Origin of the sequence: Streptomyces sp. DSM 15324 (genome assembly GCF_001514285.1) — a bacterium.
In the GTDB taxonomy this organism is placed as follows: Bacteria; Actinomycetota; Actinomycetes; order Streptomycetales; family Streptomycetaceae; genus Streptomyces.
This window is the reverse complement of record NZ_KQ949026.1, coordinates 551282-608952: the sequence shown is the minus strand read 5'-3', so window position 1 is coordinate 608952 and position 57671 is coordinate 551282. Positions and strand designations below refer to the sequence as shown.

The following is a 57671-nucleotide window of genomic DNA, read 5'->3' as shown; positions in this document are numbered from 1 at the left end:
CCCGCCCGACGACGCACAGGCCTTCGCCGAGGCCGTCGTCCGGCTGCTCGGCGATCCGGACCGGTCCGAGCGGCTGCGGGACCTCGGGACCCGCCAGGCGGCCACCTGGCCCACCGAGGACGAGACCGTCGCCCAGGTCCTGAGCGTCTACGACGAGCTGACCCAGCCGGTGCCGATGCTCTGACCCCGCGCGGTGCGCTGTGGCATCGGGCATCGGGCATCGGGCATCAGAGACCGGGCATCGGGCATCAGTGCCTCAGGGCAGATGCCGGCGGGCGCGCAGGGCCAGGCTGAGGGCCAGGACCGTCTGCGGGTCGTCCAGGTCGGTGCCCAGCAGTTCGCCGATGCGGGCGAGGCGGTTGTAGAGCGTCTGGCGGTTGAGGTGCAGCTCGCGGGCGGTCTCCGCCTTGCGGCCCGCGTGGGCCAGATACGTCTCCAGGGTGGGCAGCAGCGGCGGCTTGGCGCGTTCGTCGTGCTCGCGGACCGGGCCGATCGCGCGGTCCACGAACGCCGCCAGGTCCGGGTGGTCGCGCAGCCGCCACAGCAGCAGGTCGATGTCGAGGCGGCGGGCGTCGTACCAGGGGCGGTCCGGCAGGCCCTGGGCGGCGGTCGCCGTCTCTGCCGCGTGCCGCAGGCCCGCCGAGGCCGCCGTCCAGCCGCCCGCGACCCCGACCACCACGACCGGCGGCGGGGCGCCCGGCCGCCGCATCCCGGCCCGTTCCACCCCGGCCCGCAGCGCCGCCGCGACCCGGTCCGCGACCGCGGGACGCTCCGGCTCCGACCGCAGCCCCACCAGCAGCGGCACCCTGCCCTCCACCGGCCGCACGCCCAGCAGCACCGGCACGCCCACCGACGCCAGCTCCTCGGCGACCGCCCGGGCCAGCACCGCCCAGCCCCCGCCGGGGGAGAGCGTGTCGCCCAGCCGCATCACCACCGGCAGCAGCGGGCCCGCACCGGGCTTGAAACCCAGCACCCGGGCCTGCGCGGGGGCGTCCTCCGCGGTGATCCGGCTCTCGGCGAGATCGGTCAGGAAGTCGCCCCGGCCGCGAGCCGCCAGCTCCTCCTCCTGACGGGCCTGCATCAGCACCACGGCCAGGATGCCCGCCGCCCGCTCCGCGGCCATCCGGTGCACCGGAGCGAGCGGGCCGCGCACGGGGAGCAGCACGAGCCGCGCGCGGACCGCACCCGCCCCCGGCCCGCCCCCGGGCACGTCCACCAGCACCGACCCGGCGGGCGGCGGCGCGTCCTTGCGGGGGCCGCGCAGCCCCTCCCACACCTGGAGCGGATCCGCCCCCTCCGGTCCCTCTCCGGCGGCGTACAGCAGCTGCCCGTCCGTCGTCTCCAGGAACACCGGGTTGCCGCCGAAACCGGCCAGGATGCCCAGCACCTGAGGGATCCCGCCGCCGCCCAGCACCGCCTCGGTGCAGCGTCGGTGCACCTCCTCCGCGCGCTGGAGCAGGGCGTAGTGGCCGTTGACGATCTCGGTGTGGATCTCCTCCGTGACCGTCACGAACGGCACCTCGCGGTGCAGCTGCACCAGGGGCAGGCCGTGGGCCCGCGCCGTCTCCACCAGGGTCGCGGGCAGCCGGGTGAAGCGCGGGCCCAGCTCGATCACCAGGGCCGCGATGCCCCGGTCGGCCAGGGTGCGCACGAACGCCCGCTGCTCGGCCGGCCGGGTGCCGAGGCCGTACCCCGTGGTCAGCAGCAGCTCGCCGCCCTTGAGCAGGGAGGCGATGTGCGGGACCTCGCCGGCGTGCACCCAGCGCACGGTCCGCCCCAGCCGGTCCGCGCCCGCCAGGACCTCGGGCAGCCCGCTGCGCAGGCCGGGCAGTTCCAGGGCCCGGCGCACGGTGATGCCGGCGTCCTGGCTGTCGGGTCGGTGGTGCTCCGTACGGCTGTCCATGCAGCGGACGCTACCTGCGCGGACGCACCGGCAGACAGCCGAGAGGCCGGTCAGGCGGGCTTGATGTTGTGGTTGAAGCGGAAGACGTTGTCGGGGTCGTAGTGCCGTTTGACGTCCGCGAGCCGCCGCGCGTTCTCCGCGCCGAGGCCGGCCACGACCCGGTCGGTACCCTCGTCGCCGATGAAGTTGAGGTAGACGTCCCCGGTGCTCCACGGCCGGGCGTCGGCCCGTACGTCCCGTACCCACGCCACGCAGCGCTCGTCGTCGGCCGGATCCTCCCAGAGCCCGAAGGGGTGCACGCCCCAGGGCGCGTCGCGGAACGGCACCGGGTAGTCGTGCGGGCCCGCGGCGATCGCGCCGCCCTGCGGGAACAGCGCGTGCATGGTGCCCGTCGGCACCGGCACGGACTCGCCGCGGGCGCAGAAGACCTCCACGAACGCGTCCGGTACGCCGGTCAGGTACTCCGCCGACCAGTAGTTCCGCATGCCCGGCGGATCGTCCAGCATGCACTGCACCTCGGCGTACGGCATCGCGCCGACGATCGCCACCTCGTGGGGCAGCGCCAGCATCGGCTCGGCCAGCTTGCGCAGATCGGCCTCGGACCCGGCGAACGTCACCAGGGTCCCGACCAGCAGGGAGCCGACCAGGTGCGGCGGGACGAATTCGGCCGGCGGCCCGGTGAAGTAGACGACCATGCCGCTCGCCTCGTCGGGCGCGGACGCGATCAGCTCGCGGTAGGTGCGGGTGACCTCGGGGCCGAACTCGGGCCGGTGCAGCAGCAGCGCGATCGAGAAGTCGGGCAGGTCGTGCAGGCCGAGGGTGAGCGCGGTGGCGACGCCGAAGTTCCCGCCGCCGCCGTGCAGCGCCCAGAACAGCTCCGGGTTGTCCTCGGCGTCGGCGTGCGTCCGGGTGCCGTCGGCGGTGACGAGGTCCACGCCGAGCAGGTTGTCCACGGCCAGGCCGAACGTGCGGTCCAGCCAGCCGGAGCCGCCGCCGAGGACGAACCCGCCGACACCGGTGGTGGAGGCCCGCCCGCCGGTCGTGGCGAGGGCGAAGGGGGCGCAGGCGCGGTCCAGGTCGCTCATGGTCGCGCCGCCCGCGATCCGCACCGTGCGGGCCTCGGGATCGACGGTGACCGCCCGCATGTGCCGCAGATCGGCCACCACCGCGCCGTCGCCCAGGGCGCTGCCCGCCACGCTGTGCCCGCCCCCGCGCACCGCGACGGGCAGGTCCAGATCACGGGCGAAGCGGACCGTCCGGACGACGTCCGCCTCGTCCACACACTGCGCGATCACCGCCGGACGACGGTCGACCATCGCGTTGAAGACGGTGCGGGCCTCGTCGTAGCCCGGGTCGTCCGGGGCGAACACGTCGCCCGACAGTTCTTCGCGCAGCGCGGCCAGCGCCGCGCCCGCCTTCGACGGGGAGGCCATGGGGCGCCCCCCTTCCGTGCAGGGGCAGTATGACCTTCCCAGACTAGGCGCGCACGGCGCGGGCTTCCTGTTCGGCGGTTGCGCCTCAGCCCCCGTAGGCGCCCGACGCCGTCAGCCTCAGGGCCGTGTCGATCAGCGGGACGTGGCTGAAGGCCTGGGGGAAGTTGCCGACCTGGCGCTTGAGACGGGGGTCCCATTCCTCGGCGAGCAGGCCGAGGTCGTTGCGCAGGGAGAGCAGCTTCTCGAAGAGCTTGCGGGCCTCGTCGACGCGCCCGATCATCGCCAGGTCGTCGGCCATCCAGAACGAGCAGGCGAGGAAGGCGCCCTCGTCGCCGGGGAGGCCGTCGACGCCTTCGTTGTCGCCGGAGGTGGGGTAGCGCAGGATGAAGCCGTCCGGGGTGGACAGCTCCCGCTGGATCGCCTCGATCGTGCCGATGACCCGCTTGTCGTCGGGCGGCAGGAAGCCCATCTGGGGGATCAGCAGCAGCGACGCGTCCAGCTCCTTGGAGCCGTACGACTGGGTGAACGTGTTGCGTTCCTTGTCGTAGCCCTTCTCGCACACGTCCCGGTGGATGTCGTCGCGCAGCTCGCGCCACCGCTCCAGCGGGCCGTCGGCGTCGCCGGACTCGATGAGCTTGATGGTGCGGTCCACGGCGACCCAGGCCATGACCTTGGAGTGCACGAAGTGGCGGCGCGGGCCGCGCACCTCCCAGATGCCCTCGTCGGGGGCGTCCCAGTGCTTCTCCAGGTACCGGATCAGCTTGAGCTGGAGCAGGGAGGCGTAGTCGTTGCGGGCGAGGCCCGTCATGTGGCCGAGGTGCAGGGCCTCGGTGACCTCGCCGTAGACGTCCAGCTGGAGCTGGTGCGCCGCACCGTTGCCGACCCGGACCGGGGCGGAGTTCTCGTAGCCCGGCAGCCAGTCCAGCTCGGCCTCGCCCAGCTCGCGCTCGCCCGCGATGCCGTACATGATCTGCAGGTTCTCGGGGTCGCCGGCGACCGCGCGCAGCAGCCACTCGCGCCAGGCGCGGGCCTCCTCGCGGTAGCCGGTGCGCAGCAGCGAGGAGAGGGTGATCGCCGCGTCGCGCAGCCAGGTGTAGCGGTAGTCCCAGTTGCGGACGCCGCCGATGTCCTCGGGCAGGGAGGTGGTGGGGGCCGCCACGATGCCGCCGGTGGGGGCGTAGGTGAGGGCCTTGAGGGTGATCAGGGAGCGGATCACCGCCTCGCGGTAGGGGCCGTGGTAGGTGCAGTGCTCCACCCACTCGCGCCAGAACTCCTCCGTCGCCTCCAGCGACTGCTCCGGCTCCGGCAGCGGCGGCGGCTGCTTGTGCGAGGGCTCCCAGGAGATCGTGAACGCGATGCGGTCACCGGGGGCGACGGTGAAGTCCGCGTACGTGGTCAGCGACTTTCCGTAGGTCTCGGCGGTCGTGTCGAACCACGCCGAGTCCGGGCCCGCGACGGCGACCGTGCGGCCCTCGTGCTTGTGCACCCACGGGACGACCCGGCCGTAGGAGAAGCGCATCCGCAGGGTGGAGCGCATCGGGACGCGGCCCGTGACGCCCTCGACGATACGGATCAGCTGGGGCGCGCCGTCGCGCGGGGGCATGAAGTCGGTGATCCGGACCGTGCCGCGCGGGGTGTCCCACTCGGACTCCAGGATCAGCGAGTCGCCGCGGTAGGTGCGCCGGGCTGCCGTGGGCGGCTGGGTGTCGGCGGCGTGGGCCGGGCCCAGGCGCCAGAATCCGTGTTCCTCTGTGCCGAGCAGACCGGCGAAGATCGCGTGCGAGTCGAAGCGGGGCAGGCACAGCCAGTCCACTGTCCCGTCACGGCAGACCAGGGCAGCGGTCTGCATGTCTCCGATGAGTGCGTAGTCTTCGATGCGCCCGGCCACGTGCAACTCCAGTCGAACGGCCACGTCACCCCCACGCGAACGGGGGCTGTCGCTTATTTGCGGTCAAGGGGTCGTTGTAATGCGTCGTTGAGCGATGAAGCAAAGCAGTCGCTCCGCCGTATGGGCAAAACGCCAATTGTTGCTCAACGAACTGACGAGCTCTCGTTGTTCCGGTGGTCACGGGCTGGGGTGTGCCGTCTTGCCGGCCGGGCTCGGCAGCGAGTGTCCGAGCAGGATACGACGCACGTAGATGATCTGTGTGTCGCTCCGGGCAACGTGTGTACGCCGAACGGGTGAGCCACCGGTGTGAAGCCCGTAAGAAGTAGTGTGCCCGGCCCGCGCGAACGGCGCGCCCGGTGTCGGCGCGTACCCGGAGCGTGACCGGAAGCCATCCCGCCGAGGCGCTGATACCCTGGTAGCCCGTGGACCGGTGGGCTCGAAACCCCCGAACCGCAGCGACCCCAGACCGCGACCACGGGAGCCCCCTCTTGGCCATGCCGCCGAAATCTACGACGACCAAGCACATCTTCGTCACCGGGGGTGTCGCCTCCTCTCTCGGCAAGGGCCTGACCGCCTCCAGCCTGGGCATGCTGCTCAAGGCGCGCGGTCTGCGCGTCGTGATGCAGAAGCTCGACCCGTACCTGAACGTCGACCCGGGCACGATGAACCCCTTCCAGCACGGCGAGGTGTTCGTCACCAACGACGGCGCCGAGACCGACCTGGACATCGGCCACTACGAGCGCTTCCTCGACCGCGACCTCGACGGCTCGGCGAACGTCACCACCGGCCAGGTGTACTCCACTGTGATCGCCAAGGAACGCCGCGGCGAGTACCTCGGTGACACCGTGCAGGTCATCCCGCACATCACCAACGAGATCAAGCACCGCATCCGCCGCATGGCGACGGACGAGGTCGACGTCGTGATCACCGAGGTCGGCGGCACGGTCGGCGACATCGAGTCGCTGCCGTTCCTGGAGACCGTCCGCCAGGTGCGGCACGAGGTCGGCCGGGACAACGTGTTCGTGGTGCACATCTCGCTCCTGCCGTACATCGGCCCGTCCGGCGAGCTGAAGACCAAGCCCACCCAGCACTCCGTGGCCGCCCTGCGCAACATCGGCATCCAGCCCGACGCGATCGTGCTGCGCTGCGACCGCGAGGTGCCCACCGCGATCAAGCGCAAGATCTCGCTGATGTGCGACGTCGACGAGGCCGCGGTCGTGGCCTGCCCGGACGCGCGGTCCATCTACGACATCCCGAAGACCGTGCACGGCGAGGGCCTGGACGCCTATGTCGTCCGCAAGCTGGACCTGCCGTTCCGCGACGTGGACTGGACGACCTGGGACGACCTGCTCGACCGCGTCCACAACCCCGACCACGAGATCACCCTCGCCCTGGTCGGCAAGTACATCGACCTGCCCGACGCCTACCTCTCGGTCACCGAGGCGCTGCGCGCGGGCGGCTTCGCCAACAAGGCCCGCGTGAAGATCAAGTGGGTCACCTCCGACGACTGCAAGACCCCGGCCGGCGCCAAGGCACAGCTCGCCGACGTGGACGGCATCTGCATCCCGGGCGGCTTCGGCGACCGCGGGGTGCTCGGCAAGGTCGGCGCGATCCGCTACGCCCGCGAGAACAGGATCCCGCTGCTCGGTCTCTGCCTGGGCCTTCAGTGCATCGTCATCGAGGCGGCCCGCAACCTCGCCGACATCGGCGACGCGAACTCCACCGAGTTCGACGCGGCCACCGCGCACCCGGTCATCTCCACCATGGCCGAGCAGCTCGACATCGTGGCGGGCGAGGGCGACATGGGCGGAACGATGCGCCTGGGCATGTATCCGGCCAAGCTGGCCGAGGGCTCCATCGTCCGTGAGGTCTACGACGGCAAGGAGTACGTCGAGGAGCGGCACCGCCACCGCTACGAGGTCAACAACGCCTACCGCGCCGAGCTGGAGAAGAAGGCGGGCATCCTGTTCTCCGGCACCTCGCCGGACGGCAAGCTCGTCGAGTACGTCGAGTACCCGCGCGACGTCCACCCCTACCTGGTCGCGACCCAGGCCCACCCGGAGCTGCGCTCGCGGCCCACGCGCCCGCACCCGCTGTTCGCGGGGCTGGTGAAGGCTTCCGTCGAGCGGAAGAATTCCAAGTAACACACCAGCTTGTACGGTGGCCGGGGTGCTTCCCTTCAACGGGGAGCACCCCGGTTTTCGTTCGTGCACGTCGAAGGAGTACAGGGCATGACGATCAAGGACACCCCCGAGGGGTGGGAGATCCGCTCGACGGAGACCCCCTTCGTGGGCAACAAGACCTCCGTCCGCACGGACGAGGTGGTCATGCCGGGCGGCGGTGTCGTCCGCCGCGACTACCAGGTCCACCCGGGTTCCGTGGCCGTCCTCGCCCTCGACGACGAGGACCGGGTGCTGCTGATCAAGCAGTACCGCCACCCCGTGCGGCACAAGCTCTGGGAGATCCCGGCCGGCCTGCTCGACGTGCCCGGCGAGAACCCGCTGCACGCGGCGCAGCGCGAGCTGTACGAGGAGGCGCACGTCAAGGCCGAGGACTGGCGGGTGCTGACGGACGTGTACACGACTCCCGGCGGCTGTGACGAGTCCGTACGGATCTTCCTCGCCCGGGGGCTGTCCGAGGCGGACGGGCGGCGTTTCGAGGTGGAGGACGAGGAGGCGGACATGGAGCACGCGCGCGTGCCGGTCGACGAGCTCGTCCGGGCGGTGCTCGCGGGCGACGTGCACAACAACTGTCTCGTGGTGGGCGTGCTGTCCTTCGCGGCCGCGCGCGCCGGGGACGGCCTCGACGCGCTCCGCCCCGCGGACGCGCCCTGGCCGGCCCGCCCGTTCACGGCCTGAACCGCGGTCGCGCTCGGGGGCGGGAGGCGGTGTCGTAAATGGCTGTGGGCCGTCGTGCATGGGGCCGAGGGGGCGCGTCGCAGGCGGTTGTGGCCGTCGTGCTCGTGTTCGTGCTCGGGACGCGCGGTGGTGTCGCACGCGGCTGTGCGGTGTGGCGCTCGGGACCGTGAGGTGCGGCGTGCACGGCCGTGGGCCGTGGGACGTGGGGCCGCGAGGCGGTGTCCTCCACGGCTGTGGCCGTCGCGCACGTGGCCGCCTGCCGTCAGCGCTCCCGATCGTGGCCGTCGCGCGCGGTCGCGGGCCGTCGTCCGGCACAGCCGCGGGCCGTCGTCCCACGCGCCCGCCGGCCGTCGTCCCGCACGCCGCGAGCCGTCGTCCCGCCCGGGTGCGGTGTGACGATCGCCTGATCCGATCGGGGGACCTGGGGGCGCTGCCCGCACTCCTGCGCCCGGAACGTCGCAGAGCGTGAACTAGGCTCTGGAATCGTCCGATCCGGAGTCCCGGCGGGCAGGCGTGTGCGTGGGACGGGAGTGTGGCCCGTGACGGATCAGGCAGTGGACACAGGCGGCGTGCAGCTGTCCGGACACGCTGCGACACGGGGTCAATTCCTGGGCAGGATCCGGGAGTTGAAAGAACTGCGCGCCGACATCGAACGCACCGGGCTGGACACCCTCACCGGGCGGAAGGCCCCCCGCGCGCGCGTGCTCCTCATCGCGGGCCGCCCCGGCTCCGGCCGCACCGCGCTCGCCGAGGAACTCGTCCGGCAGGTCGCCCGCCGCTACCCCGACGGCGTCCTGCGCACCCGGCTCGCCGAACCCGACGGCACCCCCGTCCCCGTCGAGCGCGCCGCCCGCGACCTGCTCACCGCCCTGGACCTGCCGGCCCCGGCCGGCGCCGACGAGGACGAGCTCGCGGCCACCCTGCGCGAGGCCCTCGCCGACCGGCGCGCGCTGATCCTGCTGGACGACGCGACCGGCGCGGACCAGGTCGACGCGCTGCTGCCGGACACCCCGGAATGCCTGCTCGTCGCCGTGTCCGCGGGCCCCCTCACCGGCATCGCGGACGTCCGCCCCTGCACCCTGGGCGGCCTGGACACCAAGTCCGCCCTCGACCTGCTCACCCGGTACACCGGCTCGGTCCGCATCACCGTCGACCCGCGCGCGGCCGAGGCGCTCGTCGAGATCTGCCAGGGCCAGCCCGCCGCGCTCATCCTGGCCGGCGGCTGGCTCGCCGCGCGCCCGCAGGCGGCCGTGTCCGACCTCGCCAAGCAACTGCATGCCGAGAGCGACGAGGGGACCCCGCTGAGCCGGGTCTTCGGCCTCGTCCACGCAGGCCTGCCCGCCCCCGCCGCCCGCGTCCTGCGCCTGCTCTCACTGGCCCCGGCCGGACTGGCCGACCCGCACACCGCCGCCGCCCTCGCCGGCTGCTCGATGAGCGCCGCCCGGACCGCCCTGGACGACCTCACCGCCCTCGGCCTGCTGCGGGCCGTGGACTCCCCGCTGCCCCAGTACGAGGTCCCGGCCGCCCTGCACCCCCTGCTGCGGGCCGCCGCCGAGGCCCATGAACGCCCCGCCGAGCTCCAGCTGGCCCGCGCCCGTATGTTCGAGCGGACGGTACGGCTGTTGCAGTCCTGCCGGGCCGTCACCGAGCCGGACAACCCCCAGGCCCGCGAGAAGCTCCAGGGCACCCCGCGCGGCCTGCGCTTCCCCACCCCGGCCGCCGCCGCCGAGTGGCTGACCGCGCGCCGCCCCGCCCTGCTCGCCGCGGCCCGCGCGGCCGTCGCGGACGGCGAGCTGGACACCCTGGCCCGCCGGCTGATGTCCCAGCTGGTGCGGGCGATGGTCGCGCACTTCGGCACCCAGGAGGCCGCGCCCGACCTGTACGGCGTCCACCGGCTCGTGCTCGACGTGGCCGAGCGCCGTGACCTGCCCCGGGAGAAGGCCGCCGCCCTGCTGAACCTGGCCGACGTCGACGCCCGGACCGGCCGCACGGCCGAGGCCCTGGCGCGTTACCGGGCGGCGCTGGACGCCGGACGGGCGGCGCACGACCCGTACGCGACCGGCCGCGCGATGGAATCCGTCGGCGGGGCGCATCTGGAGCTCGGGGACTACGAAAGGGCCGCCGACTGGTACGGCCGGGCCCTCGCCCAGCGCCTGGCCCGCGACGAGCGCGCGGACGCCGCCCGTCTGTACGGCCGGATCGCCACCGCGCACACCTACGCGGGCCGCTACGGCGAGGCGCAACGGGCCTGGCGGGCGGCGGCGGCCGGGCACCGCAAGAACGGCGATGTGGCCGCCCACGCACGGGCGTTGAGCGAGCTGGCCCGGGTCCAGGAGTACGCCGGCCGGCCCGAGGAGTCGCTGCGCACCTGCGAGGAGTCGCTGGAGTGGGCCCGGCGTGCCGAGGACACCCGGCTCCAGGCGGCCGTACGCCTGCGCCTCGCCGACACCCTGGACCGTCTCGGCGACCCGACGGCCGCGCGGCTGCACCGCGGTGAGGCGGGCCGGCTCCTGGAGGAGGCCGCCCAGAACGGCCCCGGAACCGGTGGGCCGGACCCGCTATCGGCTGGAACACAGCCCTAACACCTGCGAAATCCGTAGTGCATCTCCTAAAGATTGATGCATTGAAAGGCTAGACAGCGGGAACACCTTCATTAGACTGGCTCTGCCGCACCTTCTCCTGCGGTGTATCCCGGTGTACCCCTTGTATCCGGGTATGTATCCCTATGCCCACACCCTCTGAGCCAAGGACCGTGATCGACGTGAAGGTCGGCATCCCCCGCGAGGTCAAGAACAACGAGTTCCGGGTGGCCATCACCCCCGCCGGTGTGCACGAGCTGGTGCGCCACGGTCACCAGGTGGTCATCGAGCGCAACGCCGGCGTCGGCTCCTCGATCACCGACGAGGAGTACGTGGCCGCGGGCGCCGCGATCCTGGAGACGGCCGACGAGGTGTGGGCCGCCGCCGACCTGCTGCTGAAGGTCAAGGAGCCCGTCGCCGAGGAGTACCACCGCCTCCGCAAGGACCAGACGCTCTTCACCTACCTGCACCTGGCCGCGTCCAAGGAGTGCACGGACGCCCTGCTGGAGTCCGGCACCACGGCCATCGCCTACGAGACCGTCGAGCTCCCCAACCGTGCCCTGCCGCTGCTCGCGCCCATGTCCGAGGTGGCCGGGCGCCTCGCCCCGCAGGTCGGCGCCTACCACCTGATGCGGGCCGGCGGCGGCCGCGGTGTGCTGCCCGGTGGCGTCCCCGGCGTCCCGGCCGGCAAGGCCGTCGTCATCGGCGGTGGCGTCTCCGGCTGGAACGCGGCGCAGATCGCCATCGGCATGGGCTTCCACGTCACCCTGCTCGACAGGGACATCAACAAGCTCAAGGAAGCCGACAAGATCTTCGGCACGAAGATCCAGACCGTCGTCTCCAACGCCTTCGAGCTGGAGAAGGCCTGCCTGGAGGCCGACCTGGTCATCGGAGCCGTCCTCATCCCCGGCGCCAAGGCCCCCAAGCTCGTCACCAACGAGCTGGTGTCCCGGATGAAGCCCGGGAGTGTCCTTGTCGACATCGCGATCGACCAGGGCGGCTGCTTCGAGGACTCCCGCCCCACCACCCACGCCGAACCGACCTTCCAGGTCCACAACTCGGTCTTCTACTGCGTCGCCAACATGCCCGGCGCCGTCCCCAACACCTCCACCTACGCGCTCACCAACGCCACGCTGCCCTACATCGTCGAGCTCGCGAACAGGGGCTGGGCGGAGGCGCTGCGCCGCGACGCCGCGCTGGCCCGGGGCCTCAACACCCATGAGGGCAAGGTCGTTTACCGCGAGGTGGCGGAAGCGCACGGCCTGGAGCACGTGGAGCTCGACCAGCTCCTCGGCTGAGCCCCCCGCGGCGGACCCCGCCGCCGGTGCCGCGATCAAGTCACCTTTTCGCAAAGGAGATACGTCAACAAGGCACGTCAACGGCAGACGCCCGGCCGGACCTTGCCCCACAAGGTCCGGCCGGATGTGTGTATGGTCACTTTGCGGCTCTCGGTCAACTCGCCTCGAACGTAACCCTTCGACCGATTCGCGCACCGGTCGAACCCGCCGTGCGACGGCCGTACGCCCTTGACAGCGACATGTTTCATTGCCGACACATCGGGCCGGGTCCGGCGGATTGTGTTGCTGCGGACGCCCGACACGCCATAGAGTCGCCAACCGTCGGCATGGTGCCACGCTGACCTTGTCTAGAAGTTTCCTGGTCACCAAGGAGGTAAGACGACTTGTGAATGAGTCGACATTTGCTCCCGGGGGTGGTCAACCAGGAATGCCTACGCGGGACCAGGATTCCGCGGGGCCCGAGGCTGTCGGCTCCGTCGCTGTCCGAACCTTCGCAGCCCACCAGAGCCGGCTCGGCCCCCGCACGGCTCTGTCAGCACACCAGAGCATGGACGGTCATCACGTGAACGCCATGGCCGGCGACGGAAGTGGCGCGCCCCACAACCACTTCGCCGACTACGACGAACTGCCCGACGGGCACTTCTACGACCCAGACGCCGAGTACGAACCGGACCCGGAGTACGCGGCCACCCTCGCGCCCGACGCGGCACGTCAGCGCCGTGAGCGCATCGGCCCGACCGGGCGCCCGCTGCCGTACTTCCCGATCCCGGGCCCGCTGACCCAGCACGGCCCCGCGACGATCATCGCGATGTGCAACCAGAAGGGCGGCGTCGGCAAGACGACGTCGACCATCAACCTGGGTGCCGCGCTCGCGGAGTACGGACGCCGGGTGCTGCTCGTCGACTTCGACCCGCAGGGCGCGCTGTCGGTCGGTCTCGGCGTCAATCCGATGGAGCTCGACCTCACGGTCTACAACCTGCTCATGGAGCGGGGCATGGCGGCCGACGAGGTGCTCCTGAAGACCGCGGTCCCCAACATGGACCTGCTGCCCAGCAACATCGACCTGTCGGCCGCCGAGGTCCAGCTGGTCTCCGAGGTCGCGCGCGAGTCGACCCTCCAGCGGGCGCTCAAGCCGCTGCTGGACGACTACGACTACATCGTCATCGACTGTCAGCCCTCGCTCGGCCTGCTCACGGTCAACGCGCTGACGGCCGCGCACAAGGTGATCGTGCCGCTGGAGTGCGAGTTCTTCGCGCTGCGCGGTGTGGCCCTGCTGACCGAGACCATCGAGAAGGTCCAGGAGCGGCTCAACCCGGAGCTGGAGCTCGACGGCATCCTCGCCACGATGTACGACTCGCGCACGGTCCACAGCCGTGAGGTCCTGGCCCGCGTGGTCGAGGCCTTCGACGACCACGTCTACCACACGGTCATCGGGCGCACGGTCCGCTTCCCGGAGACCACGGTCGCCGGTGAGCCGATCACCACGTACGCCTCCAACTCCGTCGGCGCCGCCGCCTATCGCCAGCTCGCCAGGGAGGTGCTCGCCCGGTGTCACGCCGAGTGAGTCTGCCGGGGGCCGACGAACTCTTCCGTACGACAGGGGGAATGGCGCTTCAGCCGTCCGCACCCCGACGCCAGGCCGGTGGCGAGGCCCGGGTGCCCGCCCCGGCCGGCGAGAGCGACGGGGTCGCCGCGGGTGAGGACGCGCCGCAGGCCGTCCCCGTCCAGGGCGGGGACGGCGAGGGCGCCGAGCACGTGGCGGCCGACGCCGACCAGGCCCTCACCGGCGAGCGCCCGGCACGGCGGCCCGCGGCACCGGCGCAGGAAGGTTCTGCCTCCGCCGACGCCCAGTCCCGCAAGCGGGGCCGGCAGGCCGCCCGGCGGCCCAGCGGGCGGGAGCGGCACGACGAGAAGATCACCGTGTACGTGTCCGCCGAGGAACTCATGGACCTGGAGCACGCCCGGCTGGTCCTCCGCGGCGAGCACGGGCTGGCCGTGGACCGGGGGCGGATCGTGCGCGAGGCGGTCGCGGTGGTGCTGGCCGACCTGGAGACCCGTGGCGACGCCAGCATCCTCGTACGACGGCTGCGAGGGCGGTAGGGGTAGCCTGCGGGGGCCATGACCTCCGCGAACCCCTCGAACGAGCCCCCCCGGCCCGGCAGAGCCGTCGGACGCCGACGTGCGCTGGGCCGGGGACCGGGGGCGCCCCCGCCCGCACCGGAGCGGGATGCCGAGCCCGGGGAGCCGCAGCCCGAGGCCGTCCCGTCGGGGCCCGAGGTGGTCGGGCCGCAGCCCGAAGTGACTGAGCCGGGGCCGAGAGCGGTCGGATCGCGGTCCGGGGCCGTCCCCCAGGAGCCCGAAGCGGTCCACCCGGCGTCCGAGGCGGTTGAGCCCGGGCCCGGGCTTGTCGAGGCGGGGCCCGGCGTGGTCGGGCCGGAGCCCGATGTCGTCGCGTCCGGGGCCGAGGTGGTAGGGCTGCCCCCAGCGGTTGTCGAGCCCGGGTCCGGAGCGGCCGGGTCGGAGTCTGGTCCCGTCCTGCCTGGGCCCGAGACGCTTGGGCCTGAGCCCGGGGTTGTCGAGGCGGGGCCCGGCGTGGTCGGGCCCGAGTCCGAGGTCGTCGCGTGCGAGGCCGAGGCAGTCGGGTCGCCGTCCGGGGTTGCCGAGCCGGGGCCCGGAGCGGTCGGGCGGGAGTCCGGGGTCGTCCTGCTGGTGCCTGGGGCTGTCGGGCCTGGGTCAACGGGAGCGGTCGGGTCGCAGTCCGGGGTCGTCCTGCCGAAGTCCGAGGCTGTCGAGCCTGGGTCCGCAGCGGTCGAGCCGGGTTCCGTGGTGGTCCCGGCGGAGTCCGGAGCGGTCGAGCCGACGAGGCTTGGAGCGGTGGGGTCCGAACCCGGAGCGGTGGGGTCCGAGCCCGGGGCTGTCGTGGTCGGAGGTGTTGCGGGCGAGGCAGGGCGGGATGTGCCCGATGGGGTCTTCACCGTGCGGCTCGCCAACTTCGAGGGGCCGTTCGATCTGCTGCTCCAGCTGATCTCCAAGCACAAGCTGGACGTCACCGAGGTCGCGCTGTCGAAGGTGACCGACGAGTTCATGGCGCACATCCGGGCGATGGGGCCGGACTGGGACCTGGACCAGACGACCGAGTTCCTCGTCGTCGCCGCGACCCTGCTCGACCTCAAGGCCGCCCGCCTGCTGCCCGCCGCCGAGGTCGAGGACGAGGCCGACCTCGCGCTCCTGGAGGCCCGCGACCTGCTGTTCGCCCGGCTGCTCCAGTACCGCGCGTACAAACAGGTCGCCGACGTCTTCACGTACCGGCTCGACGTGGAGGCCCGCCGCTACCCCCGTACCGTGGGCCTGGAACCGCACCACGCCGAGCTGCTGCCCGAGGTGGTCATCAGCATCGGGGCGGAGGGGTTCGCCCGGCTCGCGGTCAAGGCGATGCAGCCCAGGCCGAAGCCCCAGGTGTACGTCGACCACATCCACGCCCCGCTGGTGAGCGTGCAGGAGCAGGCCGGCGTCGTCGTCGCGCGGCTGCGGGAGCTGGGCGAGGCCAGCTTCCGCACGCTCGTCGAGGACACCGACGACACCCTGACCGTCGTGGCCCGGTTCCTGGCACTGCTGGAGCTGTACCGCGAGAAGGCGGTCGCGCTCGACCAGGAGACCGCGCTCGGCGAGCTGCTGGTGCGCTGGACCGGCGGGGACGACGGCGCCCGGCCGATGGTCACCGACGAGTTCGACCGGCCGCCGGAGCCGCCCGAGGAGCCCGGGAAGGAGAAGGAGCAGTGACCGAGAGCACCGGGAGCACCGTCGCCGCACTCGATCTCAAGGGCGCCCTGGAGGCCGTCCTGATGGTCGTCGACGAGCCCGCCACCGAGGAACACCTCGCGAAGATCGTGGAGCGCCCCCGGCGCCAGGTCGCCGACGCGCTGCGGGAACTGGCCGACGAATACACCGTGCAGGGCCGCGGCTTCGAGCTGCGGTTCGTCGCGGGCGGCTGGCGGTTCTACACGCGCGCGCAGTACGCGCCCGCCGTCGAGCGGTTCGTCCTGGACGGGCAGCAGGTCCGGCTCACCCAGGCCGCGCTGGAGACGCTCGCCGTGGTCGCCTACCGGCAGCCGGTCAGCCGCAGCCGGGTCTCCGCGGTGCGCGGAGTCAACTGCGACGGTGTGATGCGCACCCTGTTGCAGCGCGGTCTGGTCGAGGAGGCGGGCACGGAACCCGAAACAGGTGCGATCCTGTATGCGACGACGAACTACTTCCTGGAGCGGATGGGCCTGCGCGGTCTGGACGAGCTCCCGGAGCTCGCGCCCTTCCTCCCGGAGGCGGAGGCGATCGAGGCCGAGACCCAGGAAGCCGTGCCGTCGTTCGACCCGGACGCCCCGGACACGGACGACGGGCTCACGACGAAGACGACTGACACGACGACGACGGAACTTTGATGCGAAGCAGCGGCAGCGGTAGCGGTAGCGGCAAGAGCGGCGGGCGCGGTAACTACCGCGGGGCCGGTAACGGCAGGGACCAGAAGCGGGGCGGCCAGGGCGGACAGAGCGGCCAGGGCCGCCCCCGCAGGCCCCGTCCCGAGGAGCGCCGCTACGACGTCGGCCCCTCCGCCTCCCCGGACGGGCCGAAGTCCGGGCGCGGCGGCTCCGCGCGCGGCGGCGCCAAGGGCGGCCCCAGGAAGCCCCAGGCGCAGCGCGGGCGCACGGCCCCGGGCACCTCGCGCGAGTACGAGGCACGCGCCGAGGAGCGCAACCGCGAGCGGTACGCGGACAAGAAGGACATCAAGCTGCCCAAGACCTTCCCGGGCGCCGAGCAGGAGGGCGAGCGGCTGCAGAAGGTCCTCGCGCGCGCGGGCTACGGCTCCCGCCGGGCCTGCGAGGAGCTGATCGAGCAGGCGCGGGTCGAGGTCAACGGCGAGGTCGTGCTCGAACAGGGCAAGCGGGTCGACCCCGAGAAGGACGAGGTCAAGGTCGACGGCCTGACGGTCGCGACGCAGTCGTACCAGTTCTTCTCGCTGAACAAGCCCGCCGGTGTCGTCTCCACGATGGAGGACCCGGAGGGGCGGCAGTGCCTCGGGGACTACGTCACCAACCGCGAGACGCGGCTCTTCCACGTCGGCCGGCTCGACACCGAGACCGAGGGTGTCATCCTGCTCACCAACCACGGTGAGCTGGCGCACCGGCTGACCCACCCGAAGTACGGCGTGAAGAAGACCTATCTGGCCGCCATCGTGGGCCCGATCCCGCGCGACCTGGGCAAGAAGCTCAAGGACGGCATCCAGCTGGAGGACGGGTACGCGCGCGCGGACCACTTCCGGGTCGTCGAGCAGACCGGCAAGAACTACCTCGTCGAGGTCACCCTGCACGAGGGCCGCAAGCACATCGTGCGCCGCATGCTGGCCGAGGCGGGCTTCCCGGTCGAGAAGCTGGTGCGCACCTCCTTCGGGCCGATCACGCTGGGCGACCAGAAGTCGGGCTGGCTGCGACGGCTGTCCAACACGGAGGTCGGCATGCTGATGAACGAGGTCGACCTCTAGAGGCGCTCTGCACGGCCGTGTGGCGGCCGGTACCGGTTCTCCGGTATCCGGCCGCTTCCGTTTGTGCGGAAGGCGGTCAGAGCGGGGCTGAGGGGTTGTGGCCAGGCGGCTCATTCTTTATAGTCGTCATGACTATTAGTCATGGTGACCATAAAGGGCCGAGCGCAGGACCGCGATGAGGGGGCGATGAGCGTGCAGGGCTACGACAAGTACGCGCACGAACCCTTCGCCGTCACCGTCGACCTCGCCGTCCTCACCCTCCGCGAAGGCGCCCTGCACGTGCTGCTCGTCGAGCGCGGACAGGAGCCGTACGCCGGGACATGGGCGCTGCCCGGCGGCTTCGTGCTACCGGACGAGTCCGCCGAGACGGCCGCCCGGCGCGAACTGGCCGAGGAGACCGGCCTGGACGACGTCCGCGCCGCCTCCGGACTCCACCTGGAACAACTGCGCACCTACAGCGAGCCCGGCCGCGATCCCCGGATGAGGGTCGTGTCCGTCGCCTTCGCCGCGCTGCTGCCCGACGCCCCCGAACCGCGCGGCGGCGGCGACGCGGCCGAGGCCCGCTGGCTGCCGTACGACGACACCGGGCCGCTCGCCTTCGATCACGACCGGATCCTGGCCGACGCCCACGACCGGGTCGGCGCCAAGCTCGAGTACACCTGCCTCGCCACCTCCTTCTGCCCGCCCGAGTTCACCCTCGGCGAGCTCCAGCAGGTCTACGAGACGGTCTGGGGGACCGGGCTCGACCGTCCCAACTTCCGCCGCAAGGTGCTGGCCACACCCGGGTTCGTCGAACCCGTGCCCGGCGCCGCGCGACTGACCGGTGGCCGCGGCAAACCGGCCGCCCTCTACCGCGCGGGCACCGCCACCGCGCTCCACCCGCCCCTGCTGCGACCGCCCCGGGAAGGACGTTCCGCATGACCGCGACCACCGTGAGGAAGCGCGCCGCCACCGGCGCCCTGCTGGGCCTCGCCCTCGGGGACGCGCTCGGCTTCCCCACCGAGTTCAACGACGTCCCCTCGATCCTCGCCAAATGCGGACCCTGGCGGGAGATGGAACTGCCCGGGCGCCCCTTCGTCTCCGACGACACCCAGATGACCCTCGCCGTGGCCCGCGCCCTGCGCACCGCGATGGACCGGGGTCTGCTCGTCCCCACCCGGCTGGAGCGGCCCCTGCGCGAGGAGTTCGTGGACTGGTACCAGTCGCCCGAGAACAACCGCGCCCCCGGCCGGACCTGCCTCACCGCCTGTGAGCTGCTCAAGGACGAGCGGCGGCTGTGGCAGGACGCCAGCCTGATCGACTCCAAGGGCTGCGGCGCCAACATGCGCGTCGCCCCCGTCGGCCTGGTCCCCGGGCTCAGCGAGGAACAGCGCGCCGGGGCCGCCCAGTTCCAGTCGGCGCTCACCCACGGGCACCCCACCGCGCTCGCCGCGTCCGACCTCACCGCCCACGCCGTGCGCCTCCTCGCCCAAGGCGCCCCGCCCGCCGGCCTGGTCGGGCAGCTGCGCGCGTACGCCGTCGCGAACCGCACCCGCTACCACCACCGCTGGCTCGGCGACCTGTGGACCCGCAGCCAGGACCCGTCCGCCGAGCACTTCGTCGCGCGCGGCTGGGACGAGTGCCTGGGCGTCCTGGACCGTCTGGCCGAGGCCCTGCGCGACCCGGCCCCCGAGGCCGACCCGTGCCTGGCCACGGGGGCGGGCTGGATCGCCGAGGAGGCCCTGGCCACCGGGCTGCTGTGCTTCCTGCTCTTCCCCGACGAGCCGGTCACCGCGCTGCGGCGGGCCGCCTGCTCCTCCGGCGACTCCGACTCCATCGCCTGCCTGACGGGCGCCTTCGCCGGCGCGTACGCCGGTGCGGACGCCTGGCCCACGCCCTGGGCGGACCGGATCGAGTACCGGGGGGAGCTGGTGACGCTCGGCGCGCTGTGGGACCTGTGATCAGGTCAGCGTGATGGTGTCGCCCTGCACCGTGATCTGCTTCGCGGGCAGCGGCTTCGTCGCCGGACCGGAGGCCACCGAGCCGTCGGCGATGCGGAACTGGCTCTGATGACAGGGGCAGTTGATCGTGCCGTTCGCGACCGAGCCGACCGTGCAGCCCTGGTGGGTGCAGACCGCCGAGAAGGCCTTGAAGTCGCCCTTCGCGGGCTGGGTGACGACGACCTTCTCGGCCGAGAAGATCCTGCCGCCGCCTTCGGGGATGTCGGTGGTCTTCGCCAGCGCGCCGCCGGCCCGGGACTTCGTCGAGTCGGCCGCGTCCGACGACGTACCGTCGCCGCCGCAGCCCGTGGCGAGAGCGGCGGCCGCGCCGCCCGTCACGACGAGCACCGTGCGCCGGGTGGGGGAAGGGGGCATGTCGTCACTCCGGGGATGCGGAAGCACGTACAGGGGCAGCCAAGCGCCTACCGGCCCCGCACCGCAACCGGACGCGCCGCGTCTCAGCGTGCGGGCGCGCCGCACCCGGCCCGCCGCGCCCTGACTAGGCTGGACGCCTCACCAGCCGTACATCAGCAAGGAGCAGCGCCGTGGCGGTACGAGCGGTCCGGGGAGCCGTCCAACTGGAACGCGACGAGGCCGGGCACATGGACGAGCAGGTCGGGGCCCTGCTCACCGCCGTCCTGGAGCGGAACTCCCTCAGCACGGACGACCTGATCAGCATCTGGTTCACGGCCACGCCCGATCTGCACAGCGACTTCCCGGCCGCCGCCGCCCGCAAGCTGGGCATCGTCGACGTACCGCTGATCTGCGCCCAGGAACTGGCCGTCGAGGGCGCCATGCCGCGGGTCGTACGGCTGCTCGCGCACGTCGAGTCCGACCGGCCGCGCGCCGGGATCAGCCATGTCTACCTCGGCGCCGCCGCCGCCCTGCGCAAGGACATCGCCCAGTGAGGACCGCGCTCGTCATCGGAACCGGGCTGATCGGCACCTCCGCCGCCCTCGCCCTCGCCCAGCGGGGCGTCCTCGTGCACCTGGAGGACCACGACCCCGGACAGGCCCGTACCGCCGCCGCGCTCGGCGCCGGCACCGACGAGGCGCCCGAGGGGCCCGTCGACCTCGCCGTGGTCGCCGCACCGCCCGCCCATGTGGCCGCCGTGCTCGCCGACGCGATGCGCCGGGGCGTGGCCCGTGGCTACCTGGACGTGGCCAGCGTCAAGGGCGGCCCGCGCCGGGAGCTGGAGGCGCTCGGGCTGGACCTGTCGGCGTACATCGGCACCCACCCCATGTCCGGCCGCGAGAAGTCCGGCCCGCTCGCCGCCACCGGCGACCTCTTCGAGGGCCGGCCCTGGGTGCTGACCCCGACCCGGGACACCGACACCGAGGTCCTCAACCTCGCCCTGGAACTCGTCTCGCACTGCCGGGCTCTGCCCGTGGTGATGGACGCCGACGCGCACGACCGCGCCGTCGCCCTCGTCTCCCACATGCCCCACCTGGTCTCCAGCCTGGTCGCCGCCCGGCTGGAGAACGCCGAGGAGGCCGCCGTACGGCTGTGCGGACAGGGCATCCGGGACGTCACCCGGATCGCCGCCTCCGACCCCCGGATGTGGATCGACATCCTCTCCGCGAACCCGGGGCCGGTCGCCGACCTGCTCACCGACGTCTCGGCCGACCTGGAGGAGACCGTGCGGGCCCTGCGCGCGCTGCAGTCCTCCGACGAGGCCAAGCGCCGCGACGGCGTCGACGGCATCGAGGACGTCCTGCGCCGCGGCAACGCCGGGCAGGTCCGCGTCCCCGGCAAGCACGGCGCGGCCCCGCGCGCGTACGAGGTCGTCGCGGTGTTCATCGACGACCAGCCGGGACAGCTGGCCCGGATCTTCGCGGACGCCGGGCGGGCGGGCGTCAACATCGAGGACGTACGGATCGAACACGCGACCGGTCAGCAGGCGGGTCTGGTGCAGCTCATGGTCGAGCCGAAGTCGGCGGCCGTCCTCTCGGCGGCGCTGACGGAGCGGGGCTGGGCGATCCGGCAGTAGGCGGTGCGGACCGGGGACCGGCCCCGTTCCGGCCCCGTACCGGCCCGGCACCGGCCTCGGCCAGAAGGGTGAGCCGTGCCCGGTAACCTTGTGCGGGGCACAGTCGCGCCCCGCACACCCACCGCCTCGCACCAGGAAGGTGTCCCCCCGTGGAAAACGGCGCCGCCCAGCCCGTGATTGTCGCCATCGACGGTCCCTCCGGCACGGGCAAGTCGAGCACGTCCAAGGCCGTGGCCGCCCAGCTCGGGCTGAGCTACCTGGACACCGGCGCCCAGTACCGGGCGATCACCTGGTGGATGGTGACCAACGGGATCGACATCGAGGACCCCACGGCCATCGCCGCCGTCGCGGGCAAGGCGGAGATCGTCTCCGGCACCGATCCGGCCGACCCGACGATCACCGTCGACGGTGTGGACGTCGCGGGGCCGATCCGCACCCAGGAGGTCACCTCCCGGGTCAGCGCGGTCAGCGCGGTGCCCGAGGTGCGGGCCCGGATCACCGAGCTCCAGCGGTCGCTGGCCGCCGGCGCCGAGCACGGGATCGTCGTCGAGGGGCGGGACATCGGGACGACCGTGCTGCCCGACGCCGACCTGAAGATCTTCCTCACCGCCTCGGCGGAGGCACGGGCCGCCCGCCGCAGCGGGGAGCTCAAGGGCGTCGACGTGGCCAGCACCCGCGAGGCGCTGATCAGGCGGGACGCGGCCGACTCCTCCCGCAAGACCTCCCCGCTCGCCAAGGCGGACGACGCCGTCGAGGTGGACACCACCGAGCTGACCCTCGCCCAGGTCATCGAGTGCGTCGTCACCCTCGTCGAGGAGAAGCGGGCCGGAAAGTGAGCGAGCCGAGCCAGCTGCCCTCGGAGCGGGGCGCCGAGATCGGACGGCGCATCGGCGTCGGCCTGATGTACGGCCTGTGGCGGCCGCGGGTGCTGGGTGCCTGGAAGGTGCCCGCCAGCGGTCCGGTGATCTTCGCGCCCAACCACTCCCACAACCTCGACGGCCCGATGGTCATCGGGGTGGCGCCCCGGGCGTCGCACTTCCTGGTGAAGAAGGAGGCGTTCGTCGGCCCGGTCGGCACCTTCATGGTCCGCACCGGCCAGATCGCGGTCGACCGCGCGAGCACCGACCGTACGGCGATCGCCCGCGCCCTCGGCGTCCTGGAGAACGGCGGGGTCCTCGGTATCTTCCCCGAGGGCACCCGGGGCGAGGGCGACTTCGCCTCCCTGCGCGCGGGGCTCGCCTACTTCGCCGTGCGCAGCGGGGCGCCGATCGTGCCCGTCGCCGTGCTGGGAAGTGCCGAGCGGCGCGGACGGTTGATCAAGGGGCTGCCCCCGCTGCGCTCCCGTGTCGACGTGGTCTTCGGCGACCCCTTCGAGGCGGGCGACGGCAGCGGACGGCGTACGCGCAAGGCGCTGGACGAGGCGACCGAGCGCATCCAGAAGAACCTGGCCGCGCACCTGGACCACGCACGGCGGCTCACCGGCCGTCCGCCCACGGGCGCATAAAACGCAGGGCGCCCGAGCGGGTGCCGGGCGACACTGAGTAGTGGATCAACCCGGAACAAACGGGGTGATCCACCGACCACCACGACGGAACGACGAGGTACGCACTTCATGAACGACCACATCCAGCCCGGCGGCCCCGAAGGCGTCGAGCACGATCACGGGGCGCTCGGCGACGCCGAGTACGCGGAGTTCATGGAGCTCGCCGCGGAGGAGGGCTTCGACCTCGAGGACGTCGAGGGCGCCATCGAGGAGGCCGGACACGGACCGCTCCCGGTGCTCGCGGTCGTCGGCCGGCCGAACGTGGGCAAGTCGACCCTCGTCAACCGGATCATCGGGCGCCGTGAGGCCGTCGTCGAGGACAAGCCCGGCGTCACCCGCGACCGCGTGACCTACGAGGCCGAGTGGGCCGGCCGCCGGTTCAAGGTCGTCGACACCGGCGGCTGGGAGCAGGACGTCCTCGGCATCGACGCCTCCGTGGCCGCCCAGGCCGAGTACGCGATCGAGGCCGCCGACGCGGTCGTCTTCGTGGTGGACGCCAAGGTCGGCGCCACCGACACCGACGAGGCCGTCGTACGGCTGCTGCGCAAGGCCGGCAAGCCGGTCGTGCTGTGCGCCAACAAGGTCGACGGACCGAGCGGTGAGGCCGATGCCGCCTACCTGTGGTCCCTCGGGCTCGGCGAGCCGCACCCCGTCTCCGCGCTGCACGGCCGCGGCACCGGCGACATGCTGGACGCCGTCCTGGACGTGCTGCCGGACGCCCCCGAGCAGAGCTTCGGCGGCGCCGGGATCGGCGGCCCCCGCCGGATCGCCCTCATCGGCCGCCCCAACGTCGGCAAGTCCTCCCTGCTCAACAAGGTGGCGGGCGAGGAGCGCGTCGTCGTCAACGAACTGGCCGGCACCACCCGTGACCCGGTCGACGAGCTGATCGAGCTCGGCGGCGTGACGTGGAAGTTCGTCGACACCGCCGGTATCCGCAAGCGGGTCCACCTCCAGCAGGGCGCCGACTACTACGCCTCGCTGCGCACCGCCGCCGCGGTCGAGAAGGCGGAGGTGGCGGTCATCCTGATCGACGCCGCCGAGTCCATCTCGGTCCAGGACCAGCGGATCGTGACGATGGCCGTCGAGGCCGGCCGCGCGATGGTCATCGCCTACAACAAGTGGGACACCCTCGACGAGGAGCGCCGCTACTACCTGGAGCGGGAGATCGAGACCGAGTTCGGCCAGGTCGCCTGGGCGCCCCGGGTCAATGTCTCGGCGCGCACCGGACGGCACATGGAGAAGCTGGTCCCGGCGATCGAGACCGCCCTGGCCGGCTGGGAGACCCGGGTTCCCACGGGCCGCCTCAACGCCTTCCTCGGCGAGCTGGTCGCCGCCCACCCCCACCCGATCCGGGGCGGCAAGCAGCCGCGCATCCTCTTCGGCACCCAGGCGGGCACCAAGCCGCCGCGGTTCGTCCTCTTCGCCTCCGGCTTCATCGAGGCGGGCTACCGCCGCTTCATCGAGCGCCGGCTGCGCGAGGAGTTCGGGTTCGAGGGCACCCCGATCCACATCTCGGTGCGGGTGCGCGAAAAGCGCGGCAAGAAGAAGTAGACAGCGGCGAGGGGGGGCCGTGACACGGTCACGGACCCCCCTCGCTCAGAAACCCCGCCTGGACATCGGCGGCAGCGACACCGGCACGGGCACCATCGCCGTCTGCTGCCGCTCGGGCTGCTGGCCGATCTGCCCGACCCGCTGCCACTGCGACTGCTGCCGGGCGCTCTGCGCGCCCGCGCTGTAGGCGCTGTAGCTGTGGCTGAACGAGCCGGGCCGGTACGCCGTCGGCGCCTGGGTGCCGTGCGGGATGTTCCCGAAGGCGGTGAACCTTAGATCGTCCTCGCCGCTGCGGTCACCCGGCAGCGAGCGGAACGTCTTGACGTACTCGGCGTAGAGCGCGTCGTAGATCGGCGTGGCCGACGGGCCGCCCTGGGCGTCCTGGGCCGGTCGCGCGGAGGGGACCGAGGGATACACGGGGCGGCGGGGAACCTCGTAGCTGTGCACGTAAGGGAGAACGACCCGTGCCGCAAAGAGATGCGGTAGGGGTCAGGGGCGCGGTGGTGTACCCCTACGCGGCTTTGCCGCGTAGGCGCGACACGCCACGACTCACCCGCGGCCGCCGTACCACCACCCGCACTTCCGTCCCGGTGGGCGCTCAGGTCCCGGCGAGCGGCATCGCCGCCCCGACCAGCTTCCCGTTCGCCGCCGCCTTGTCCAGCGCGTCCCGGAGCAGGTCCTCCCGGGGCTGCCGTCCGATCGACCCCACCGGTGCCGCGAACATCAGCACCTGCTGGTGCTTGTTGGCGGCGGCCCGCCAGCCCTCCGTCACCTGGAGCGGCTGGTGCGCCTGCCACCAGGCGACCGGCTGCCCGCCGTTCGCCGAGGGCTGGAGCACGGCGTGCAGCTGCCCCATCGCCAGCAGCACCGACCAGCCGTGCTGCACCGGCGGCACCTCGGACAGCTCGGACAGCGGCATGAAGCCCTGCTCGATCAGGAGCGGCAGGAAGTCGTCGCCGGCGCCGGTGGTGCCCGGGCGCACGATGGGCGCGGTGGGCTCGACGACCAGCGCGGGGTGCAGTTCGCCGGCGAGCAGGACGAGCCCGCTGGTCACCCCGAGCACGGCCTGCTCGGGGACGACCTTCTGCGGGTCCAGGTCGACGCTGTCGCCGTTGATGGAGCGGACGGCGCCCTGGAGCTGCTCCTCGGTGACCTGGACGACCTGCGAGGGCAGACAGGTCGCGTGGGCGAAGGCGAGGACGGCGGTCTCGTCGCCGATGAACAGGACGGTGCTGGTGCGCTCGTGCGCGGAGTCGCCCGGGGTGCGGCAGGAGGTGCAGTCGTAACTGCCCGGGGCGTTGTCTCCGGCGAGCAGCCGGTCGGCTTCTTCGTCGCCGATCTCGGCGCGTACCTCGTCGCTGACGTCGAGCATGCGCGGCACGGGTGACTCCCTCGGAAGGCGGTGCGTCGGTGGGCCGGGTGGGTTCCCGGCTCATGAGATGACAACGGGGGAGCTGTGGTGGGGGTCACGCTGACCGACTGAGTCGTTCAGATCGCCGAACACGGATGGTCACGTTCCGTGGGGAATCCGACACTCCTTGTCAAGTAACGGGAAGGTTACGGGGGTTGGTTCCGTGAACTGACTCACAGCATGCGTCGACAGCTGTCCGGCAAGACCTGACATAAGGGGATTCAGTGGGTGGCCGAAATTCGCTGCTACTTACGGTAACCCGCAACTGGCCTGCGGGAACAGGGATGTGGTTGATAACGGCTCGTCAGGCTCCCTAGATTGCTCCGCCGTGTGCAGCGAGCACCGCTCGGGTACGTCCACCGGCCGCGCAGAGCAGGACCAGGCGCAGCGACACCGCCGGTGGACGGGGCGGAGCGCGACTCCCGCGTCGACACGTGGGAAGCGCCCCGCCCGGGGGAGACCCGGGTTTGCAGAGAGGGAACTTCATGTCCGAGTGTGCCGATCACTACACCCGCAAGACGCGCAAGACGGCGGTCCTCGCCGGGGCGGCACTGCTCGCCCCCCTGGGACTGCTGGCCGCGACCGGCAACGCCGCGGCGGCCGACAGCGGGGTGTGGGACCGCATCGCCCAGTGCGAGAGCGGCGGCAACTGGCACATCAACACCGGCAACGGCTACTACGGCGGACTCCAGTTCTCCGCCTCCACCTGGCGCGCCTACGGCGGCTCGGCCTACGCGGCCACCGCCGACGGGGCCGGCCGGGAGCAGCAGATCGCCGTCGCCACCAAGGTCCAGAAGTCCCAGGGCTGGGGTGCCTGGCCGGTCTGCTCGGCCCGCGCCGGAGCCACCGGCAGCGCCCCGTCGACCTCCGGCTCCTCCACCAAGTCGAGCTCCACCAAGTCCCACTCCACCGAGTCGGGGGCGAGCAAGTCGGGTTCGGGCAAGTCGAGTTCGAGCAAGTCGGGTTCGGGCAAGTCGGGTTCGGACAGGTCCGGCACGAAGTCCGGTTCGCCGCACGCCGGTTCGTCCCAGACGCCCGAGCGCACCACGACCGGCACCTCGCGCGGCAGCGGCCGCGGCGACTACACCGTTCGCGTCGGTGACACCCTCAGCACCATCGCCGCCGCGCACAACACCACCTGGCAGCGGCTCTACGCCGCCAACAGGACGGTCATAGGCAACGACCCGGACCTGATCCTGCCGGGCCAGCGCCTGGCGTACTGAGCCGCGCGGGGCCTCGCGTTCACCGGGTGCGCGTGCGCGGGCAAGGCGCGGCACAGGGCCACCGCCCCCTGCGGGTGGAGGGCGGGATCGGCTCCGGTCAGCTCCAGGTTCTCCCGGGCCGTCGGCGAGGCGAACACCGTCCGCCGCCCGCCCCGCCCGCCAGCGGTGCGATCCCGGCCGCGCCCGCAGCACCGTCGTACGGCCGGAGCCGTCGCGGCCCAGCGGGACGGTGAGGCCTGGGTCGGGGCCGCGGGGGTGACGCCGTGCAGGGCCTCCAGCGGGCCGTACCGCGGGCGCGTGCCGCAGCGAGATCACCAACGTCCGCGAGTCGGGCGACGAGATCGAGGTCGTGCTCTACGACGAGCAGGGCGGCGTCCTCGGCCGTCAGGGCGCGCAAGATCGTGGTCGGACGCTCACCTCGGCCGTGTCAGGGCCGGCGTCCGGCTCGTCCGGCAGCAGCGCGCGGGCCTCCCGCGTACGCCCGGGCCGGCTCGACCCGGCGCAGGGTGCCGGTGGGCAGCCCGGCGGCGAGGTGGCCGATGAGGGCGGGGGCTTCGGACGGGTGCGGTGCGATTCGGTCGGCGGGGTGCCGTGCGAGTCGGCTTCGTACCGGGTCGGCGTGGACCCGCGCGCGTGCCGGTCGGAGGGCGGTGCTGACACCGCCGGGCAGCGCAGCGCCTCGTACGGCCCCTGTGGGAAACGTCCCGTCCGGGCCCCCAGGACGCCCGGCGCCCGCGGCCGGCCCCACCCCGGCAGGGCCGCCGCCGTGAACCGATGGCGCCGAGGCGACGGCTCGCCCCCCCCGCCGCCGCAGGCCCGGCGGACCTGCCTGTCGGTCCTCCCGTGCCCCCCGCCCGCCGCTGCGGAGGTTGTGTGGCGAGGTGGTGCATTTCCTACGAGGTGTCAGCTGGCGCGAACCCGTGCGAAAAGGCCGGGGAAAGGGGCTCGGGGGAGGTTTCTCCGGGAACATTCCGCCGGTTTTTCGGAGGGGCGGCGACGACGTGCGGGAATTTCGTTCGAATGCGTACGGAAGGCCCGTGGGAGCGCTCGCACGGGTGACCGAGTTCGTCCGGAACAGCCGTCGTGATCCTGTGACAGAAGCGTGACCGGAGTGATCCACGGCCCCGTACCGGGGTTTCCCCGGGGGCCCCGCGCCGCCTAGCGTGGGCCGTATGGCAGCGAACGAGCCCCAGGACAATCCGGACGGATACGTCGGCCTCGACGCCGCTCACGCCGAGCGGCTGGCCCGGGAGCGGGGGTGGTCGACCGTCCGCGCGCTGGCGCCCGGGGCGATCATCACCATGGAGTACCAATTCGGGCGGCTGAACTTCGAGGTGCGCGACGGGCGGGTGGCGCGGGCCTGGAAGGGCTGAGCGCCCGCGGCAGGCGCGGCGCGCGACACGGCGAAGGCCCCGGTTCCCGTCAGGAGGGGAGCCGGGGCCTTCGTTCGCGGGACCGGTTGTGCGTACCGGTGGTCCCGCTGCTCGGGGGGATCGGCCGCCGGTCAGCCGCCGGTCAGCGGCCGGGCCGCGGAGGCGGTCGCCCCGCGCGGCAGACGCTCGGTGTGCGGGGGTCTTCGGCTGCCGGCGGGCGTGACCGGGGTGCGCTCCGAGCGGGGCGTGTGCGGTCCCGGGGGCAGGTAGACCGGCGCCCGGGACGGACGGGCGGCCGCGACCGTCTCGCGGGCCGCCGCGGTCTCCTCCTGGGCCGTGGGCCGCGGCGTGAACGGCACGGGTACGGCGACGGGCGCGGCCGGCGCGGGGAGGGTGCCGGCGCGGCGCTCGCGCCAGCGGTCGCGCAGGTCGAGGATCGCGACCTCGGCGCGGGCGATCAGCGGCTCGCACCAGGGCAGGGCCAGCAGGATCAGCAGCCCTGCGGCCCAGCCGAGCACGACGTCGCTCAGCCAGTGCGTACCGAGGTAGACGGTGGTCAGTCCGACGCCCAGCGAGACCACGGCGGAGACCGCGGACAGCCAGCGGCGGGCTCGTGGAGTGGAGGCCAGATAGGCCAGGATTCCCCAGGTCACGACCGCGTTGGCGGTGTGCCCGCTGGGAAATATGTCGCCGCCCAGACCCATCTCGTTGGAGCCGATGGTGGTCGCGTAGTGCGGTCCGAGCCGGCCCATGCCGAGCTTGGCGGCGCCGACGGTGATGTTCAGCAGCAGCAGCGAGGCGCCCAGTGTGAGCAGCGGGCGCAGGGTGTGCTGCCGCCAGGATCTCCAGCCGAGCCAGGCCGCGACCATGACGGCGGTCGGGCCGCGCTGGCCGAGGACGACGTAGTAGTCCAGGAACGCGTGGATCTCGGGCCACTGCTGGTACGGCCGGAAGAACATGACCTGCCAGTCGAGGCGGACCAGCCACGAGGTGATCACCACGAGCCACACGATCGCCAGGTAGAAGGCCAGGGTCGCGGCGAACAGCGCGATCCGGTGCCTGCTCATCCTCGGCACGTCGATGTGGGCCGGTCGTTCCGGCTCACGGTCGAGCCTGGCGAACACCCGGTCCAGACGGGTGAGGTTTCGTTCGGTACGCACCTAAACGACGTTACAGCGAGTGAGCTCGGCACTCTGCCGAATCCCCTGGTTTGTGATGACCATGTGATGTGGGATTGCTCTCAGGAGGGACGTAATTCCTGCGGATTCGCTAATCGTCGAACGCCGGTTCCTTCAATTCCTTTGATCATTGTGGGAGGCAGTTTTAAGGAACTTATGAATGAGTTCACCGGAAAATCACGGAGGGCCGGAGCCGTTCAGCCACCACGCCCCGTACACGGCCGACGCCACCGCGACACCGCCCACGACCAGCGCCGCCCTCGGGGTGCGTGAGCGGGCCAGTGCGAGGGCGAGGGGAAACAGCAGCGGGAAGGCCGGCAGCAGCAGGCGCGGCTTCGAGCCGAAGTAGCTCGACGCGCACAGGGCGAGCGCGAGGACCGCACCGCCGTAGACCAGCAGCGCGAGCGGCTGGCGCTGCCGTACGCAGACCACGTACAGCCGGATCAGCGCGGCCACGCCGACGACCAGGCCCAGACCGGCGAGGGCGGACGGGAACGATGTGAACTTGCCGGCGACGAAACGGGCGAAGGCGTAACCGCCGTCGAAGCCGTTGCGCCAGCCCGCCTGGACGTCGAGATAGCCGAGCGGGCCGTGGCCGGTGCGGTGGCCGACCCACAGCACATAGCCCGCGGTGCCCAGCGGCGCGAGGAGCATGCCGAGGGCGCGTACGGCGGGTCGGGCGCCCTCCGGTGCCGGTGCGCGCCGGAGAGGGGCGTCTGCGGGCGTACCGGGGGCGTGATCCGTCCGGTGCGCGCCGGCCTCGGGCGCCGTGCTGCCGCTCCGCCCGAACGGGGACCCCGGGGACGTGCCGCGCTTCCGTCGGAAGGACACCAGGCCGGCCGCCCAGACCGCCGCGACCACCGCGAGCCCCACCGGGCGGGTCAGACCCGACAGCGACGCGAGCACCCCCGCGGTCACCCACCGGCCGGTCAGCACCGCGTAGAGCGACCAGGCGGCGAGCGCGGTGAACAGCGACTCGCTGTACGCCATCGACTGCACGACCCCGACCGGCAGCAGCGCCCAGACGAGCACCGCGCACACGCCCGCCCGACGGCCGTGCACCAGGTCGGCGACCGCGAAGATCCCCCAGGCCGCGGCGAGCGAGGCGAGCAGCGCGACCGTGAACCCGGCGTCGGCGTAGGACAGCGGGCTCACCGCGTGCAGCAGCCTCTCCAGCCACGGCAGCAACGGGAAGAAGGCGAGGTTGGAGTGGACGTCCCCGTTGGGCAGCCGGACCTCGTAGCCGTACCCCAGCTCGGCCACCCTCGTGTACCAGAGGGCGTCCCAGCGGGCCGTCAGCAGGGTGTGCGCGCTCTTGCCGCGGGCGGCGCTCCACAGGGCCAGGACGAGCAGCCCCAGGCCCCTCACGGCCACATAACCCAGCAGGGCGGGGGCCGCCCGGCGCAGGGCCGTACCGCCGCCCGGCGCCACGCGCGTTCCAAGATCCGTCACGGCCCCGATTATCGACCGGGCGGTACGGCGACCGGGAAAACGGCTGTTCGGGAAGTGGCGTACACCACAGGGTTCGGCGTGGCCTGTGAGAGTTCCACCACGTGGCCCCGGCGCGAACTCGCGTACGCTGCGAGTCACTCGTGTTCGTTTGCGCGGGCCGGAGACCACCGCTCCTCTCCGGCCGAGTCGCGGGAAGTCCCCGTCCCGCGAGCCCGCCGGACCGAGGGGATCACCTGGGAGGTACGTACATGTCCGGGACGACCACGGCCGCCGTCGGGCTGCGCCGTCGGGCGGCCGGGGCCGGTGCCAACCGCTGGGTCGTGCTCGTGGTGCTCTGCGTCAGCCTGCTCCTGGTCGCCGTCGACGCGACCGTGCTGCATGTCGCGGTGCCCGCGGTCACAGAGGACCTCAGGCCCGGCGCGATCGAGCTGCTCTGGATCGTCGACACCTATCCACTGGTCTGCGCCTCGTTGCTGATCCTGTTCGGCACGCTCGGCGACAAGGTCGGCCGCCGCCGGATCCTGCTGCTCGGGTACGCCCTGTTCGGCGTCGCCTCCGCACTGGCGGCCTTCGCCGCGAGCGCCGAGGTGCTGATCCTGGCGCGGGCCCTGCTCGGCGTCGGCGGCGCGATGATCATGCCGGCCACGCTGTCGATCCTGCGGCAGGTTTTCCCCGACCGCCGGGAACGGGCGCTCGCCATCGGCATCTGGAGCGCGGTGGCCGCGGTCGGCGCGGCCGTCGGACCGCTGCTCGGCGGCTTCCTGCTGGAGCACTTCTGGTGGGGCTCGGTCTTCCTCGTCAACATCCCGCTGATGCTGGTCAGCCTTCCGGTGGGGCGGCTGCTGCTGCCGGAGTCGCGGGGCACCGGCGAGGGGCCCTGGGACGTGGTCGGCGCGCTGATGGCGGCGGCCGGGCTGTTCGCCCTGGTCCTCGGCGTCAAGCGGCTGGGCAACGCGGAGTTCGACCCGTTCACCGTGGTGCCGCTGCTGGCGGGCGCGGTGCTGATGGTCCTGTTCGTACGGCGTCAGCGGCGGCGGGAGCATCCGCTGGTGGACCTGCGGATGTTCTCCCGGCCGGCGTTCAGCACCTCCGTCGGGTGCATCGTGCTGGCCATGCTGGCGCTGGTGGGTCTGGAGCTGATCGCCGCCCAGTACCTGCAGCTGGTGCTCGGTCTCTCCCCGCTGGAGACGGGGCTGCGGCTGCTGCCGCTGACCTTCGCCGCGATGGCGGCGGGGCTGGCCGGGGCGCGGCTGCTGCGCGGGTTCGGGCCCCGGCGGATGGTGTGCGCGGGGTTCCTGCTGACCGCGTTCGCCGTGCTGCTGCTCACCGCGATGGGCACGGCGGACAACACGGGGCTGCTGCTGGCGGGGTTCGTGCTGCTCGGGTTCGGACTGGAGACGACGCTGTTCGCGGCGTACGAGTCGATGCTGAGCGAGGCCCCGCCGGAACGGGCGGGTGGCGCGGCGGCGATCGGCGAGACCTCCTACCAGCTCGGGGCGGGCATCGGGATCGCGCTGCTGGGCAGCGTGATGAACGCGGCGTACGCGCCGGGGCTGTCCTCCGTGCCCGGGGTGCCGGCGTCCGCGTCGGCGGCCGCGGGGCATTCGCTGGGCGAGGCCTACGAGGTGGCCGGGCAGCTCGGCGGGCCGGCCGGGACGGCGCTGCGGCGGGTCGCCAAGGAGAGCTTCGTGCACGGTCTGCATGTCACGCTGCTGGTCAGCGCCGGGTTGCTGCTGCTGGGCGCGGTGATGGCGCTGAGGCTGCCCCGGGTGATGCAGTGCGAGGCGGCCACGGTGGAGCTGCCGGCTCCCCGGGAGGTCTCTCCCGCCCCCGCGGCACCCGTGACGGTGCGTCGCGAGGGTGATCTCTCCCGTGGGGGCGCGTCGCCGTCGCCGTCCTCCTCCGGTGCCTTGAGTGGTACCTTCGGACCGACATCGTAACTAGCGCTGCTAGTTTTAGGCTCGCTCCGGAGGATCTCGTCATGGCCGCGTCCTCGAAGTTGCCCCCCTTCGACCCCGCCGATCCGCTCGGGATCGACGATCTGCTCGAGCCGGAGGACCTGGCGATCCGCGACACCGTGCGGAGCTGGGCGGCGGACCGGGTGGAGCCCTTCGTCGCCGAGTGGTACGAGAGCGGGGAGCTGCCGGTGATCCGGGAGCTCGCCCGGGAGCTCGGAGCGATCGGGGCGCTCGGGATGTCGCTCGACGGCTACGGGTGCGCCGGGGCGAGCGCCGTGCAGTACGGGCTCGCCTGTCTGGAGCTGGAGGCCGCCGACTCGGGAATCCGGTCCCTGGTCTCCGTGCAGGGCTCCCTCGCCATGTACGCGATCCACCGGTTCGGCTCCGAGGAGCAGAAGCGGGCGTGGCTGCCCCGGATGGCCTCCGGCGAGGTCATCGGCTGCTTCGGGCTCACCGAGCCCGACCACGGGTCCGATCCGGCCGGCATGCGGACGTACGCCAAGCGCGACGGCTCGGACTGGGTGCTGAGCGGGCGCAAGATGTGGATCACCAACGGCTCGGTGGCCGGGGTCGCCGTCGTCTGGGCCCGGACCGACGGAGGCGTCCGCGGATTCGTCGTGCCCACCGACAGCCCCGGCTTCTCCGCTCCCGAGATCAAGCACAAGTGGTCGCTGCGTGCCAGCGTGACCAGTGAGCTGGTGCTGGACGAGGTGCGGCTGCCCGAGGACGCCGTGCTGCCGGAGGCCGTCGGACTGCGGGGGCCGCTCAGCTGTCTGTCGCACGCCCGCTACGGGATCGTCTGGGGTGCGATGGGTGCGGCCCGCACCTGTTTCGAGGCCGCCGTCGGCTACGCCCGCACCCGCGAGCAGTTCGGGCGGCCCATCGGAGGGTTCCAGCTGACCCAGGCCAAGCTCGCCGACATGGCGGTCGAGCTGCACAAGGGGATTCTGCTCGCCCACCATCTGGGGCGGCGCATGGACGCCGGCCGCCTGCGTCCCGAGCAGGTCAGCTTCGGCAAGCTCAACAACGTGCGGGAGGCCATCGAGATCTGCCGCACCGCGCGGACGATCCTCGGGGCCAACGGGATCTCGCTGGAGTATCCCGTCATGCGGCACGCGACGAATCTGGAGTCGGTGCTCACCTACGAGGGCACCGTCGAGATGCACCAGCTCGTGCTGGGCAAGGCGCTCACCGGACTCGACGCCTTCCGCTGACCGGGCCCGGGGGCCGGGGCAGGGCCGGCGAGCGGCCCTGCCTCAGCTCTGGTTGAAGAAACCGTCCGTGCGGTGCCCGGCCGGGTCGCCGTTCACGATCTCCGTGTTGGACGGGGTCAGCAGGAACACCCGGGTCGAGACCCGCTCGATCGAACCGCGCAGTCCGAAGATCAGCCCGGCCGCGAAGTCGACGACGCGCTTGGCGTCCCCGGCCTCCATGGCCGTGAGGTTCACGATGACCGGCACGCCCTCGCGGAACAGCTCACCGATCAGCCGCGCGTCCCGGAAGCTGTCCGGGGTGACCGTGCCGATCCGACGGCCCTTCTCCTCGGCCGTGTCCGAGGCGACCTTGACGCGCGGGTCGGTGACCCAGGCGTCTTGCGAGTCGGTCCCCTCGGAGTAGTCGTCGTCGTAGTAACGCTCGTCATCGTTGTCGTCGACGAGGCCAAGCCAGGCACTCGCCTTGCGCACCGATCCCATGGACGCCTCCTCTCACAGCGGTCTTTCTTCCTTTCCGCAACCCATGGTCGTTCATGATGCGGATGTCGCGCCAAGTGGATAGACGCCGCGCGGGGGGTTTGTGACGGTACTGGTGCACAGAGAATCCGTCGAGAGCCCGCCTCTCCCAAGGGTCCTGCTGTGTACGGCTGCTGACTGAGAGTGAAATATGACTGTTCGCGGCGTACGGGTGATACATGGTGCGTACGGGTGAACAGGGTGGAGCGTTCAAAGGTGATTATCGGCCGATAGCATGCGGCAGCTCAATGTCCTGAGAGCGGGGGTTCTCCATGTTCGGAATCGTCAGACCGTGCGGTCACCGGCTCGGCGAGCGGCTCAAGAGCCAGTGGATGGCGCACCTGTGCGGACTGTGTCTCGCGCTGCGCGGCGACCACGGACAGTTCGCACGGGTCGTCACCAACTACGACGGGCTGCTCATCTCGGTCCTGACGGAGGCTCAGACCGCGTCCGCGGGAGCAGGGCGGCGCACGGCGGGGCCGTGCCCGTTGCGCGGGATGCGCACCGCCTCCGTCGCCCACGGCGAGGGGGCACGGCTCGCGGCGGCCGTCTCGCTGGTACTGGCCTCGGCCAAGGTGCGCGACCATGTCGCCGACGGGGACGGGCTGCTGGCCCGGCGTCCGGTCGCGGCCGCCGCCCGCCGGGTGGCCGGGAGCTGGGGGCGGGCCGGGGAGCGCGGCGGGGCCGCCGTCGGCTTCGACACGGCGGTCCTGGTGGACGCGGTGGACCGCCAGGTCGGGCTGGAGAGGCTGGCCGGACCCGGCACCTCGCTGCTGACCGTCACCGAGCCGACCGAGACCGCCACCGCCGCCGCCTTCGCGCACACCGCGGTCCTCGCGGGCCGCCCGGGCAACGCCGTCCCGCTGGCCGAGGCCGGCCGGCTCTTCGGGCGGCTCGCGCATCTCCTGGACGCCGTCGAGGACCAGGCCGCCGATGCCGAGACGGGCGCCTGGAACCCGCTCACGGCCACCGGGACCCCGCTCACCGAGGCCCGGCGGCTCGCGGACGACGCCCTGCACGGGATACGGCTCGCGCTGAAGGACGTCGAGTTCGTGGAGGGGCGGCTGGCGCATCTGCTGCTCGCGCACGAGCTGGAGCGGTCGGTGGACCGGGCGTTCGGGACGGCGTCGTGCGGGCACACGCACCCGGGGGCCGCGCAGCCTGGCCGGGCCGCGTTCGGGCCCCCGCCGCAGATGCCCGCGCCGCCCAAGCAGCCGCGGGGGCTGCTCGCCGGGTGCGCCGTCGCGCTCGGGCTGTTCTGCACCTGCCAGGTGTGCTGTGCCGACGAGTTCGAGGGCCCCTGGTCGCGGAAGAAGCGCGACGGCTGCTGCTCCACCTGTGACTGCGGGAACTGCGACTGCGGGTGCGGTGACGGCTGCACCTGCGACTGCTGCGACGGATGCGACTGCTGCGGCTGCGACTGTTCCTGCTGACGCACCGTCACCCGCCGTGCACCCGGGGCTTGTTCGAGAGCGCCGATGAGCGTCGAGCGTCCGCGGGACGTATCTCCTGTCGAGACACGGAAGCTCGAAAGGATCACGGATCATGCCCGGGCGCTCAGAGAAAACCGTGCCGCTTGCCGTGAAGATCGTGGTGAGCGGGGGGCTCGGGGTCGGTAAGACGACCTTCATCGGGGCCGTTTCCGAGATAGAGCCCCTCGACACCGAGGCGGCGATCACCCAGGTGTCGGTGGGAGTCGACTCCCTGGAAGGGGTGGAGGCCAAGACCAGGACCACCGTCGCGCTCGACTTCGGGCGCATCACCCTCGACAAGGCCATCGCGCTGTACCTGTTCGGGACGCCCGGGCAGGCACGGTTCTCGTTCCTGTGGGACGACCTGGTGGAGGGCGCGCTCGGAACGGTCGTCCTGGCGGACACCCGGCGGATCGAGGAGTGCTTCCCCGCCGTGGACTACTTCGAGGCGCACGGGGCGCCGTTCGTGCTGGCCGTGAATCGATTCGACGGGGCCGAGCCGTACACGTTGGAGGAGGTCCGCGGCGCGTTGGGGCTGGCTCCCGAGGTGCCGGTGCTGGAGTGCGACGCGCGGAAGCGGGGGTCGGTGCGGGATGTGCTGGGGGTGTTGATGGATCGGGTCATCGGGGTGCGGGCCTCTTCGGGGGCGCGGGCCGTGGGGGCGCGCTGAAGGCGGGGCGCGCGGAAGGGGGCGCGCCGACTCGCCGTACGGCGAGGGCAGGACGAGGGGAGGGGTGTGCGTGTGAAGGCGAAGGGGGAGAACGCGCAAGTCCCCGGCGGCCGACGGGCCCGGGGCGCGCAGGGGGTCAGCTCAACAGGAAGACGACCACACTCGACCGAAGTCGATGTGGGAGCGGGTGACCAGCCACTGCTGCGGATGCATGGGCCAAGTGGAACAGGTCTCCGGTGGGGCGTCAACCGACCTGAGACGTACGGCTCACAGTGCGGACAGCCTTGACAGTGAGGGGAAACACCGCCGTACTCTCGCTGTACGGCCCTGCTGAGGGGCTCGGCCGTGCTTCCTGCCGTGTGAAGGCATTCCACCGTGTTCGACCGATGCGTCACGGAGCCTTCGCATGTCTTCCCACACCCTTGCCCGCGTCCCCGCCTCCCCGGACACGAGACAGTCGCTCGTCATCGTCGGGGCCGGCCCGCGGGGTACCGGTCTGATCGAACGCATCGCCGCCAGCGCGCCCGAGCTGTACGCCGGTCAGGGCCTCGACATCCATCTCGTGGACCCGCACCCGCCGGGCGCCGGCCGGATCTGGCGGGCCGCGCAGTCCCCGTTGCTCTGGATGAACTCGCACGCCGAGGACGTCACCATGTTCACCGACGAGAGCGTGCTGATGGACGGTCCGGTGCGGCCGGGGCCCACCCTGCACGAGTGGGCCGGTGTCGACGGGCGGCTCTTCGCCGACCGGCAGCTCCAGGGCGCCTATCTGAGGTGGGTGCACGAACAGGCCGTCGCCGCGCTGCCGGAGGGCATCACCGTCCACCACCACCCCCGGCGCGCCCTGCGGGTGAGCGGTCCGCGCGAGGGACGCCAGCAGGTGTGGCTCGAAGGACGGTCCCGGCCGCTTGACGCCGACCTCGTCGTCCTCGCCCTCGGCCACCTCGACGCGGAACTCGACGGCGAGCAGCGGGAACTGGCCGCGTACGCCCGCGAGCACGGGCTCGTCCACCTGCCGCCCGACTTCACCGCCGACAGCGACCTGTCCGCCCTCCGGCCCGGTGAGCCCGTCCTCGTGCGCGGCTTCGGACTGGCCTTCGTCGATCTGATGGTGCTGCTCACCGAGGGGCGCGGCGGACGCTACGAGGGGGACACCTACGTCCCCTCGGGGCGGGAACCGGTGCTGTACGTGGGGTCGCGGCGCGGAGTGCCGTACCACGCGAAGATCGGCTACGACTGGACCGGCGAGCGGCCCCCGCTGCCCCGGTTCCTCGGACCCGCCCAGACCGACGAACTCCTGGCCCGGCCGGGCGGATTCGACTTCCGGCGGGACGTGTGGCCGCTGGTGGAGAAGGAGCTGGGCTTCGCCCACTACCACCGGCTGTTCGCCGCCCACCCCGAGCGGACGGCGATCGCCTGGACGGACTTCGAGGAGAAGTACGCGGCGGCCACCGGGGAGGCCGACCGGGAGGCCCTCGTCGCCTCCGCCGTGCCCGACCCGGCCGACCGGCTCGACCTGACCGCGCTGGACCGGCCGCTGGACGGGCTGCGGTACGCCTCGCACGAGGAGTTCCAGGACGGCCTGCGGCGGTACGTCGAGGACGATCTGAGCCGCCGTCACGATCCCGCGCACAGCGCCGATCTGTCCGTTTTCCTCGGGCTGCTGTCGGTCTACGGGCAGCTCGTGCGGCTCGGGGACATAGGGTCCTGGTGGCACGGGTTCTTCAGCTACCTCGCCTCCGGGCCGCCCGGACCCCGGCTGCGGCAGCTGCTCGCGCTGTCCCGGGCCGGAGTGGTCCGGTTCGTCGGCGCCGACATGGCCGTCCGCGCCGCGGACGGGGTGTTCCGGGCGTCGAGCCCGACCGTGCCGGGGTTCTCCGTCGAGGCGCGGGCGCTGGTGGAGGCCCGGCTGCCCGAGCCGACCCTGCGGCGCGCCCTCGATCCGCTGCTGCGCGCCCTGCACGCCGAGGGTGCCGGGGAGACGGCCGACGGACTGCTGCGGGTGGACCGCGCCGACGGGCGGGTCCTGGACCGCGGCGGGCGGCCGCACCCGCGGCGCTTCGCGCTCGGCCCGCACACCGACGGACGCACCCCCGGCGCGTTCACCCGCCCCCGCACCGGCGGTCCCGCGTTCCGGCAGAACGACGCCACCGCCCGCGCCGCCCTGGTGTTCCTGCGGGACCTCGGCGCCGAGACCGCCGCCCCGGCCGACCCCGGCCCGCCGAAGGAGTTCTCACGATGACCGTCCTGGAGGCCGGCAGGTGCCCGCGCCGAGGGTCCGGCCCGAGGCCGCTGCCGGCGAAGGCGCTGTGAGCCATGGGACTGCTGCATCTGGCCGCCGCCCTCGCCCTGCCCGGTGCGGACGGGGCCGGCCCCTACGTCGAGCTGGCGCGGCTCGCCGAGCGCGGCAGGCTCGACTTCGTCACGCTGGACGCCACCCCCGCCCTCGACGTCTCCGCCGCGCTCGGCCGGATGGCGGATGCCACCGATCACCTCGGACTCGTGGGCCCGCTCACCGGGCCGCCGACCGGCGCCGAGTCCGGTGCCGAGGCCGTCGCCGAGGCCGTCGCGCCCGGCCGGGTCGGCCGGCGGATCGCCGTGTCCCCGGACGGGGGCGCGGCGGGGGAGACGCGCGGGACCCCGTCGGCGCCGGGGCATCCCGTGCGGGTCGCCGACGCCACCGAGGCGGCCGTGCGGCCCGCCGCCGCCCGGTACGCCGATGTGGCGCTGGTCCGGGTGACGGGTTCCGCCGAGGGCCGGGCCGTCCGCGGACACCTGCGCGCGGAGGCCGCCGCGGCCGGGCGGGACCCGGACTCCCTGCGGGTGCTGGCGACTCTGCTCGTCGACCTCGGGGACGGCGAGCGCGCGGCCGAACCGGGTCACGGCGGGGGCGGCCCCCGGCAGACCGGCCGGGGCCCGCTCTACCGCGGCGGCCCCGTCGACCTCGCCGAGCTGATCGCCACCTGGCACCGGGACGCCGCGGTCGACGGCTTCCACCTGGTCCCCGTGGAACCCCACCGCGATCTGGAACGCCTGGTCAACGGAACGGTCGCGCTGCTCCAGCACCGCGGTCTGTTCCGCACCTTCTACCCGGGCGGCACGCTGCGCGAGCACCTCGACCTGGCCCGGCCCGCCCACCAGCACGCGGGCGGACCCTCCCTCCTCGGGTCGCCCGACCCGGTACCGAAAGGCTGACCACATATGACGACGGAAGCGACGGACACGACGGCCGCGACCGGCACCGACGCGGCGGACACGACCGACGCGGCCGACACGGCGGACACGGCCGACACGGCGAACGCGGCCGATGCGGTGGACGCGGCGGACGCGGCGGACGCGGCGGACGCACCGGACCAGTGGAAGCGCTGGCACGAACACCGGCTGGAGACGCTCGCTGCGCCCTACGGCCCCCTCGCGCTCACCGGAACCTTCTGGCTGGAGGACTTTCCGGACGGTCGACTTCCGGACACCCCCGGGGTCTGGACGCCGGAAGAGGACGGCGTGGTGCTCACGGCGGCCGAGAGCGACGGGCTGACCCTGGACGGACGGCCGTTCGGCGGAACGGTACGGCTCGGCGCCGACCCGGGGGCGGTGGACGCGGCCCGGGTCGCGCACGGGGAGCGGCGGCTGGTCGTGCTGGTGCGGGAGGGGGTCTGGGGAGTGCGCGACTTCGACCCCGCGACCGAGGCCCGGCGCCTGTTCCGGGGCGTGGCGGCCGGCCCGTACGAGGCGCGCTGGTCGGTGCCGGGGCGCTTCACGCCGTACGCCGAGGACCGGACCGTGCGGGTCCCGAACGCCGACGGACGCGAGCGCGGCCTCGGGCTCGGCGGCGAACTGGCGTTCGCCCTCGACGGGCGGGGGCACACGCTCCAGGTGGCCGTGCAGGGCGACGGCTCGCTGTGGGCGGTGTTCGCCGACGCCACCAGCGGGGTGAGCAGCCATCGGTTCCGGTTCCTCCATCCGGGTGCCCCCGACGACGAGGGGCGTACGACCGTGGACTTCAACCGTGCCGTACTGCCTCCGTGTGCATTCGCCGACGCTTTCATCTGCCCCTTCCCGCCGCCGGGGAACACTCTCGACGTGGAGATCGAGGCAGGGGAGCGCAACCTGGTCTGAGCTGGGGCAAGAGGCCTCGAAGAGGGCTCAACTCACGTAGTTCGTTCACGGTCTGACGGCCGAAAGGTGCCCTTGTGCCGACCGGCCGTTCGGCCGAATACTCCCCCTCAGCGCTTGTCAGGGTCACGGCGTGTCTGAAAACCGGACGAATGTCTGATCCTGGCTGCGCCTCACGGGCCCCGACCCCACACGACGGGCCCCCGACTTCCCTCAGGAGGGAACGAAACGTGAGGATCAAGCGCACCACCCCCACCACCCCCACCCGCGGTATCTCGAGACGGAGCCGGCTGATCGCCGTCACCACCGGACTCGTGGCCGCAGCCGCTCTCGCCATCCCCCACGCGAGCGCGGCGGACACCGCCACCTTCAGCCCCGCCCAGCTGAGGAGCGCGGGCGCCTCCGTGCTCCAGGCGGACGTCCCGGGCACCGCCTGGGCCGTCGACGACAAGGCCAACCGTCTTCTCGTCACGGTCGACGGCACGGTCTCCGACGCCGAGATCGCGAAGATCAAGGAGGCCGCGGGCGGCAACGCCGGCGCCCTCACGATCAAGCACACCCCCGGCAGGTTCAACAAGCTCATCGCGGGCGGCGACGCCATCTACGGCGGCGGCTACCGCTGTTCGCTCGGCTTCAACGTGGTCAGCGGCAGCACCTACTACTTCCTGACCGCCGGTCACTGCGGCGAGGTCGCCTCGACCTGGTACTCCAACTCCGGGCAGTCGACGGTGCTGGGCACGAACGTCAACTACAGCTTCCCGACCAACGACTACGCGCTGGTCCGCTACACCAACAGCTCGGTCACCAAGTCCGGCACCGCGGGCAACACGGACATCACCGGCGCGGGCACGCCCGGCGTCGGCGCCACGGTCTACCGTGACGGCTCGACCACCGGTATCCACAGCGGCAAGGTCACCGCGCTGAACGCCACGGTGAACTACGGCGGCGGAGACATCGTCTACGGCCTGATCCAGACCAACGTCTGCGCCGAGGGCGGCGACTCCGGTGGCCCGCTGTACTCCACCAGCGGCATCGCCTACGGTCTGACCTCCGGCGGCAGCGGCAACTGCACCTCCGGCGGCACGACCTTCTTCCAGCCGGTGACGGAGGCCCTGAGCGCGTACGGCGTGAGCGTCTTCTAAGCACATCCCCGCGGCGCCGCCAAGGCACCGCTCGACGGCCCCCGCACGTGAACCGCCGTGCGGGGGCTCCGCACCGGCTCCCGCGCCGGAGCAGGGAAGCGGCCGGTCGTGGCGCCCGGGACGTTTGCAGTGCGAACGGGGTGGTGAAGGCGCGAGGGGCGTGAAGTGCCCACCCTGTGCGCGTCCCGGAGTCAACCTTGTGTGCTCCCCGTGTCCTTCGGAAGAGTGGCCTGCCGTCAACCGGCCCCTCTTCGGCACGTGCGGCCCCCACAGCCGTCCGGGCCGATCCCCCGCAGGAGGACGCGAATTGCAGCACCGACGCATATTCCGACGGCGGACGGTCACGGCGGGCGCGGGTGTCGCCGCGCTCGTCTCGGCGGCGGTCACCTTCCAGACCGCGAACGCCGGCGAACCGGCGCCCGGTCCGCGGCCGGCCCCTCTCTCGGCCTTCGCGGCCGGGAAGCTCGCCTCGACCCTCGGTGAGGACCTCGGCGCCGACGCTGCGGGCACCTACTACGACGCGAGGAGCCGCAGCCTCGTGGTGAACGTGCTCGACGCGGCCGCCGCGAGGACCGTCGAGGCGGCCGGGGCCAAGGCGAGAATCGTCGAGCACTCCCTCGCCGAACTGGCCGGCGTCCGTACCGTCCTCAGGTCGGACGCGGCCGTCCCCGGCACCGCATGGGTGACCGACCCGCGCACCGACAAGGTCGTCGTCACCGCCGACCGCACCGTCTCGGCCGCCGCCTGGGCGAAGCTCGCCGAGGTGGTCGACGGGCTCGGCGGCAAGGCCGAACTGCGGCGGACCAAAGGGGAGTTCAAGCCCTTCGTGGCCGGCGGCGACGCGATCAGCGGCGGGGGCGGCCGCTGTTCGCTCGGCTTCAACGTGGTCAAGGGCGGCGAGCCGTACTTCCTGACCGCCGGGCACTGCACCGAGGCTGTCTCCACCTGGTCGGACTCCTCCGGCACCGTGATCGGCGCCAACGCGGTCTCCGGCTTCCCCGGCGACGACTACGGCCTGGTCAGGTACACCGCCGACGTGCCCCACCCCAGCGAGGTCGACCTCCACGACGGCTCGGCCCAGCCGATCACCGGCGCAGTCGAGGCCACCGTGGGCATGCGCGTCACCCGCAGCGGCTCCACCACGCGGGTCCACTCCGGCACGGTCACCGGTCTGGACGCGACCGTGAACTACGGCAACGGCGACATCGTCGACGGTCTCATCCGGACCGACGTCTGCGCCGAGCCCGGCGACAGCGGCGGCCCGCTCTTCTCGGGCGACGACGCGGTCGGTCTGACCTCCGGCGGCAGCGGCGACTGTGCCTCAGGTGGCGAGACGTTCTTCCAGCCGGTGACGGAGGCGCTGTCGGCGACGGGCGCCCGGATCGGCTGACCGCCTGGTTCCTGCGTTTGCACAGGTGAGGGGCGTCCGGAGAGGAGCCGGAGGGGAGCCGGAGAGCAACCGGAGGGTAGTCGTACAGATGTTCGGGAATTGGTCTATGGTGGAGGTGAGGGATTAGGGAACTGATGTTCGAGGCGTGAGCGTGGGAGGTGCGTGTGCCAGGCTTCACGCATCTGCACACCGTCTCCGGGTTCTCCCTGCGCCACGGGGTCTCGCACCCGGACCGGCTGGCCGAGCGCGCCGCCGAGCGGGGCATGGACGCCCTCACCCTCACCGACCGCGACACCCTGGCCGGCGCGGTCCGCTTCACCAAGGCCTGCGCGAAGGCGGGCGTACGCCCGCTGTTCGGCGTGGACCTGGCGGTCGCCGGGCCTGTACGGCAGGACGGTGACGTACGGCGGGAGAGGCGCCGCACGCCCGTGCGCGGCGGTGCCTTCATCGACGAGTCGACCCCCCGCGTCACCTTCCTCGCCCGCGACGGCGCCCGGGGCTGGGCCGACCTGTGCCGGATCGTCACCGCCGCCCACGCCGAGGGCGACGTCCCGGTGCTGCCCTGGACCGGCAACCACGGCGACGGTCTCACCGTCCTGCTCGGCCCCGCCTCCGACGTGGGCCGGGCCCTCGCCGCCGGGCGCCCGGACCGCGCCGCGAAGCTCCTCGCCCCCTGGCGCGAGGTGTACGGCGACGCCCTGTGCCTGGAGGCCGTCTGGCACGGCCGCGAGGGCACCGGCCCCGGCTCCCTGCGGCTGGCCGCCCGCACTGTCGGCTTCGCCGCCGAACAGCGGATCCGCCCGGTCCTCAGCAACGCCGTCCGCTACGCCGACCCCGGCCAGGGCCCGGTCGCCGACATCCTGGACGCCGCCCGCCGACTCGTCCCCGTCGACCCGTCCGGGGAGCTCGACTCGGGCGAGGCCTGGCTGAAGGGCGCGGACGCCATGGCCGCGGCGGCCGAGCGGATCGTGGAGGCCGCGGGCTTCCGGAAGGACACCGCCCGCCGGCTGCTGGAGCGCACCCGGGCCACGGCCGCCGAGTGCCTGGTGGACCCCGAGGACGACCTCGGCATGGGCACCGTCCACTTCCCCGAACCGCACCTCGTCGGCGCGGGCCGGCGCACCGCCCAGCGGGCGCTGGCCTCCCGGGCGGCGGCGGGCATGGTGCGGTACGGCTACAGCGGCCGGCGCGCCTACTGGGAACGGATGCACCACGAGCTGGACATCATCGCCCACCACGGCTTCGCCTCCTACTTCCTCACCGTCGCCCAGGTCGTCGACGACGTACGGCACCTGGGCATCCGGGTCGCCGCGCGCGGCTCCGGCGCGGGCTCCCTCGTCAACCACCTCCTCGGCATCGCGCACGCCGACCCGGTCGAACACGGGCTGCTGATGGAGCGGTTCCTGGCGAAGGAGCGGGTCGTGCTGCCCGACATCGACATCGACGTGGAGTCCGCGCGCCGGATCGAGGTCTACCGGGCGATCATCGGCCGGTTCGGCACCGAACGGGTCGCGACGGTCGCGATGCCGGAGACCTACCGGGTCCGGCACGCCGTCCGGGACGTCGGCGCGGCTCTGTCCATGGACCCCGCCGACATCGACCGCATCGCCAAGTCCTTCCCGCACATCCGGGCCCGGGACGCCCGGGCGGCGCTGGAGGAACTGCCCGAGCTGAAGGCGCTGGCGGCGGAGAAGGAGCGGTACGGAAAGCTCTGGGAGCTGGTCGAGGCGCTCGACGCCCTGCCGCGCGGGATCGCCATGCACCCGTGCGGGGTCCTCCTCTCCGACGCCTCCCTGCTCTCGCGGACGCCGGTCGTGCCGACCAGCGGCGAGGGACTGCCCATGGCGCAGTTCGACAAGGACGACGTGGAGGACCTCGGGCTGCTCAAGCTGGATGTGCTGGGGGTGCGGATGCAGTCGGCGATGGCGCACGCGGTGGCCGAGGTGGAGCGGGCGGCGGGGGAGCGGATCGACCTGGACGCGGTGGCGCCGGGGGACCCGTCGACGTACCGGCTCATCCGGTCGACCGAGACGCTGGGCTGCTTCCAGATCGAGTCGCCGGGCCAGCGCGACCTGGTCGGGCGGCTCCAGCCGGCCACCTTCCACGACCTGGTCGTCGACATCTCCCTCTTCCGGCCCGGGCCGGTCGCCGCCGACATGGTGCGGCCGTTCATCGAGGCACGGCACGGGCGGGCGCCGGTCCGCTACCCGCACCCCGATCTGGAGGAGCCGCTGAAGGGGACGTACGGGGTCGTCGTCTTCCACGAGCAGATCATCGACATCGTCGCGATCATGACCCGCTGCGGGCGCGGCGAGGCGGACCGGGTGCGGCGCGGGCTGTCCGATCCGGAGTCACAGGGGCGGATCAAGGTGTGGTTCGCCCAGCACGCGGCGGCGAACGGCTATGACGCGGAGACGATTCGGCGGACCTGGGAGATCGTCGAGGCCTTCGGGTCGTACGGCTTCTGCAAGGCGCACGCGGTCGCCTTCGCCGTCCCGACGTACCAGTCGGCGTGGCTGAAGGCGCACCACCCGGCCGCCTTCTACGCCGGGCTGCTCACCCACGACCCCGGGATGTACCCGAAGCGGCTGCTGCTCGCGGACGCGCGGCGGCGCGGGGTGCCGATCCTGCCGTTGGACGTGAACCGGTCGGGAGTCGCCCACCGTATCGAACTGGTGTCCGGGTCCCCCTCGGTGTGGGGGCTGCGGCTCGCCCTCTCCGACGTGCACGGCATCAGCGAGGCGGAGGCGGCACGGGTCGCGGACGGACAGCCGTACGCCTCGCTCCTCGACTTCTGGGAACGGGCCCGCCCGAGCCGCCCGCTCGCCGGACGGCTCGCACAGGTCGGCGCCCTGGACGAGTTCGGCGCCAACCGCCGGGACCTGCAACTGCACCTGACCGAACTGCACCGGGGTGCCCGGGGCGCGGGCGGCGGTCAACTCCCCCTGGCGGGCGGGCGCAAGACGGCTCCCGCCGGGCTGCCGGACCTGTCCTTCGCCGAGCGGCTCAGCGCCGAGCTGGGCGTGCTGTCCATGGACGCCTCACAGCATCTGATGGACGATCACCGGGCCTTCCTCGACGAACTGGGCGTGGTCCCGGCGCGGCGGCTGCGGGAGGCGCGGCACGGGGAGACCGTGCTGGTCGCGGGCGTCAAGGCGGCCACCCAGACCCCGCCGATCCGGTCCGGGAAGCGGGTCATCTTCACCACCCTGGACGACGGTACGGGCCTGGTCGACCTCGCCTTCTTCGACGACTCACACGACGCCTGCGCGCACACCGTCTTCCACTCCTGGCTGCTGCTGGTGCGCGGAGTGGTGCAGCGGCGCGGGCCGCGCAGCCTGAGCGTGGTGGGCTCCACCGCCTGGAACCTCGCCGAACTGGTCGAACTGCGCGCCGCGGGCGGGCTGGACGAGGTCGCGGCCCGGCTCGCGGAACCGGGGCCGCAGGCGGGCACGGGGACGGGGGAGGGGGCGAAGGGGCCGGCCGGGTCGGGCGATTCGACAGGGGGCAGGCGCATCCGTCTGCCCACCGGATACGAACTCCATCCCTGGGCCGATCTGCGGCCCGCGGGACAGGAGGCCTCGCAAGGGCCTTCGACGGTACGGAAGTTGTGGCACCAGAGTCCGGGGAGTGCGGGATGACCATCCTCTGCGTACGTTTCCAGCCGCCTGCGCGGAACGAGGCCGAGGCGGCCCTGCCGGGGTTGCTCGGACTGCTCGAGGAGTTCACACCGGTCGTCGAGGCGCTGCCGCCGGACGGGGCGCTGGCCGATCTGCGGGGCGCCGAACGGTACTTCGGGCGCAGCGCGGTGGAACTGGCCGCGGTGATCCGGGTCCGCGCCCTCGCGCTGTACGGCGTCGACTGCGCCGTCGGAGCCGGTCCCGGCCCGATGCTGGCCCGGATCGCGCTGCGGGACGCCCGGCCGGGGCTGACCTGTACCGTCCCGCAAGACGCCGACCGGGTACGCGAGTTCCTCGCCGGGAAACCGGTCGCCGCGCTGCCCGGCGTCGGGGCGGCCACCGCCCGCACCCTGGGCGAGTACGGCCTCGACACCCTCGGTCGGGTCGCCGCCGCGCCCCTGTCCACCCTGCAGCGTCTGGTCGGCGCGAAGGCGGGCCGGGAGCTGTGGGAGAAGGCGAGCGGGATCGACCGCGGCCGGGTCGTCCCGAACGCCGTCTCCCGATCGCTGGCGGCCGAACGCCCCTTCGGCCGCGACGAGCTGGACGCCGACCGGCACCGCCGGGCCCTGCTGTCCGCCGCCGGGGAGCTGGGCGCCCGGCTGCGCGCGCTGGAGAAGGTCTGCCGCACCCTGACCCTCACCGTGCGCTACGCCGACCGGTCCTCCACCACCCGCAGCCGCACCCTCGGGGAGCCCACCGCGCACTCGGCGGCCCTGACGAGGGCGGCCTACTCCCTGTACGAGGCGCTCGGGCTGCAGCGCGCCCGGGTCCGGGCGGTCGTCCTGCGCGCGGAGGCGCTGGGCCCCGCCGACCAGGCCTCCTACCAGCTCACCTTCGATGCCGCCGACGAGAAGGTCCGCCGGATCGAGGAGGTCGCCGACCGGGTGCGGGCGAAGTTCGGGCCGGGGGCGCTGATCCCGGGGACGCTGGCCGCCTGAATCACCGGGAGGCCGCTCGTCAGGAGATGGGCCGACGGCCGGAGCTGACCCGCGCGGAACTCCGCGCCGCCCACGACCGCGCGGAGTGCCCGGTCCGGCCCGCCCGGTGACGGATGGTCAGGCCCGGTCGCCGCTTATTACCACTGGAAGTTTTTACTGACGCGTAACTTCACACATCAGCTACTCGATCGTAACTTGATGAGTGAACAGCATCCTGGTGATCCGGATCACAGGGCGTACGGCCATCGCACCTCCCCTTGAGCCGCAAGGAGATCCCCCGATGCTGCCCTGGAAGCGACTGCTCAGACCCCTCACCGCACTACTGCTGGCAGCCGCGGCCGCCACGGTCCCCGCCTCCGCCGCCCACGCCTCCCCCACCGCCGCGACCTCGTCGAGCGGCTGGAACGACTACAGCTGCAAGCCCTCCGCCGCCCACCCCCGCCCCGTCGTCCTGGTCCACGGAACCCTCGGGAACTCGGTCGACAACTGGCTGTCCCTCGCCCCCTACCTGGAGGACCGGGGCTACTGCGTCTACTCCCTCGACTACGGCCGGCTGCCGGGCGTCCCGGTCTTCCACGGCCTCGGCCCCATCGACAAGTCGGCCGAACAGCTCTCCGCCTTCGTCGACAAGGTGCTCTCCGCGACCGGCGCCGCCAAGGCCGACCTCGTCGGCCACTCCCAGGGCGGCATGATGCCCCGTTACTACCTGAAGTTCCTCGGCGGGGCGGCCAAGGTGAACGCCCTGGTCGGCCTCGCCCCCGACAACCACGGCGCCAGCCTCAGCGGGCTCACCCACCTGCTGCCCTACTTCCCCGGCGCCGAGGACCTCATCTCCGCCGCCACCCCCGGCCTCGCCGACCAGATCCCCGGCTCGGCCTTCCTCGCCAAGCTCAACACCGGCGGCGACACCGTCCCCGGCGTCCACTACACGGTCATCGCCACCCAGTACGACGAGGTGGCGACCCCCTGGCGCAGCCAGTACCTCAGCGGATCCGACGTGAACAACGTCCTGCTGCAGGACCTGTGCCCGCTCGACCTCTCCGAGCACGTGGCGATCGGCCTGTTCGACAGGATCGCCTTCCACGAGGTGGCCAACGCGCTCGACCCGGCCCGCGCCACCCCCACCACCTGCGCGTCCGCCCTGAGCTGACCCGAAAGGCCCCCCGGCGGGGCCTGTCCGGCCTGAGCCGCCGGTCAGGCCCCGCCGGTTCGATCAGCCGGAGGGGAAACCGGTGCCGATGGGTGCCGGAACCAACCAACCGTAGAAAACGCCTGCCGAGCGAGGCCTGCGGCGATCTTTAGGGCTGCCTTAAGGGAGCGCTGAGCCGCAGCTCAGGTAGCTACCGTGGGCGTATGACGAGCGAGGACATCCGGCCCGCCACGGCGGCCGACGTGACGGCCGTGAAGGCGGTCACCGACGCGGCGTACACGCCCTACATCGAGCGCATCGGCCTCGTGCCGCTGCCCATGCGGGCGGACCACGCGGCCGAGGTCGCCGCGGGAAAGGTGTTCGTGACCGGGGACCCCGTGGTGGGCCTGGTGGTCGTCGAGGCGTTCCCCGACCACCTGTTCCTCGACAGCATCGCCGTCCACCCCGACGCCCACGGCAGGGGCGTCGGGCGGCGGCTGCTGCACTTCGTGGACGCCCACGCGCGGGCGCTCGGCCTGGCCGAGGTCAGGCTCTACACGAACGCGCTGATGTGGGAGAACCAGAAGATCTACCCGAGGTACGGCTACGAGCTGGTGGGGCGGCGTGTCGACGGCGGTTACGACCGGCTCCACTACCGCAAACGGCTCGGCTGAGGGCCGCACGGCCCTCTCACCCGTCCGGCCACCAGGTGCGCGCGATGTCCTTTCGCACCTCGGGGCGCCCGGCGGGGCGCTCGTCCGCCTCTTCCCGGATCCGGCGGGATTCCGTCTTCCTCAGGGGCTTGTGCACAGTAGTGCGGCGCATGGCTGCCTCCTTCAGAGCTACCGAGTGCCGTGATCCCACGGAGGTAGACCCTTTCCGGGAGGGTTCCTCATCGAACCTCGCTCTGTCAGTGGCGGGTGTCACGATTCGAGTGTCAGTGGCGGGTGTCACTTCGGGGCACACGGGTGGAAAGGTGACGAAATGACTGCGGTGCGTGTCGACTGGGACGCGGAGGCGGCGGGCTTCGACGAGGAACCGGACCACGGACTGCGGGACCCCGAGGTCCGGGCCGCCTGGGCCGAGCGGCTGCGCGGCTGGCTCCCGGGCCGCGCCGGTGACGTCCTCGACCTCGGCTGCGGCACGGGGAGCCTCGCGCTCCTCGCCGCCGAACAGGGACACCGCGTCACCGGGGTCGACCTGTCCGCGCCGATGATCGAGCGGGCCCGCGCCAAACTCGCCGGCCGTGACGCGGTGTTCCTCCTCGGTGACGCTGCGGAGCCCCCGGTCGGCGACCGACGCTTCGACACCGTGCTCGTCCGGCATGTGCTGTGGGCGCTGCCCGACCCCGCCGGTGTCCTGCGGCACTGGCGGGACCTGCTGCGGCCCGGCGGGCGGCTCGTCCTGGTGGAGGGCGTCTGGGGGACGGTCACCCCGGTCGGCATACCGGCGGACCGCCTCACCGCCCTCCTCTCCCCGCTCGCCGGGCACACCCGCCTGGAGCGGCTCTCGGACGACCCGCGCCTGTGGGGCGGACCGGTGCAGGACGAGCGGTACGCGGTGGTGGCGACGGTCTGACGGCCGCCCCGGTGCGCCGGACGGTCCCCGGCCCCGCGCCGGGAGTCAGTGCCGCAATGCCGTGAAGAAGCCGCCCTCGCGGGCCAGCGACTCCAGTTCGTCGAGGGCGGCCACGGCGGCCGCGGCCGCCTCGGGATCGGTCCGGGACAGACCGCTCTGCGCGAACTCGTCCTCGTCCAGCCGCCGTACGTCGGTGCCGTCGGCGGAGCGCCACAGGTCCAGGTCGAGGTCCTCCACGACCAGCTCGCCCCGCTCCTCGCCGGAGAACACGGCGGGGCGCGTGACATCGCAGTACCAGCCCTTCAGGGCACCGGACGCGGCCCGCACCTCCTTCACCGCGTACCACCGGTCCCGCCAGTAGTACTCGGTGAAGACGTCACCCGCCTCGAACCGGACGAAGCCGAAGTCCCGCGCCGCGTCCCCGGCCCAGGGGGCGCGGACGGCGATGCGCGTGCCGTCGTCCGACAGCAGTTCCGCCGCGTAACGGATCTTCGTACGGCCGCCCTTGACCAGGACGACCTCCACCGGGCGGGCCGGGTCAGCCGACTGTGCGGACATGACGCACCTCCGTCGCGCACCTCTCGTATCCGAACCACTTGTTGATCGCCAGCATCGGCCCGTTGTCCGCGTCGTTGCCGGTGTACGCCTCCGTGTACCCCGCGGCGCGGGCGCGGTGCAGGGAGTGGTTCTTGACGAGCTTGGCCAGGCCCCGGCCGCGCCGGTCGCGGACGGTGCCGGTCATGCCCGTGCCGTAGCGGCCGACGCCGTCGGTGTGGGCCACGCTGAAGGCGACGGGCCGCCCGTCGGCGACGGCGACCGAGGTCAGCTCCCGGTCGAGGTGGGGATGGTTCCAGTTCTCCGCGACCCAGGCCTCGTAGTCGGTGAACTCGACCTCGATGTCGCCCGGTTCGTCGGCCGCGACGGCCGCGTCGAGCGCGAACAGCGGACGCGGGTCGTCCGCGAAGTCGGCCGCCGTGCGCAGTTCGACGCCCGGCGGAGGGTCCGTCAGCGGCGGCAGCGCGGCGTTCGCCAGATCCAGGCGCAGGAAGTGCGCGGAGCGGCTCGGCCGGTAACCGTGGCGCTCGGCGAAGGCCCGGTTGCCGGGCTCGTCCAGGACCCAGGCGTACAGGTCGGTCGCCCCGTGCGCCGCCAGATGTTCCTCGGCGGTCCGCACCAGCAGGGCGCCCGCGCCCCGGCCGGTGCGCGCCGGGTCCACGTACACATTGAGGAAGCCCTGGCCGGGCACCGGGCTCTCATGGGCGAGGCCCACCTGAGCGGTCCCGATGATCTCGCCGTCCTCCTCGGCGACCAGCTTGAGGGCGTGGGCGCCGGGGTGCACGAGGGAGAGGGCGTGCCGCAGGGACTGCGGGCTGAAGAACACATAGGGCAGGGCCGCGTGCCGGACCCGGACGAAGCCTTCGATCTCGGCAGCTGCGTCGGGGCGCAGTTCGCGCACGATGACGGTCATGTGAGCGCACGCTACGGGCGGCTGAAAGGCTCGCGCCTCCCATTTTCCGCCCGGTCTGGGGGAGAATCGGGCCGTGACCTTGAAGATCCACATCGATGAGAGCGCCGCGCCGTACGCGCAGGTGCGGGCGCAGATCGCCGAGCAGGCCCGGTCCGGAGCGCTCCCGGTGGGGTACCGGCTGCCCACCGTGCGGGGGCTCGCCGAGTCGCTGGGGCTCGCGGCGAACACCGTGGCCAAGGCGTACCGGGCGCTGGAGACGGACGGGGTGATCGAGACCCGGGGGCGCAACGGGACCTTCGTGGCCGCGGCGGGCTCGGCGGCGGAGCGTGAGGCCGCGCTCGCCGCGCAGGGCTACGCCGAGCGGGTGGTGCGGCTCGGGCTGACCGAGGAGCAGGCGTCGGCCGCGGTGCGGGACGCCCTGCGCGCGGCCTATCGGGGCTGACGGACGGGTCACCGTGAGCGGGTGGCCAGTGCCCGGGGGGTACGGGTCACCGGCAGGCCCGCCCGCAGCGCCGTTCTGCCGAACAGCGCCGCGTCGCCCACCGCCGCGCCGCCCGGGTCGTTGTTGAAGTAGGCGTACACGTCGTCGCGGTCGGACCAGGTCGTCGCGATGCGGTCGATCCAGCTCTCCAGGGCGTGCTGGCCGTAGCGGGGCCAGGGGCTGGCGCGGCCCTCGTGGAAGCGGACGTAGCCCCAGCCGGCGGTCCGCCACAGCGGTGTGGCCGGCCGGGACTGCACGTCGGCCCAGCACAGGGCCGCGCCCCGGGCCCGCAGGACCTCGCGGACCGGCGGGATCCACCAGGACGGGTGCCGCGGCTCGACCGCCACCCGGGTGCCGGCGGGGAAACGGGACAGACAGGCGTCCAGCAGCTCGGGATCGGCGCGCAGGGTCGGCGGCAGCTGGAGCAGCACGGGACCCAGCCGGGCGCCGAGGCCGGCCGCGTGGTCCATCAGCCGGTGCACCGGCTCCGCCGGGTCGCGCAGCCGCTTGATGTGGGTCAGAAAGCGGCTCGCCTTGACCGCGACCACGAAGTCCGGCGGGACGCGGTCGGCCCAGGACCGGAAGGTGTCCCGGGACGGCAGCCGGTAGAAGGCGTTGTTGATCTCGACGGTGGCGAAATGCTCGGCGTACTCCTCCAGCCACCGGCGCACGGGCACGTCGGCCGGGTACAGGACCTCACGCCAGTCCTTGTACTGCCAGCCGGACGTGCCGACGTACAGGGTCATACCTCCATCAAAGCACCTACAGGTAGAGCCCCGCGTCCGAGCGGCCCCTGGGCTCCGGCAGCGCGGTCGGGGACGTGCCCCGCCGCAGCGCGTACAGCTCCGCCAGGGTCGCCCCCTCGCGGCCGATCCCCTCCTCGGTGCCCAGCCAGCCGACCGCCTCCGGGCGGGTCAGCGGGCCGACCTCGATCCGGGCGAGACAGCGGCCCGGGCGGACCACGGCCGGGTGGAGACGCTCCAGGTCCTCGTTGGTGGTGACACCCACCAGCACGTTGCGGCCCTGGCCGAGCAGGCCGTCGGTGAGGTTGAGCAGCCGGGACAGCGCCTGGCCGGCCGTGTGCTTGGCCTCGCCGCGGATCAGTTCGTCGCAGTCCTCCAGCAGGAGCAGGCGCCAGCGGCCCTTGCCCGCCGTGTCCTCCTCGCCGATCGCGATGTCCATCAGATAGCCCACGTCGGAGAAGAGCCGCTCGGGGTCCAGGACGCAGTCCACCTGGCACCAGTCCCGCCAGGACCGGGCCAGTGTGCGCAGCGCCGAGGTCTTGCCGGTGCCGGGCGGGCCGTGCAGCAGGAGCAGCCGGCCGGCGATGTCGTCCGGGGTGGTCGCCATCAGCCGGTCCATGGCCTCGGCGACGGGAGCCGTGTAGTTGGGGCGGATCTCCTCCCAGGTACCGGCGGAGATCTGACGGGTGGTGCGGTGCGGGCCGCGCCGCGGGGAGACGTACCAGAAGCCCATCGTCACGTTCTCCGGCTGGGGTTCGGGCTCGTCCGCCGCGCCGTCGGTGGCCTCGTCGAGGACGGTGGAGGCGAGTTCGGCGCTGGTCGCGGTGACCGTGACGTCGGCGCCGCGGTTCCAGCGGGAGACCAGCAGCGTCCAGCCGTCGCCCTCGGCGAGGGTCGCGCTGCGGTCGTCGTCGCGGGCCACGCGCAGCACACGGGCCTGCGGCGGCAGCAGGGTCGCGCCGGAGCGTACGCGGTCGATGTTCACCGCGTGCGAGTACGGCTGCTCGCCCGTCGCGAAGCGCCCGAGGAGCAGCGCGTCGACGACATCGGACGGGGAGTCGGAGTCGTCGACGGTGAGCCGGATCGGCAGAGCGTCGTGTGGGTGCGCGGACATGCTCGCCATGATCCGGCACGGGGCCGCCTCGTGCACCCGGTTTGCGGGCTGCGGGCGGTGTGTCGCGATGCGCGGAAGCCGGGGAATGCGCCCGCGCGCCAGCGGCGGTGAAGCGCGCCCGAAAAGTCTTGGCATGGACACTTCCCGTCAACACGCGTAGTTGGTACGAACGTTGTGGCAGAGATCCTGCTAAGGGAGGTTCCATGAGACATTCCCGACTTGTCGTACTCCTGAGCTCATTCCTCCTCGCCGGCGCCGCCGCCCTCACCGGGGCCAGTGCCGCCCACGCGTCCCAACTCGCCGCGAGCGGGGGCTATGTGGCGCTCGGCGACTCCTACTCCTCCGGAGTCGGCGCGGGCAGCTACATCGGCTCCAGCGGCAGCTGCAAGCGCAGCACCAAGGCCTACCCGTACCTCTGGAACGCCGCCCACTCGCCGTCGTCGTTCACCTTCGCCGCCTGCTCGGGCGCCCGAACGGATGAAGTTCTGGCCCATCAGCTCGGCGGCCTCACCTCCTCGACCGGCCTCGTCTCGATCAGCGTCGGCGGCAACGACGCCGGCTTCGCCGATGTCATGACGACCTGCGTCACCAGCTCCGACAGCACCTGCGTCAGCCGCATCAACACCGCACGGGCGTACGTCGACTCGACCCTGCCCGGCAAGCTCGACGCCGTCTACTCGGCCATCCGCTCCAAGGCCCCGGCCGCCGAGGTCGTCGTCCTCGGCTACCCCCGCTTCTACCGGCTCGGCACGGTCTGCCTCGGCCTGTCCGAGACCAAGCGCTCCGCCATCAACAACGCGGCCGACTACCTCGACGCCGCCGTCGCCCGCCGCGCCACCGCGCACGGCTTCACCTTCGGGGACGTGCGGACGACGTTCAGCGGCCACGAGATCTGCTCCGGCAGCTCCTGGCTGCACAGCCTCAACCTGCTCGACATCGGAGAGTCCTACCACCCGACCGCCTCCGGCCAGTCGGGCGGCTACCTGCCGGTACTGAACAGCGCGGCCTGATCACTCACTGGGCGAGGCAGAGGGCGAGGGGGAGGCCCCGTCCGTCGGGGTCTCCGTCTCGCAGGTGACCGAGAACGGCACGTACGCGGACGTCTGCTTCACCGGATCGCTCACCTCGACCCGGATCGCGTTCTCGTACGTCCCGCTCTCCGCGAACGTCGAGAGCACCACCTTGTCCTGCTTCGACTTCCCGCCGCCCGAGGGGAAGTCGAGCGTCTTCCAGGTCTGGCCGGACAGGTCGCCGTCCTTCGCCACCCACCGGTACGTCACCGTGGCGGGCAGCCGCCCCACGGTGATCGTGGCCGTGAAGGCCGGCGCGGAGCCGTTCGGCGGGGGACAGGAACCGCGGTAGTCCGTGTTCGCGCCGGTGACCGAGACCGCGACCGTCTGCTGCGGCGCGGCGGACGAGGCGCTCGGACTCGGGCTCGGCGCATCGCTCGACGCCTCGCTGCTCCGGTGCGGGGAGGGGGTGGAACTCAGCCCCTGCGTCTGGCCGCCGGTGGCCGCCCCGCTGCCGCCCTTGTCGTCGTTGCCCCGGTTCAGCAGACCGTACGTCAGCCCGGCGACCGCGAGCGCCAGCACCACCACGCCGACGACGAACACCGTGCGGTTGCGCCCCCGTTCCTCCCGGCCCGCCCCGGTGTCCGCCCACGACGGGGCGGGCGGCGGCGGCTCCTGGCGGTAGGGCTCGACCGGGGTCGGCGGCGTCGAGACGGTCGGCGCGTAGGGCGCGTACGGCACCGAGCGGAGGGTGCCGGGGCGCGGGCTGCCCCCCGCCGCGACGAGCCGCAGATCCTGCTCGGCCTGCGCGGCAGGCAGCCGCTCCGCCGGGTCCTTGCGCAGCAGCCCCTCGATCACGGGCGCCAGCGGACCGGCCCGCCGCGGCGGCGGCAGCTCCTCGTCGACGATCGCGCGCAGGGTGCTCAGCGGGGTGTCGTGCCGGAACGGAGAGTTCCCCTCGACCGCCGCGTACAGCAGCACGCCCAGCGACCACAGGTCCGACTCCGGCCCCGGCGTGCGCCCCAGTGCGCGCTCCGGCGCGAGGAACTCGGGGGAGCCGATGACCTCGCCGGTCATGGTCAGCGCGGAGGTGCCCTCGACGGTCGCGATACCGAAGTCCGTGAGCACCACCCGGCCGTCGTTCGACATCAGCACATTGGCCGGTTTCACATCGCGGTGCAGCACCCCGGCCTCGTGCGCGGCCCGCAGCGCGGACAGCACCTCCGCGCCGATGTGCGCCGCGCGCGCCGGCTCCAGCGGGCCCTCGGCGTCCAGCAGCTCGGCCAGCGAGATCCCGCGCACGATCTCCATGACGATCCACGGGCGCCCGTCCTGCACGGCCACGTCGTACACCGTGACGACGTTCCGGTTGGCGACCCGGGCCGCGGCCCAGGCCTCCCGCTCCAGACGGGCGTACATCCGCTCGACGTCCGAGGCCGCCAGCCCCGCCGGGGCGCGCACCTCCTTGACGGCGACCTCACGGTGCAGCACCTCGTCATGGGCCCGCCACACCGTCCCCATGCCGCCCTCGCCGAGCGGGGTCAGCAGACGGTAGCGGCCCGCGATCAGACGTTCACTGCCCGGTTCTTCGGACACGGCGTCCCCCATTCGCACATCGCATCCGGGCGAAATCCTCCGCAACCCCACAAACGTAGCTCAGCCGAGTACGGATGCGGCCCCCTTGAGCACCAGTCCGGCCCCGAGCGCCACGACGAGCAGCGCGGACCAGACGGGCAGATTGCGGTGGACCAGCGTCAGCACCGGGTGGGTCGTCCAGCGCGGCTGCCGGTCCAGCAGGCGGGTCGCCCCGGCCCCCAGCCTGACCACGGCGAACCCGGCGGCCGTCAGCGTCAGTGCGAGGCCGAC

At 72.8% G+C, this 57671-nt stretch carries 51 protein-coding genes (2 of these 51 running past the window's edge); 35 read left to right on the top strand and 16 right to left on the bottom strand.

Annotated features, from left to right (window positions below):
• Positions 1-184, top strand: partial view of a glycosyltransferase family 4 protein gene (locus tag AQJ58_RS16715; RefSeq protein WP_067250840.1) — the final stretch only. It extends 947 nt beyond the left edge of the window; only the last 184 of its 1131 coding nucleotides appear in the window; its start codon lies off the left edge, out of view; its stop codon occupies positions 182-184.
• 72 nt (positions 185-256) lie between these two features.
• On the opposite strand, the gene AQJ58_RS16710 is transcribed toward AQJ58_RS16715, so the two are convergent.
• From AQJ58_RS16710 to AQJ58_RS16700, 3 genes are all read right to left on the bottom strand, one after another.
• Positions 257-1903: a PucR family transcriptional regulator gene (locus AQJ58_RS16710; RefSeq protein ID WP_067250838.1), complete on the bottom strand. Its 1647-nt coding sequence runs from the start codon at positions 1901-1903 to the stop codon at positions 257-259.
• 50 nt (positions 1904-1953) lie between these two features.
• Positions 1954-3336: an FAD-binding oxidoreductase gene (locus AQJ58_RS16705; protein ID WP_067250836.1), complete on the bottom strand. Its 1383-nt coding sequence runs from the start codon at positions 3334-3336 to the stop codon at positions 1954-1956.
• A gap of 85 nt (positions 3337-3421) precedes the next feature.
• Entirely contained in the window at positions 3422-5224 is a 1803-nt protein-coding gene (locus AQJ58_RS16700) for a glycoside hydrolase family 15 protein (RefSeq protein ID WP_067250833.1), read from the bottom strand.
• A gap of 494 nt (positions 5225-5718) precedes the next feature.
• On the opposite strand from AQJ58_RS16700, the gene AQJ58_RS16695 reads away from it, so the two are divergent.
• The 11 genes from AQJ58_RS16695 (at position 5719) to AQJ58_RS16645 (ending at position 19429) form a co-directional block, all read left to right on the top strand.
• Positions 5719-7368, top strand: a complete 1650-nt coding sequence (locus AQJ58_RS16695) for a CTP synthase (RefSeq protein ID WP_067250830.1) — start codon at positions 5719-5721, stop codon at positions 7366-7368.
• Positions 7369-7455: 87 nt separating this feature from the next.
• Positions 7456-8082, top strand: a complete 627-nt coding sequence (locus AQJ58_RS16690) for an NUDIX domain-containing protein (protein WP_067250827.1) — start codon at positions 7456-7458, stop codon at positions 8080-8082.
• Between the two features lie 539 nt (positions 8083-8621).
• Positions 8622-10664 carry a tetratricopeptide repeat protein gene (locus AQJ58_RS16685; RefSeq protein WP_079078968.1) on the top strand — a complete coding sequence of 681 codons (2043 nt, stop codon included), beginning with the start codon at positions 8622-8624 and terminating at the stop codon, positions 10662-10664.
• Between the two features lie 170 nt (positions 10665-10834).
• Positions 10835-11959: an alanine dehydrogenase gene (gene ald / locus AQJ58_RS16680; RefSeq protein ID WP_107122063.1), complete on the top strand. Its 1125-nt coding sequence runs from the start codon at positions 10835-10837 to the stop codon at positions 11957-11959.
• Between the two features lie 427 nt (positions 11960-12386).
• Complete coding sequence (locus tag AQJ58_RS16675) at positions 12387-13523, top strand: ParA family protein (protein WP_079078967.1); 1137 nt, start codon at positions 12387-12389, stop codon at positions 13521-13523.
• The gene (locus AQJ58_RS16670; RefSeq protein WP_079078966.1) at positions 13508-14059 is read left to right on the top strand and encodes a hypothetical protein; all 552 of its coding nucleotides are present in this window, start codon (positions 13508-13510) and stop codon (positions 14057-14059) included. Before AQJ58_RS16675 ends, AQJ58_RS16670 begins: the two co-directional genes overlap by 16 nt.
• Before the next feature lie 669 nt (positions 14060-14728).
• The gene (locus AQJ58_RS16665) at positions 14729-15739 is read left to right on the top strand and encodes a segregation and condensation protein A (protein ID WP_420712158.1); all 1011 of its coding nucleotides are present in this window, start codon (positions 14729-14731) and stop codon (positions 15737-15739) included.
• Positions 15736-16392 (top strand): SMC-Scp complex subunit ScpB, encoded by a 657-nt coding sequence (scpB, locus tag AQJ58_RS16660; protein WP_067250818.1) that lies wholly within the window; start codon positions 15736-15738, stop codon positions 16390-16392. The genes AQJ58_RS16665 and scpB overlap by 4 nt, the downstream gene beginning before the upstream one ends.
• Positions 16392-17489: a pseudouridine synthase gene (locus AQJ58_RS16655; protein ID WP_067250815.1), complete on the top strand. Its 1098-nt coding sequence runs from the start codon at positions 16392-16394 to the stop codon at positions 17487-17489. The genes scpB and AQJ58_RS16655 overlap by 1 nt, the downstream gene beginning before the upstream one ends.
• 186 nt (positions 17490-17675) lie before the next feature.
• On the top strand, positions 17676-18410 hold the full coding sequence (locus AQJ58_RS16650; protein WP_067250812.1) for an NUDIX hydrolase: 735 nt from the start codon (positions 17676-17678) through the stop codon (positions 18408-18410).
• Positions 18407-19429, top strand: a complete 1023-nt coding sequence (locus tag AQJ58_RS16645; protein WP_067250810.1) for an ADP-ribosylglycohydrolase family protein — start codon at positions 18407-18409, stop codon at positions 19427-19429. Before AQJ58_RS16650 ends, AQJ58_RS16645 begins: the two co-directional genes overlap by 4 nt.
• On the opposite strand, the gene AQJ58_RS16640 is transcribed toward AQJ58_RS16645, so the two are convergent.
• Positions 19430-19843, bottom strand: a complete 414-nt coding sequence (locus AQJ58_RS16640) for a Rieske (2Fe-2S) protein (RefSeq protein ID WP_067250807.1) — start codon at positions 19841-19843, stop codon at positions 19430-19432.
• A gap of 170 nt (positions 19844-20013) precedes the next feature.
• On the opposite strand from AQJ58_RS16640, the gene aroH reads away from it, so the two are divergent.
• The 5 genes from aroH to der all read left to right on the top strand — a co-directional run bounded on the left by aroH (position 20014) and on the right by der (position 24552).
• The gene (aroH, locus tag AQJ58_RS16635; protein WP_067250805.1) at positions 20014-20376 is read left to right on the top strand and encodes a chorismate mutase; all 363 of its coding nucleotides are present in this window, start codon (positions 20014-20016) and stop codon (positions 20374-20376) included.
• Complete coding sequence (locus AQJ58_RS16630) at positions 20373-21458, top strand: prephenate dehydrogenase (RefSeq protein ID WP_067250803.1); 1086 nt, start codon at positions 20373-20375, stop codon at positions 21456-21458. The genes aroH and AQJ58_RS16630 overlap by 4 nt, the downstream gene beginning before the upstream one ends.
• A gap of 149 nt (positions 21459-21607) precedes the next feature.
• Complete coding sequence (gene cmk / locus AQJ58_RS16625) at positions 21608-22294, top strand: (d)CMP kinase (RefSeq protein WP_067250801.1); 687 nt, start codon at positions 21608-21610, stop codon at positions 22292-22294.
• Positions 22252-22962: a lysophospholipid acyltransferase family protein gene (locus tag AQJ58_RS16620; protein WP_199844598.1), complete on the top strand. Its 711-nt coding sequence runs from the start codon at positions 22252-22254 to the stop codon at positions 22960-22962. The genes cmk and AQJ58_RS16620 overlap by 43 nt, the downstream gene beginning before the upstream one ends.
• A gap of 108 nt (positions 22963-23070) precedes the next feature.
• Positions 23071-24552, top strand: a complete 1482-nt coding sequence (gene der / locus AQJ58_RS16615; protein WP_067250798.1) for a ribosome biogenesis GTPase Der — start codon at positions 23071-23073, stop codon at positions 24550-24552.
• 45 nt (positions 24553-24597) lie between these two features.
• On the opposite strand, the gene AQJ58_RS16610 is transcribed toward der, so the two are convergent.
• Entirely contained in the window at positions 24598-24999 is a 402-nt protein-coding gene (locus AQJ58_RS16610; RefSeq protein WP_067250795.1) for a hypothetical protein, read from the bottom strand.
• A 151-nt stretch (positions 25000-25150) separates the two neighbouring features.
• Positions 25151-25933: a hypothetical protein gene (locus AQJ58_RS16605; RefSeq protein ID WP_067250793.1), complete on the bottom strand. Its 783-nt coding sequence runs from the start codon at positions 25931-25933 to the stop codon at positions 25151-25153.
• A gap of 515 nt (positions 25934-26448) precedes the next feature.
• On the opposite strand from AQJ58_RS16605, the gene AQJ58_RS16600 reads away from it, so the two are divergent.
• Positions 26449-27186: a LysM peptidoglycan-binding domain-containing protein gene (locus AQJ58_RS16600; RefSeq protein WP_067250790.1), complete on the top strand. Its 738-nt coding sequence runs from the start codon at positions 26449-26451 to the stop codon at positions 27184-27186.
• Positions 27187-28358: 1172 nt separating this feature from the next.
• Positions 28359-28559, top strand: coding sequence for an I78 family peptidase inhibitor (locus tag AQJ58_RS16595; protein ID WP_067250788.1), 201 nt, complete (start codon positions 28359-28361; stop codon positions 28557-28559).
• Positions 28560-28690: 131 nt separating this feature from the next.
• Here the strand turns inward: AQJ58_RS16595 and AQJ58_RS16590 are convergent, their stop codons facing one another.
• On the bottom strand, positions 28691-29719 hold the full coding sequence (locus tag AQJ58_RS16590) for a phosphatase PAP2 family protein (protein WP_067250786.1): 1029 nt from the start codon (positions 29717-29719) through the stop codon (positions 28691-28693).
• A 195-nt stretch (positions 29720-29914) separates the two neighbouring features.
• Positions 29915-31189, bottom strand: coding sequence for a mannosyltransferase family protein (locus tag AQJ58_RS16585; protein ID WP_067250783.1), 1275 nt, complete (start codon positions 31187-31189; stop codon positions 29915-29917).
• A 248-nt stretch (positions 31190-31437) separates the two neighbouring features.
• Here AQJ58_RS16585 and AQJ58_RS16580 point away from each other — a divergent pair, with 248 nt between their 5' ends.
• Together AQJ58_RS16580 and AQJ58_RS16575 are read left to right on the top strand one after the other, a co-directional pair.
• A complete protein-coding gene (locus tag AQJ58_RS16580) occupies positions 31438-33129 on the top strand; it encodes an MFS transporter (protein WP_079078965.1) in 1692 nt (563 codons plus the stop codon).
• Positions 33130-33170: 41 nt separating this feature from the next.
• Positions 33171-34361, top strand: coding sequence for an acyl-CoA dehydrogenase family protein (locus AQJ58_RS16575; protein WP_067250780.1), 1191 nt, complete (start codon positions 33171-33173; stop codon positions 34359-34361).
• A gap of 42 nt (positions 34362-34403) precedes the next feature.
• Here the strand turns inward: AQJ58_RS16575 and AQJ58_RS16570 are convergent, their stop codons facing one another.
• Positions 34404-34841, bottom strand: coding sequence for a cell division protein SepF (locus AQJ58_RS16570; RefSeq protein ID WP_055634925.1), 438 nt, complete (start codon positions 34839-34841; stop codon positions 34404-34406).
• 308 nt (positions 34842-35149) lie between these two features.
• On the opposite strand from AQJ58_RS16570, the gene AQJ58_RS16565 reads away from it, so the two are divergent.
• From AQJ58_RS16565 to AQJ58_RS16515, 11 genes are all read left to right on the top strand, one after another.
• Complete coding sequence (locus AQJ58_RS16565; RefSeq protein ID WP_067250778.1) at positions 35150-36310, top strand: DUF5685 family protein; 1161 nt, start codon at positions 35150-35152, stop codon at positions 36308-36310.
• Between the two features lie 112 nt (positions 36311-36422).
• Entirely contained in the window at positions 36423-37019 is a 597-nt protein-coding gene (locus AQJ58_RS16560) for a GTP-binding protein (RefSeq protein ID WP_067250775.1), read from the top strand.
• A gap of 406 nt (positions 37020-37425) precedes the next feature.
• The gene (locus tag AQJ58_RS16555) at positions 37426-39261 is read left to right on the top strand and encodes an FAD/NAD(P)-binding protein (protein WP_067250773.1); all 1836 of its coding nucleotides are present in this window, start codon (positions 37426-37428) and stop codon (positions 39259-39261) included.
• A gap of 74 nt (positions 39262-39335) precedes the next feature.
• Positions 39336-40214 carry an LLM class oxidoreductase gene (locus AQJ58_RS16550; RefSeq protein ID WP_067250771.1) on the top strand — a complete coding sequence of 293 codons (879 nt, stop codon included), beginning with the start codon at positions 39336-39338 and terminating at the stop codon, positions 40212-40214.
• Between the two features lie 6 nt (positions 40215-40220).
• The gene (locus tag AQJ58_RS16545) at positions 40221-41135 is read left to right on the top strand and encodes a DUF1684 domain-containing protein (protein ID WP_079078964.1); all 915 of its coding nucleotides are present in this window, start codon (positions 40221-40223) and stop codon (positions 41133-41135) included.
• A 227-nt stretch (positions 41136-41362) separates the two neighbouring features.
• Complete coding sequence (locus AQJ58_RS16540; protein WP_067250769.1) at positions 41363-42274, top strand: S1 family peptidase; 912 nt, start codon at positions 41363-41365, stop codon at positions 42272-42274.
• A gap of 307 nt (positions 42275-42581) precedes the next feature.
• Entirely contained in the window at positions 42582-43664 is a 1083-nt protein-coding gene (locus AQJ58_RS16535) for a S1 family peptidase (protein WP_067250766.1), read from the top strand.
• A gap of 164 nt (positions 43665-43828) precedes the next feature.
• Positions 43829-47305 (top strand): DNA polymerase III subunit alpha, encoded by a 3477-nt coding sequence (locus AQJ58_RS16530; protein ID WP_067250764.1) that lies wholly within the window; start codon positions 43829-43831, stop codon positions 47303-47305.
• Positions 47302-48282, top strand: coding sequence for a DNA polymerase Y family protein (locus tag AQJ58_RS16525; protein WP_067250761.1), 981 nt, complete (start codon positions 47302-47304; stop codon positions 48280-48282). The genes AQJ58_RS16530 and AQJ58_RS16525 overlap by 4 nt, the downstream gene beginning before the upstream one ends.
• Positions 48283-48562: 280 nt before the next feature.
• Positions 48563-49432, top strand: a complete 870-nt coding sequence (locus AQJ58_RS16520; RefSeq protein WP_067250759.1) for an esterase/lipase family protein — start codon at positions 48563-48565, stop codon at positions 49430-49432.
• 203 nt (positions 49433-49635) lie between these two features.
• Positions 49636-50085 carry a GNAT family N-acetyltransferase gene (locus AQJ58_RS16515; RefSeq protein ID WP_067250757.1) on the top strand — a complete coding sequence of 150 codons (450 nt, stop codon included), beginning with the start codon at positions 49636-49638 and terminating at the stop codon, positions 50083-50085.
• Positions 50086-50101: 16 nt separating this feature from the next.
• Here AQJ58_RS16515 and AQJ58_RS45360 read toward each other — a convergent pair whose 3' ends face one another.
• The gene (locus AQJ58_RS45360; RefSeq protein ID WP_107122061.1) at positions 50102-50236 is read right to left on the bottom strand and encodes a hypothetical protein; all 135 of its coding nucleotides are present in this window, start codon (positions 50234-50236) and stop codon (positions 50102-50104) included.
• 159 nt (positions 50237-50395) lie between these two features.
• On the opposite strand from AQJ58_RS45360, the gene AQJ58_RS16510 reads away from it, so the two are divergent.
• Positions 50396-50989: a class I SAM-dependent methyltransferase gene (locus AQJ58_RS16510; RefSeq protein WP_067250754.1), complete on the top strand. Its 594-nt coding sequence runs from the start codon at positions 50396-50398 to the stop codon at positions 50987-50989.
• A gap of 45 nt (positions 50990-51034) precedes the next feature.
• Here the strand turns inward: AQJ58_RS16510 and AQJ58_RS16505 are convergent, their stop codons facing one another.
• The gene (locus tag AQJ58_RS16505) at positions 51035-51547 is read right to left on the bottom strand and encodes a ribonuclease FAU-1 family protein (RefSeq protein WP_067250751.1); all 513 of its coding nucleotides are present in this window, start codon (positions 51545-51547) and stop codon (positions 51035-51037) included.
• Positions 51528-52457 carry a GNAT family N-acetyltransferase gene (locus tag AQJ58_RS16500; RefSeq protein ID WP_067250748.1) on the bottom strand — a complete coding sequence of 310 codons (930 nt, stop codon included), beginning with the start codon at positions 52455-52457 and terminating at the stop codon, positions 51528-51530. The genes AQJ58_RS16505 and AQJ58_RS16500 overlap by 20 nt, the downstream gene beginning before the upstream one ends.
• A gap of 73 nt (positions 52458-52530) precedes the next feature.
• Between AQJ58_RS16500 and AQJ58_RS16495 the strand changes: the two genes are divergently transcribed.
• Positions 52531-52899 carry a GntR family transcriptional regulator gene (locus tag AQJ58_RS16495; RefSeq protein ID WP_067250746.1) on the top strand — a complete coding sequence of 123 codons (369 nt, stop codon included), beginning with the start codon at positions 52531-52533 and terminating at the stop codon, positions 52897-52899.
• 8 nt (positions 52900-52907) lie between these two features.
• On the opposite strand, the gene AQJ58_RS16490 is transcribed toward AQJ58_RS16495, so the two are convergent.
• Both AQJ58_RS16490 and AQJ58_RS16485 read right to left on the bottom strand, forming a co-directional pair.
• Entirely contained in the window at positions 52908-53684 is a 777-nt protein-coding gene (locus AQJ58_RS16490; RefSeq protein ID WP_067250744.1) for a DUF72 domain-containing protein, read from the bottom strand.
• A gap of 16 nt (positions 53685-53700) precedes the next feature.
• On the bottom strand, positions 53701-54795 hold the full coding sequence (locus AQJ58_RS16485; RefSeq protein ID WP_067250952.1) for a DUF5925 domain-containing protein: 1095 nt from the start codon (positions 54793-54795) through the stop codon (positions 53701-53703).
• Between the two features lie 203 nt (positions 54796-54998).
• On the opposite strand from AQJ58_RS16485, the gene AQJ58_RS16480 reads away from it, so the two are divergent.
• Positions 54999-55805: an SGNH/GDSL hydrolase family protein gene (locus AQJ58_RS16480; protein ID WP_067250741.1), complete on the top strand. Its 807-nt coding sequence runs from the start codon at positions 54999-55001 to the stop codon at positions 55803-55805.
• Here AQJ58_RS16480 and AQJ58_RS16475 read toward each other — a convergent pair whose 3' ends face one another.
• Positions 55806-57401: a serine/threonine-protein kinase gene (locus tag AQJ58_RS16475; protein WP_067250950.1), complete on the bottom strand. Its 1596-nt coding sequence runs from the start codon at positions 57399-57401 to the stop codon at positions 55806-55808.
• 60 nt (positions 57402-57461) lie between these two features.
• On the bottom strand, positions 57462-57671 hold the 3' portion of the coding sequence (locus AQJ58_RS16470; RefSeq protein ID WP_067250739.1) for a sulfite exporter TauE/SafE family protein. It continues 1542 nt past the right edge of the window; 210 of the gene's 1752 nt are visible here — the last part of the coding sequence; its start codon lies beyond the right edge, outside the window; the stop codon is at positions 57462-57464.

Excerpts from the sequence above, each read along its gene's own strand:
- AQJ58_RS16710 (WP_067250838.1), bottom strand. The coding sequence starts at position 1,903 with ATGGACAGCCGTACGGAGCACCACCGACCCGACAGCCAGGACGCCGGC.
- AQJ58_RS16705 (WP_067250836.1), bottom strand. The coding sequence starts at position 3,336 with ATGGCCTCCCCGTCGAAGGCGGGCGCGGCGCTGGCCGCGCTGCGCGAA.
- AQJ58_RS16695 (WP_067250830.1), top strand. The coding sequence starts at position 5,719 with ATGCCGCCGAAATCTACGACGACCAAGCACATCTTCGTCACCGGGGGT.
- AQJ58_RS16690 (WP_067250827.1), top strand. The coding sequence starts at position 7,456 with ATGACGATCAAGGACACCCCCGAGGGGTGGGAGATCCGCTCGACGGAG.
- AQJ58_RS16675 (WP_079078967.1), top strand. The coding sequence starts at position 12,387 with ATGCCTACGCGGGACCAGGATTCCGCGGGGCCCGAGGCTGTCGGCTCC.
- AQJ58_RS16655 (WP_067250815.1), top strand. The coding sequence starts at position 16,392 with ATGCGAAGCAGCGGCAGCGGTAGCGGTAGCGGCAAGAGCGGCGGGCGC.
- AQJ58_RS16650 (WP_067250812.1), top strand. The coding sequence starts at position 17,676 with ATGAGCGTGCAGGGCTACGACAAGTACGCGCACGAACCCTTCGCCGTC.
- AQJ58_RS16645 (WP_067250810.1), top strand. The coding sequence starts at position 18,407 with ATGACCGCGACCACCGTGAGGAAGCGCGCCGCCACCGGCGCCCTGCTG.
- AQJ58_RS16640 (WP_067250807.1), bottom strand. The coding sequence starts at position 19,843 with ATGCCCCCTTCCCCCACCCGGCGCACGGTGCTCGTCGTGACGGGCGGC.
- der (WP_067250798.1), top strand. The coding sequence starts at position 23,071 with ATGAACGACCACATCCAGCCCGGCGGCCCCGAAGGCGTCGAGCACGAT.
- AQJ58_RS16600 (WP_067250790.1), top strand. The coding sequence starts at position 26,449 with ATGTCCGAGTGTGCCGATCACTACACCCGCAAGACGCGCAAGACGGCG.
- AQJ58_RS16595 (WP_067250788.1), top strand. The coding sequence starts at position 28,359 with ATGGCAGCGAACGAGCCCCAGGACAATCCGGACGGATACGTCGGCCTC.
- AQJ58_RS16580 (WP_079078965.1), top strand. The coding sequence starts at position 31,438 with ATGTCCGGGACGACCACGGCCGCCGTCGGGCTGCGCCGTCGGGCGGCC.
- AQJ58_RS16575 (WP_067250780.1), top strand. The coding sequence starts at position 33,171 with ATGGCCGCGTCCTCGAAGTTGCCCCCCTTCGACCCCGCCGATCCGCTC.
- AQJ58_RS16570 (WP_055634925.1), bottom strand. The coding sequence starts at position 34,841 with ATGGGATCGGTGCGCAAGGCGAGTGCCTGGCTTGGCCTCGTCGACGAC.
- AQJ58_RS16565 (WP_067250778.1), top strand. The coding sequence starts at position 35,150 with ATGTTCGGAATCGTCAGACCGTGCGGTCACCGGCTCGGCGAGCGGCTC.
- AQJ58_RS16560 (WP_067250775.1), top strand. The coding sequence starts at position 36,423 with ATGCCCGGGCGCTCAGAGAAAACCGTGCCGCTTGCCGTGAAGATCGTG.
- AQJ58_RS16555 (WP_067250773.1), top strand. The coding sequence starts at position 37,426 with ATGTCTTCCCACACCCTTGCCCGCGTCCCCGCCTCCCCGGACACGAGA.
- AQJ58_RS16550 (WP_067250771.1), top strand. The coding sequence starts at position 39,336 with ATGGGACTGCTGCATCTGGCCGCCGCCCTCGCCCTGCCCGGTGCGGAC.
- AQJ58_RS16545 (WP_079078964.1), top strand. The coding sequence starts at position 40,221 with ATGACGACGGAAGCGACGGACACGACGGCCGCGACCGGCACCGACGCG.
- AQJ58_RS16525 (WP_067250761.1), top strand. The coding sequence starts at position 47,302 with ATGACCATCCTCTGCGTACGTTTCCAGCCGCCTGCGCGGAACGAGGCC.
- AQJ58_RS16520 (WP_067250759.1), top strand. The coding sequence starts at position 48,563 with ATGCTGCCCTGGAAGCGACTGCTCAGACCCCTCACCGCACTACTGCTG.
- AQJ58_RS16515 (WP_067250757.1), top strand. The coding sequence starts at position 49,636 with ATGACGAGCGAGGACATCCGGCCCGCCACGGCGGCCGACGTGACGGCC.
- AQJ58_RS45360 (WP_107122061.1), bottom strand. The coding sequence starts at position 50,236 with ATGCGCCGCACTACTGTGCACAAGCCCCTGAGGAAGACGGAATCCCGC.
- AQJ58_RS16510 (WP_067250754.1), top strand. The coding sequence starts at position 50,396 with ATGACTGCGGTGCGTGTCGACTGGGACGCGGAGGCGGCGGGCTTCGAC.
- AQJ58_RS16505 (WP_067250751.1), bottom strand. The coding sequence starts at position 51,547 with ATGTCCGCACAGTCGGCTGACCCGGCCCGCCCGGTGGAGGTCGTCCTG.
- AQJ58_RS16500 (WP_067250748.1), bottom strand. The coding sequence starts at position 52,457 with ATGACCGTCATCGTGCGCGAACTGCGCCCCGACGCAGCTGCCGAGATC.
- AQJ58_RS16490 (WP_067250744.1), bottom strand. The coding sequence starts at position 53,684 with ATGACCCTGTACGTCGGCACGTCCGGCTGGCAGTACAAGGACTGGCGT.
- AQJ58_RS16485 (WP_067250952.1), bottom strand. The coding sequence starts at position 54,795 with ATGTCCGCGCACCCACACGACGCTCTGCCGATCCGGCTCACCGTCGAC.
- AQJ58_RS16480 (WP_067250741.1), top strand. The coding sequence starts at position 54,999 with ATGAGACATTCCCGACTTGTCGTACTCCTGAGCTCATTCCTCCTCGCC.